Consider the following 57487-nt stretch of genomic DNA (forward strand, 5'->3'; position numbering starts at 1 on the left):
GCGGAGTCCGCGCTGTTCGCCGGGGATCTGCTGCGCATGTACCTCCGCTACGCCGAGCGCCGCGGCTGGTCGACCGAGGTCCTGGACGCCGTCGACGCCGAGCTCGGCGGGTACAAGGACGTCGCGGTCGCCATCAAGTCCCGCACCGACGAGGGCATCTGGTCCCGGCTGAAGTTCGAGGGCGGGGTGCACCGCGTGCAGCGGGTGCCGGTCACCGAGTCGCAGGGCCGGATCCACACCTCCGCGGCCGGCGTCCTGGTGCTGCCCGAGGCCGAGGAGGTCGACGTCACCGTCGACCAGAACGACCTGCGCATCGACGTCTTCCGCTCGTCGGGGCCGGGCGGGCAGAGCGTGAACACCACCGACTCCGCCGTCCGCATCACCCACCTGCCCAGCGGCATCGTGGTGAGCTCGCAGAACGAGAAGAGCCAGCTGCAGAACAAGGAGTCGGCGCTGCGCGTGCTGCGCTCGCGGCTGCTGGCCGCCGCCCGCGAGGAGGCGGACGCCGCGGCCAGCGACCAGCGACGCAGCCAGGTCCGGACGATGGACCGCAGCGAGCGGGTGCGCACCTACAACTTCCCGGAGAACCGGATCGCCGACCACCGCGTCGGCTACAAGGCGCACAACCTCGACCAGGTGATCGACGGCGACCTCGACGCGGTGATCGACGCGCTCGCCACCGCGCACACCGCCGAGCTGCTGGCGGCCGGGTCCTGAACACCCGCACGCTCCTGACCGAGGCCACCCGTCGGCTCGCCGACGCGGGGGTGGAGTCGCCGCGCGTGGACGCCGAGCTGCTGCTGGGCCACGTCGTCGGCCGCTCACGGGCGGGGCTGTTCACCCTCGACGAGGTCGACGACGACGCCGCGGCCCGCTTCGGTGCCCTGCTCGACCAGCGCGCCGACCGCGTGCCGCTCCAGCACCTGACCGGCCGCGCGGCCTTCCGGCACCTCGAGCTCGCCGTCGGCCCCGGGGTGTTCGTCCCGCGGCCGGAGACCGAACTGCTGGTCGAGTGGGCGCTGGAGCGGCTCACCGGGCTGGACGGCCCGATCGTGGTGGACCTCGGCAGCGGATCGGGCGCCATCGCGCTGTCGATCGCGCACGAGCACCCCGGCGCACGGGTGACGGCCGTGGAGCGGGATCCCGGCGCTATCGAGTGGACCCGGCACAACGCGCTGGCGCGGGCCGGGAAGGACACCCCGGTCGGCGTCGTCGCGGGCGACATGACCGATCCGGCACTGCTCGGGGAGTTCGACGGCCGGGTGGAGGTCGTCGTCTCCAATCCGCCCTACGTCCCCGACGGCGCCGTCGTACCCCGCGAGGTCGCCGACCACGACCCGCCGCTGGCGCTGTGGGGTGGCCCGGACGGACTCGATGTCGTGCGGGGCATGCTGTCGGTGGCCGAGCGGCTGCTGCGACCCGGTGGCCACCTGGGTATCGAGCACGCCGACCAGCAGGGGACGGCGCTGCCCGCGCTGGTCCGGGCGCACGGGGGATTCACCGACGTCGAGGACCACGTGGACCTCGCCGGCCGCCCCCGGTTCACCACCGCACGGCGCAGGGAGGGCTGATGCACCCGCACCCGGAACTGCTCGCGAACCGGTACCGGCTGTCGTCGCTGATCGCCGGGGGCGGCATGGGCCAGGTGTGGCGGGGACACGACCAGCTCCTCGACCGCCCCGTCGCGGTCAAGGTGCTGCGCGACCAGTACGCCGGGGACGCCACGTTCCGGACCCGTTTCCGCGCGGAGGCCCAGCACGCCGCCCTGCTCACGCACCCGCACATCGCCGCCGTCTTCGACTACGGCGAGCTGCCCGGGAGCGCCGGCGCAGCGCCGGTGGCCTACCTGGTCATGGAACTGGTCGAGGGCGTTTCGCTCGCCGACCTGCTCGCCCGCGAGCAGCGCCTGGACCCGGCGCGGACCGTCGACATCGTGCGACAGGCGGCCGACGGTCTCGCCGCCGCGCACGCCGCCGGGGTGGTGCACCGCGACGTGAAGCCCGCCAACATCCTGGTCACGCCGCAGGGCGCCGTGAAGATCACCGACTTCGGGATCGCCCGCTCGGCCGCCAGCGTCGCGGTCACCGGCACCGGCCAGGTCATCGGGACGGCGCACTACTTCTCCCCGGAGCAGGCCTCGGGGGCGCAGGCCACGCCGGCCAGCGACGTCTACGCGCTCGGGGCGGTGGCCTACGAGTGCCTGGCCGGACGCCGTCCTTTCGAGGCGGAGAACCCGGTCCAGATCGCCGTCATGCACATCCGCGACGAGCCGGCGCCCCTGCCGCCCGACGTCCCCGCCGACGTACGCGCCCTGGTGGGGCGCGCCATGGCCAAGGACCCGGCGGTCCGCTACCCCGACGGCGCTGCGCTCCGCGACGCCGCGGACCGGCTGGCACCCGCCCTGCCCACCTCTCCGGCGCGCACCGCGGTGCTCCCGGTCCCCGGCCCCTCGACGACGCCGGTCCGGGTCGCGCCGGCACCTGACGCGGAACGGCGGCGGTGGCTCCTCCCGGCGCTGACCGCGGCGGTCGTCCTCCTGATCCTCGGAGCGGTCCTCGCCACCGTGCTCCCCGACCGGCCCAGCTCGCCGGCGAGCGGCGGCACCCCTACCGCGACGACCCCCTCCGCGACGACACCGGCCGGGATCGACGTGGCGGCAGCGGGCCTCGTCGGGCGACCGGTGCAGGAGGTCCAGGCCGAGCTCATCGGACGCGGGCTGCGCGTGGAGGTCGTCCCGGTGGAGACGGCGGACGTGCCCGCGGGCCAGGTCACCGCGGTGGACCCGGAGGGCACCCTGGCACCCGCCGACCTCGTGCGGCTGTCCTACGCCGTCCCGCCGGTCGTGCTGCCCGCCCCGGTCGAGCAGGGCGGTGGCGGCGGCCGCGGGGGCGGGAACTCCGAGCGGGCGGAGAAGAAGGCGGAGGAGGAGCAGAAGAAGGCGGAGCGGGAGCGGGAGAAGCAGGAGGAGAAGCAGGAGGACGAGGAGGGCGATGACTGACGCCGGGGTGCGTGCCGCCGCCGCACCGGTGACAGACTCGCTACCCGTGGCCGACATCTACGACTGCACCGACCCCGGGGCCCGCACCGCAGGGCTCGACGCCGCCGCCGCGGCGATCGCCCGCTCCGAGCTGGTCCTGCTGCCCACCGACACCGTGTACGGCGTCGCCGCCGACGCCTTCTCACCGGCCGCGGTGACCCGCCTCCTCGCCGCGAAGAACCGCGGCCGCGGGATGCCGGTCCCGGTGCTGATCGGCGAGGCCTCGACGCTCGCCGGCCTGGTGCTGAAGACGCCGGAGGCCGCCACCCGGCTGGCCCAGGAGTTCTGGCCCGGCGGGCTCACGCTGGTGGTGGAGCACGCGCCGTCGCTCGCGTGGGATCTCGGCGACGCGGAGGGCACCGTCGCCGTCCGGCTGCCCGACGACGAGCTGACCCGCGACCTGCTCCGGCGCACCGGACCGCTCGCGGTCTCCAGCGCCAACCGCTCCGGCCGGCCGGCGGCGACCACCGCGCAGGAGGCCGACCAGCAGCTGGGCGAGCACGCCGCGGTCGTGCTCGACGGCGGTCCGCGGGACAGCTCGGCGGCCAGCACCATCGTCGACTGCACCGGCCCGACCCCGCGCGTCCTGCGTGTCGGCGCGGTCCCGGTCGACCGTCTCCGCGAGGTGCTCCCCGACATCACGGACTGACGCCCGTTCAGTGTCATAGTTGTTCTCTGACCGCCGCGCCGCCCGAGCCGGGTGACGCGGGCGCCCGCACCGACGTTCTGGAGTGCGACCGAGATGAGCACGCCCTACTGGGGCCCGGACTTCGACGCCCTGGCCGCCTTCGACCCCGACATCGCCGGTGTGGTCACCGACGAGCTCGGTCGGCTGCGGGGCGGGCTCCAGCTGATCGCCAGCGAGAACTTCACCAGCCCCGCCGTCCTCGCGGCGCTGGGCAGCACGCTGTCGAACAAGTACGCCGAGGGCTATCCGGGACGTCGGTACTACGGCGGGTGCGAGGTCGTCGACCGCGCCGAGGAGATCGGCATCGCCCGCGCCAAGGAGCTCTTCGGCGCCGAGCACGCGAACCTCCAGCCGCACTCGGGTGCGAACGCCAACCTGGCCGCCTACGGAGCCTTCCTGCAGCCCGGCGATACGTTCCTCGGGATGGCGCTGCCGCACGGCGGCCACCTGACCCACGGCACGAAGGTCAGCTTCAGCGGCAAGTGGTTCAACGCCGTCCAGTACGGCGTCGACGAGAAGACGGAGCACATCGACTACGACCAGGTGCGCGACCTGGCCCGCGACCACCGGCCAAAGCTCATCGTCGCCGGCGGCTCGGCCATCCCGCGGCTGATCGACTTCGCCGCCTTCCGCGAGATCGCCGACGAGGTCGGCGCGATCTTCATGGTCGACGCCGCGCACTTCATCGGCCTCGTCGCCGGCAAGGCGATCCCGAGCCCGGTGCCCTACGCCGACGTCGTCACCTTCACCACGCACAAGGTGCTCCGCGGCCCGCGCGGCGGCGCCATCGTGTGCAAGGCCGAGCACGCCAAGGCGATCGACAAGTCGGCCTTCCCGATGATGCAGGGCGGGCCGCTCATGCACGCCGTCGCCGCCAAGGCGGTGAACTTCAAGGAGTGCCTCCAGCCGGAGTACCAGGCCTACGCGCGCCAGGTCATCGCCAACGCGCAGGCGCTCACCGAGGGGTTGGCGGCCGAGGGGCTGCGCCCTGTGGCCGGCGGCACCGACACCCACCTCGCGCTGCTCGACCTCCAGCAGACGGGGGTGACGGGCGTGGACGCCGAGGCCCGGTGCGGTGCCGCGGGCATCGTCCTCAACAAGAACGCCATCCCGTACGACCCGCAGCCGGCGTCGGTCGCCTCGGGCATCCGGGTCGGCAGCCCCGCGGTGACGACCCAGGGGATGACCGAGCCGGCCATGAAGTCGATCGCCTCGCTCATCGGCACCGCGATCCGGGACGCCGACGGGAGCCGGACGGCGGAGGTCGCGGCCGGTGTCCGCGAGCTGGTCGGCGCCCACCCGGCCTACCCCGAGCCCGCCCGGACCGTCTGAACCGTGCGCGAATACGTCGTCGTCCTCCTCACCGCGGCGCTGGTCACCTTCCTGGCCACGCCCGTGGTGCGGATGGCGGCGATCCGGCTGCGGATGATGGCCGCGCCGCGGGAGCGCGACGTGCACGTCATCCCGACGCCGCGAGGCGGCGGCATGGCCATGTACCTCGGGGTGGTCGCCGCGATCCTGGTGGCCTCGCGGCTGCCCAACCTGCAGCGGACGTTCGACGACTCCCAGGTCTACGCCGTCCTCGTCGCCGGCGGGCTGATCTGCCTGCTGGGGGTGCTGGACGACAAGTGGGGCCTGGACGCCCTGACGAAACTCACCGGCCAGATCGCCGCGGCCGGGGTGATGGTGCTGCTCGGCGTGCAGCTGGCCTACGTCTTCCTGCCCGTCGCCGACATCGGGACCATCTCCCTGGGCCCGGACGTCGGCGTCCCCGCGACCATCCTGCTCACCGTCCTGGCGGTGAACGCGCTGAACTTCATCGACGGACTGGACGGTCTGGCCGCGGGGGTCTCCGCGATCGCGGCGCTGGCGTTCTTCGCCTACAGCTACAGCCTGGCCCTCGACGGCTACGTCGAGTCGGCCAGCGCGCCGGCGCTGATCACCGCGGTGCTGGCCGGAGCGTGCCTGGGCTTCCTGCCGCACAACTTCAGCCCGGCCCGGATCTTCATGGGCGACTCCGGCTCCATGCTGGTGGGTCTGATGCTGTCCGCCGCCGCGGTGAGCGCCACCGGGGGAGTGGACGCCCAGTCCTTCGGCTCCGCGGCCAGCCTGCTGCCGTTGACCCTGCCGCTGCTGGTGCCGGTCGCGGTGCTCTTCATCCCCTTCACCGACCTGGTGCTGGCGGTCTTCCGCCGCACGCTGCGCGGCCGGTCACCGTTCGCCCCGGACAAGATGCACCTGCACCACCGGCTGCTCTCCATCGGCCACTCGCACCGGCGGGCGGTGCTGGTCATGTACTTCTGGGCCGCGCTGCTCTCGTTCGGTGCGGTGGGGCTGTCCATCACCGGGGGACAGGTCGAGCTCCTGGTCGCGATCGCGGTCCTGCTCGTCGTGGGGGTCGTCGTGGTGCTCAGCCCCCGGGCTCGCCGGGCGGCCCGGGAGGCGCGGGCGGCCGAGCTCGAGGCGCAGCGGCAGAAGAGCCGCGCCGACCACCCGACGTCACGCGTGAGGCGGCCCGACGTCGAGCCGCCGACGGTCCGCGAACCGGTCCGCTGACCCCGTCCGGGACGGCCTGTTGGCCCGCTGCCTGCCGCTGTGCGGGGAGAGCCGGATACCGTGAGGCGTGACTCCTGAGCCTTCGGCCGCCCACCGACCCGATCCCTACGGCGCGATGTTGCGCGGCGGCGCGGTGCCCTCGATCGTCGTCGGCGTGGTCGCGATCGCCGTGTTCACGCTGGTCGACGGCTCGCTCGGCTTCGCCGGCAGCGCCCTGGCCGCCGCCCTGGTGGTGCTGAGCACCGCCTCCACGATGCTCATCCTGCGGAAGATGGCGGGTCTGGACCCGCGCGTGGTCTTCATGGGCGCGATGGTCAGCTACTTCTTCAAGGTCATGCTGCTGGGCGTCTTCCTCGTCCTGTTCCGCAACGCCGAATGGCTGTCTCCGATCGCCTTCGCGATCACGGCGGTCGTGGTCTCCCTGGCCGGCACGATCGGCGAGATCGTCGCCTTCACGCGGGTGAAGACCTACATCTACGACGAGCCGGGCACTCCCAGCGGCGCCCGCCCGTGACCGGTCCCCGCGACGACGAGGACCGCGAGCTCTCCGTCCACGGGCAGATGGTCGCCGGTGCGCACCTGCGCCAGGGCTGGGACGCGATGGGCACGCTGCTGTCGGCGATGCTCGTGTTCGGGCTGCCGGCCTGGTGGGTCAGCGAGGCGACCGGCCAGGAGTGGGTCATGCCGGTGGCCCTGATCCTGGGGATGGCCACTGCGATCTTCACGATCTGGGTCCGTTACAGTGACCGGGGCCTGTGAGGATCACCCGCCGCGCACTGCGCGTGCACCCGTTCCCCGGGCCGCTGGCTTGCACCCAACCGCAGTTCCTGACGGAGGCTGAGTAGTGACGACCGTGGTCTCGGCCGCCGAGGAGTTCGTTCCGCCGAGTGCGCCTGATTTCTGGCAGCCGCTGGTCGGAGACGGCGCCTTCGCCCTCACCCGGTCCATGGTCGTCATGGTCCTGGTCACCATCGGCCTCGCGGTCGTGATGATGATGGCGACCCGCCGCCTGTCGGTGGTCCCGGGTCGCGGGCAGTTCCGCCTCGAGGGCATGTACGGCCTGGTCCGCAACTCGATCGGCCGCGACATCATCGGGTCGGCGCACTTCAAGCCCTACATCCCGCTGCTGTTCACGCTCTTCACGCTCATCCTGGTGAACAACCTGATGGGCATCATCCCGCCCATCCAGTTCCCGACGATGAGCCGCATCGGCTTCCCGCTGGCGCTCGCTCTCGGGGTCTACGTCGTCTACCTGGTCGCCGGCGTCCGCCGCCGCGGGCTCGTGGGCTTCCTGAAGAACCTCGTGCCCAGCGGGCTGCCCTTCTGGGTCGTGCCGGTCGTCTTCCTGCTCGAGCTCGTGACGTTCCTGATCACCCGCCCGGTGACCCTGACGCTGCGGCTCTTCGGCAACATGTTCGCCGGTCACATCCTGCTGCTGCTGTTCGCGCTGGGTGGCGAGTACTTCCTGCTGCACGGCGGCGGCCTGCTGACGGTCATCTCGATCCCGGCCTTCCTGATGTTCTTCCTGTTCACCGCGTTCGAGATCCTGATCGCGTTCCTGCAGGCGTACGTCTTCATCCTGCTGGCCTCGATCTACATCGCCGAGGTCTACGCGGACGATCACTGATCGTCTGCGGCCACAGTCCCAGACTGCACCGCCCCAGAACTGCACCACCGAGTGCGCCACCCGGTCGCACGGACTTAGTGAGAGGAACGGACACACGACATGGAAATCACTGGCGACCTCGCGATCCTCGGCTATGGCCTGTCGGCCATCGGCCCGGGCGTCGGCATCGGTCTGATCTTCGCCGCCTACGTGAGCGGCGTGGCTCGTCAGCCCGAGACCCGCGGCGTGCTGCAGACCATCGCCATCCTGGGCTTCGTGCTCTGTGAGCAGCTGGCCATCTTCGGCATCGCCCTGGCCTTCGTCTTCTCAGGGAACTGATCGACGGACCAAGGAGGACACGTGATGGGCGCGATCGACAACGCGGCCGGCGTCCTGGCCGCTGAGGGCGGCGAGGGTGGGTTCTGGGAGTCGACCTACCCGGTCATCCCGCACCCGGGTGAGCTGATCGTCGGCATCATCGCCTTCGCCGTCCTGTACTTCCTCTACAAGCGCTTCGTCGTGCCGCGCCTCGAGGCGATGCTCGACGAGCGTCAGCGCACCATCGAGGGCGGCATCGAGCGGGCCGAGGCCATGCAGGCCGAGGCCAAGGCCGCTCTCGAGCAGTACAAGTCGCAGCTCGCGGAGGCCCGCAACGAGGCCGCGCAGATCCGCGACGCCGCCCGCGCCGAGGGTCAGCAGATCATCGAGGAGCTGCGCACCCAGGCGCAGGAGGAGTCGGCTCGCATCGTCGCCCGCGGCGAGGAGCAGATCAACTCCGCTCGTCAGCAGGTCGTCAACGAGCTGCGCGGCCAGATCGGCGCGCTCGCGGTCGACCTCGCCGGCCGGGTGGTCGGCGAGTCCCTCGCCGACGACGCCCGCCGTCAGGGCACCGTCGACCGGTTCCTCGACCAGCTCGACGGCATGAACGCCGACGGTGGCCGCGACGCCGCTCTCACCGCGCCGGAGGGCAACCGCTGATGGAGGCATCCAGCCGGGTCGCGCTCGAGCAGGCGCGTGCGCGCCTGTCCGAGCGCACCCAGGGAGCCGACGGTCAGGCGCTGCTGGGGTTGGCCGACGAGCTCTTCGCCGTCGCCCGGCTCCTGCAGGCGCAGCCCTCGCTGCGCCGCGCGCTGTCCGACCCCTCGGGGAAGCCGGAGGAGCGGACGGCGCTGGCTCAGCGGCTCTTCTCCACGCGGCTGCAGCCCGCGGCCCTCGACGTCGTCGAGGTGACCGTGCACCAGCGCTGGTCGCGGCCGCTCGACCTGGTGGAAGCGGCGATGACGCTCGCCACCGAGGCTGCGCTCGACGCCGCCGACGCCCGTGGCGAACTGGACGACGTGGAGGACGAGCTCTTCCGCTTCGGCCGGATCGTCGCCGGCGACCAGGGGCTGTCGCGGATCCTCAGCGACCGTTCCGGGTCCGCCGAGGGCAAGTCGGCGCTCCTGGACCGGCTGCTCTCGGGCCGGGTCAGCCCGGTGACGGAGCAGCTGCTCCGGAACGTCCTGACCGGCTCGCACGTCGGTACAGCAGGCGTCGCGATCGAGCGGCTCTCCGATGTCGCCAGCCGGCGGCGCGGTCAGTCGATCGCCCGCGTGACCACGGCGGCACCGCTCACCCCCGCTCAGGAGCAACGGCTCACCGAGTCGCTCGGCCGCCTCTACGGGCGGACGATCGGACTGCACGTGACCGTGGACCCCACGGTGCTCGGCGGGCTTCTCGTCCAGGTGGGCGACGAGGTCATCGACGGCACGATCGCCCACCGCCTGGAAGCTGCCCGCCGGCAGCTGGCCGGCTGACCGCCCCCACTCCACAGACACGACCCCGCAGGGAAGAGGACTCAGAGCCATGGCCGAGTTGACGATCTCCGCAGACGAGATCCGCAGTGCCATCCAGAACTACGTCACCGAGTACTCGCCTGACGTCTCCCGTGAAGAGGTCGGGACCGTCACCGAGGCCGGCGACGGCATCGCGCGTGTCGAGGGCCTGCCCTCGGTCATGACCAACGAGCTGCTCGAGTTCGAGAGCGGCGTGCGAGGCCTGGCGCTGAACCTCGACGTGCGCGAGGTCGGCGTCGTCGTCCTGGGTGACTTCTCCGGCATCGAGGAGGGGCAGCAGGTCCGCCGCACCGGCGAGGTGCTCTCGGTGCCCGTCGGCGACGGCTACCTCGGCCGCGTCGTCGACCCGCTGGGCAACCCGATCGACGGCGGCGGCGACCTCGCGACCACCGGCCGTCGCGCCCTGGAGCTCCAGGCCCCCACCGTGGTCCAGCGCCAGTCGGTGCACGAGCCGATGCAGACCGGCATCAAGGCCATCGACGCCATGACGCCGATCGGGCGTGGTCAGCGTCAGCTGATCATCGGTGACCGCCAGACCGGCAAGACCGCGATCGCCATCGACGCGATCATCAACCAGAAGGACGCCTGGGCGACCGGCGACCCGGCGCAGCAGGTCCGCTGCATCTACGTCGCCGTCGGCCAGAAGGGCTCGACGATCGCCGCGATCCGCTCGGCCCTCGAGGACGCCGGCGCGATGGAGTACACGACCATCGTTGCCGCCCCGGCCTCGGAGGCCGCGGGCTTCAAGTACATCGCCCCCTACACCGGCTCGGCCATCGGCCAGCACTGGATGTACGAGGGCAAGCACGTCCTCATCGTGTTCGACGACCTCACCAAGCAGGCCGAGGCCTACCGCGCGGTGTCGCTGCTGCTGCGTCGCCCGCCGGGCCGCGAGGCCTACCCCGGCGACGTCTTCTACTTGCACTCGCGCCTCCTGGAGCGCTGCGCGAAGCTCTCCGACGAGCTGGGCGCCGGTTCGATGACGGGTCTCCCGCTCATCGAGACCAAGGGCAACGACGTGTCGGCCTACATCCCGACCAACGTCATCTCGATCACCGACGGGCAGATCTTCCTCGAGACGGGTCTGTTCAACTCCGGTGTGCGCCCGGCCATCAACGTCGGCATCTCGGTGTCCCGCGTCGGTGGCTCCGCGCAGATCAAGGCGATGAAGTCGGTCGCCGGCCGCCTGCGCCTGGACCTGGCCCAGTTCCGCGAGCTCGAGGCGTTCTCCTCGTTCTCCTCGGACCTCGACGCGTCCAGCCGGGCGACCCTGGACCGGGGCCAGCGCCTGGTCGAGCTGCTCAAGCAGGGGCAGTACTCGCCGTACTCGGTGGAGCGCCAGGTCGTCTCGCTGTGGCTGGGCACCACCGGCCGGCTCGACCGGGTCGCCGTCAGCGACGTGCGCCGGTTCGCTGACGAGTTCCTGGACTTCATCGCCCGCGGTGACAACGGCATCCTGCCGTCGATCAGCAGCAGCAAGAAGCTCGAGGACGACACCGTGAGCAGCCTGGAGCGGGCCGTCGAGGCCTTCTACGGCCAGTTCACCACCTCTGACGGCGAGTCGCTCGTGAACGAGCCCGAGGCCGAGGCCATGGACGCCTCGGAGCGGGGCCAGGAGCGCGTCCAGGTCAAGAAGAAGGCCTGACCCATGGCCGGTAACCTCCGCGCGCTGCGGCGCCGCATCCGCTCCACGCGGTCGACGAAGAAGATCTTCTCGGCCCAGGAGCTGATCGCCGGCGCCCGCATCGTGCGTGCCCAGGCCCGGGTGGAGGCCTCGAAGCCCTACGCCCGGGAGATCACGCGCGTGCTCTCGGCGCTGGCCTCGTCGGCGTCGCTGGACCACCCACTGCTCACCGAGCGGGAGAGCCCCAAGCGGGCGGCGGTCCTCGTGATCACCTCCGACCGCGGGTTCGCCGGCTCGTACAACGTGAACGTGCTGCGGCGCACCGAAGAGCTGCTCGGCCTGCTCCGGCAGGAGGGCAAGGAGCCGGTGCTCTACGTCGTCGGCCGCAAGGGCGAGACCTACTACCGGTTCCGCGAGCGCGACGTCGAGCAGACGTTCACGGGCTTCTCCGAGCAGCCCGGCTATGCCGACGCGCAGGAGGTCGGGCAGGTCCTCATCGAGGCCTTCACCTCTGGCGAGGACGACACCGACGGCGGCGCCGGTGCCGACGGCATCGCCGGTGTGGACGAGTTGCACATCGTCTTCACGGAGTTCCGTTCCCTGCTCGCCCAGGTCCCGGTCGCCAAGCGGATGGCTCCGCTGGAGGTCGAGGAGGTCGAGGAGTTCGACTACGAGCGCGAGGACCGCGAGCAGGGCGTCGCCAAGGACGACGGCCTGCAGGCGGCCTACGAGTTCGAGCCGTCGGCCGAGGGTCTGCTCGACGCCCTGCTGCCGAAGTACGTCACGACCCGCATCTACGCGGCGATGCTGGAGGCCGCGGCCTCCGAGTCGGCGTCCCGTCGGCGGGCCATGAAGTCGGCGTCGGACAACGCCGAGGAGCTGGCGAAGAACCTCTCGCGCCAGGCCAACCAGATCCGCCAGGCAGACATCACGCAGGAGATCAGCGAGATCGTCGGCGGCGCCGACGCTCTGGTGTCCTCCGGCGCCAACGACTGACCCCCGAACGAACCCCCGAGCCCCAGGGCAGGAGAGCACTACAGATGACCGTCACCGAGGACCGTCCGTCCACCCAGCAGACGCAGGCCACCGGCCGCGTCACGCGGGTCACCGGGCCGGTCGTCGACGTCGAGTTCCCCCGCGACGCGATGCCCGACCTGTTCAACGCCCTGAAGGTCGACGTCACGCTCGCCGACCTCAGCAAGACCCTGACCCTCGAGGTCGCGCAGCACCTCGGCGAGAACGTCGTCCGCACCATCTCGATGGCGCCGACCGACGGCCTCGTCCGTGGCGCCGAGGTCACCGACACCGGCAAGCCGATCTCGGTCCCCGTCGGTGACGTCACCAAGGGCCACGTCTTCAACGCCCTCGGCGAGTGCCTGGACGAGCCCGGTCACGCCGCCGACGCGCTGCACTGGGGCATCCACCGCCAGCCGCCGCGCTTCGACCAGCTCGAGGGTCGCACCGAGATGCTGGAGACCGGCATCAAGGTCATCGACCTGCTGACGCCCTACGTGGCCGGCGGGAAGATCGGTCTGTTCGGCGGTGCCGGCGTCGGCAAGACGGTCCTCATCCAGGAGATGATCCGTCGTGTCGCGCAGGAGTTCGGTGGTGTGTCGGTGTTCGCCGGTGTCGGCGAGCGCACCCGTGAGGGCAACGACCTCATCACGGAGATGACCGAGTCCGGCGTCATCGAGTCCACCGCGCTGGTCTTCGGCCAGATGGACGAGCCGCCGGGCACGCGTCTGCGCGTCGCGCTCTCCGCGCTGACGATGGCGGAGTACTTCCGCGACGAGCAGAACCAGGACGTGCTGCTCTTCATCGACAACATCTTCCGGTTCACCCAGGCCGGCTCGGAGGTGTCGACCCTGCTGGGCCGCATGCCTTCCGCCGTGGGTTACCAGCCGACGCTGGCCGACGAGATGGGTCAGCTGCAGGAGCGGATCACCTCGACCCGGGGTCGCTCGATCACCTCGATGCAGGCGATCTACGTGCCCGCCGACGACATCACGGACCCGGCGCCGCACACGACCTTCGCCCACCTGGACGCCACGACGAACCTGTCGCGGCCCATCTCGGAGAAGGGCATCTACCCGGCCGTGGACCCGCTGGACTCCACCAGCCGGATCCTCGACCCGCAGTACGTGGGCGAGGAGCACTACTCCATCGCCCAGCGCGTGAAGCAGATCCTGCAGCGCTACCAGGAGCTGCAGGACATCATCGCGATCCTCGGCATCGACGAGCTCGGCGAAGAGGACAAGGTCACAGTCAACCGGGCTCGGCGCATCGAGCGCTTCCTCTCGCAGAACATGTTCGTGGCCGAGGCGTTCACGGGTCAGCCCGGCTCCTTCGTGCCGCTGTCGGAGACCCTCGAGGCGTTCAAGGCGCTCACCGAGGGCAGCTACGACCACCTGCCCGAGCAGGCGTTCTTCATGTGCGGTGGCCTCGAGGACCTCGAGCGCAACGCGGACAAGCTCAAGAAGAGCTGAGCCAGCAGTAGTTCGTCCCGACGGCCGGGTCCCCTCGGGGGGCCCGGCCGTCGCGCTTTCCGGTGGCTGCTCGGCGCGGGCCGTCGCCCGATCGGGTGATTCACGTCGCACGGCGCTACGGAACGCGCCCGTTCCTGCCGAACATCTCCGCAGGCGCGCCCGAGGATCGGGCGCCGGATCGAGGGGCCACGTGGAGCGGGAGAGCACGGTGCTGCGATTCCCCGAACGGGACAGCAGCGACTGGACCTGGCCCCCGTATGCCCCGCTCGCGGTCGAGGCGTCGGCGTTCGACACCGACCGCTGGGCCCCTGCCACGTGCGTGCGGCACCCGTGGGTCCGCGTCGGTCGCTGGACCCTGCTCTACCGCCGCGCCGTCTAGACGACGGGTCACCGTTCCCGCCGTGAAGGGTGGCCGTTCCAGCCGCCACGGTGCGCGGATACAGTGGGAACCCCGTTCGTTCAACCGAGGAGTGTCGTGGCGACCCTGCAGGTCGAGTTGGTGGCCGTCGAGCGCAAGATCTGGTCCGGCGAGGCCACGACCGTGATCGCCCGCACCACCGAGGGCGAGCTCGGCATCCTGGCCGGCCACGCACCCGTGCTGGCCCAGCTGGCCGACGGTGGCGTCGTCACGATCCGCACCACCGAGGGCGAGGACCTGGTCGTCGCCGCGCACGGTGGCTTCCTCTCCATCACCGGTGAGGGCGTCTCCATCCTCGCCGAGACCGCGGAGATCTCCTCCGAGATCGACGTGGAGCGGGCGCGCGAGGCCCTGCGTCGCGCCGAGGGCGAGAAGGACGACCCCGACGCGCAGGCCGCTGTGCGCCGCGCGCAGTCCCGGCTGAGGGCTGTCGGCGAGACCGTCTGACCTCGTCGGGTCGCGGGAGTAGCACGGCATGACCACGGCCCTGCTGATCCTGCTCGGTGTCCTGCTGCTGCTGGTCGTCGTGGTCTTCCTGCTGCGCCGGCGCTTCCTGCTCTCCGGGCTCGGCGCGGTCACCATGTGGCTGCGGCCGGAGGGTTCACCCCGCTGGTCGGTGGGCGTCGCCTGGTACGGAGGCGACGCGCTGCTCTGGTACCGGGCGCTCTCGCTGTCGGTGCGCCCCCAGCAGCGGCTGTGCCGGGCCGACTTCCGCGTGCTCTCGCAGCGCTCCGCGGGCCGGGACGACCTCGCCCTGCCCGGCGACGTCGTCGTGCTGGAGTGCAGCACCGCCCTGGGCCCGCGCGGGCTGGCGATGGAGTCCTCGACCCTGACCGGCTTCCTCTCCTGGGTCGAGTCCGCGCCACCCGGCAGCTGAAGAAGGACCACCCTTCCCCCACGCCTCGCACGCTCGACGCGGGTCCTGTGCCAAGGGTGGCCGTTCCAGTCAGGTCACCTGGCCGCGCGCTGGGCGTGGACACCGCTGTGGGCGCCCGGCTCCCAGAGGATGTCGCCGTCGGGGTTGGCCACCCGCGACAGGATGAAGACCAGGTCCGACAGCCGGTTCAGGTAGCGCGCCGTCTCGGCGTTGGTGACCTCCGGCTCCACCTCGAGCAGCGCCCACACGCTGCGCTCGGCCCGGCGCACGACAGTGCGGGCCTGGTGCAGGAGTGCGGCGGCCGGGGTGCCGCCGGGCAGGATGAAGCTGTCCAGCTTGGGCAGCGTCTCGTTGTAGGTGTCGCAGGCCGCCTCGAGCCGCTCGGTGTACGCCGCGGTGATCCGCAGTGGCGGGTAAGCGGGGTTCTCCGTGATCGGCGTGCACAGGTCGGCGCCGACGTCGAAGAGGTCGTTCTGGATGCTGCGCAGCAGCTCGGCGACCTCCGGATCGACCTGTCCGAGCGCCAGCGCGACGCCGAGAAGGCTGTTCGCCTCGTCGACATCGGCAAAGGCGACCAGCCGAGGATCGGTCTTCGCGACCCTGCTCATGTCGCCCAGGTGCGTCTGACCGGCGTCTCCGGTCTTGGTGTAGATGCGGGTCAGCCGGATCGTCATGGCAACAGCGTAGGAGAAGGCGGCGACGCCTCCCATCCCGTGCATGCCGGCGGAGGGTCTCGGCGGCAGCGCCACCGTAGGGTGGTCCGGTGGATTGCTTCGAGGTGACCGGCGGCGTGCGGCTGACCGGACGTGTCCGGGTCACCGGTGCCAAGAACAGCGCGCTCAAGCTCATGGCGGCGGCGCTCCTCGCCACCGGCCGGACGACGATCCACGAGGTTCCCGACATCCTCGACGTCACGATCATGAGCGAGGTCCTGCGGCGCCTGGGCTGCGACGTCTCCTACGAGCGGATGCCCGGCAGCGGCGGCGGCGGCCGGCTCACCATCGACGTGCCGGAGAAGCCGTCGACGGAGACCGACTACGACCTGGTCCGGCGGATGCGCGCCTCGATCAACGTCCTCGGCCCGCTGGTCGCGCGATGCGGGTCGGCGCGCGTGGCGCTGCCCGGGGGCGACGCGATCGGCTCGCGCGGCCTCGACATGCACATCTCCGGGCTGGAGCGGCTCGGCGCCACGATCATCAGCGAGCACGGCTTCCTCGTCGCGACCGCGCCGCGGCTGACCGGCGCCTCCATCTGGCTGGACTTCCCGTCCGTCGGCGCGACCGAGAACCTGGTGATGGCCGCCGTCCTGGCGCAGGGCACCACCGTCGTCGACAACGCCGCGCGGGAGCCGGAGATCGTCGACCTGTGCCGGATGCTCGCCGCGATGGGTGCGCGCATCGACGGCGCGGGCACGTCCACGATCACCGTCGAGGGCGTCGAGTCGCTGAACCCCGTCGAGTACACGACGGTGTCGGACCGGATCGTGGCCGGCACCTGGGCGATCGGCGCGGTCATGACCCGTGGGGACGTCGTCATCGAGCGGGCGGTCGCCGAGCACCTGAGCGTGGCCCTGGACAAGCTGACCGACGCGGGGGCGAGCATCGAGAAGGTGCCCGAGGGGCTCCGCGTGATGATGGACGACCGCCCCCGGTGCGTCGACGTCGTCACCCTGCCGTTCCCCGGTTTCCCGACCGATCTGCAGCCGATGGCCGTGGCCCTGGCCGCCGTCTCGACCGGCACCGCGCTGATCACCGAGAACGTGTTCGAGGGCCGGTTCATGTTCGTGAACGAGCTGGTGCGCCTCGGCGCCGACATCCGGATCGACGGGCACCACGCCGTCGTCCGCGGGCGGGAGCGGTTCTCCAGCGCCCCGGTGCTCGCCAGCGACATCCGCGCCGGCGCCGGGCTGGTGCTCGCGGGGCTGTGTTCCGACGGCGTCACCGAGGTGCAGGACGCCTACCACGTCGACCGTGGCTACCCCGACTTCGTCGAGCAGCTGCGCGGCCTGGGTGCGCAGGTGGAACGGACGCAGCGGCCGGACTAGCCGCCGCCGGGGAAGGCGGCCGCGAGCGCCCGTGCGCGGTCGGCGTCCTCGGGGAAGACCAGCACCTCGGCCCGGTGCGCGCCGGGGAAGCGGACGGTGGACCGGATCCCCGCGTCGGAGAGCAGCGCGCGCAGCTGGAGCGCGGACTCCCGCCGGCTGAGCGTCGCCACACGGGTGAGCAGCCCGTCGTCGACCGGTGACGGGGCGGCGGAAGCGCGGCCGGTGAAGGCCCAGCGGGTGAAGAGGAGCAGCAGCCCGAGCACGGCGACCACCACCAACGGACCCATCACGTCGTACGGCACGACTTCCCCTCTCCCCACCCCGATCGAGTGTGCCACCGCACACCTGGCGCCGGCGGGGCTGCTACCGGCCGGTAACCGCCCTAGACTCCCGCGACATGCCGTTCCCTTCAGAGCCGAAGGAGCGCGACCGCCCCTGGGTCATGCGCACCTACGCCGGCCACTCCTCGCCGGCCGAGTCCAACGCCCTGTACCGCCGCAACCTGGCGAAGGGTCAGACCGGCCTCTCGGTCGCCTTCGACCTGCCCACGCAGACCGGGTACGACCCCGACGACGAACTCGCCCGCGGCGAGGTCGGCAAGGTCGGCGTACCCGTCACGCACATCGGTGACATGCGCGCGCTCTTCGACGGCATCCCGCTCGACGAGATGAACACGTCGATGACCATCAACGCGACCGCCATGTGGCTGCTCGCGCTGTACCAGGCGGTCGCCGAGGAGCACGGGCACGACGTCTCCAAGCTCGCCGGGACGACGCAGAACGACATCATCAAGGAGTACCTGTCGCGGGGGACCTACGTCTTCCCGCCGGCGCCCTCGATGCGGCTGATCACCGACATGGTCGCCTACACGGTGACGACCATGCCGAAGTGGAACCCCACCAACATCTGCAGCTACCACCTGCAGGAGGCCGGGGCGACGCCGGAGCAGGAGATCGCCTACGCGATCAGCACCGCGATCGCCGTCCTCGACTCGGTGCGCGACTCCGGGCAGGTGCCGCAGGAGAAGTTCGGCGAGGTCGTCGCTCGCATCTCCTTCTTCGTCAACGCGGGCGTCCGCTTCGTCGAGGAGATGTGCAAGATGCGCGCCTTCACCCAGCTCTGGGACGAGCTGACGAAGGAGCGCTACGGCGTCGAGGACCCCAAGCACCGCCGCTTCCGCTACGGGGTCCAGGTGAACTCACTGGGCCTCACCGAGGCGCAGCCGGAGAACAACGTCCAGCGCATCGTCCTGGAGATGCTCGCCGTCACCCTCTCCAAGGACGCCCGCGCCCGCGCCGTGCAGCTGCCGGCGTGGAACGAGGCGCTCGGCCTGCCCCGGCCGTGGGACCAGCAGTGGTCGCTGCGCCTGCAGCAGGTGCTCGCCTACGAGACCGACCTGCTCGAGTACGAGGACCTGTTCACCGGGTCGGTCGTCGTGGAGAAGAAGGTCGCCGACATCGTCGAGGGCGCCCGGGCCGAGATCGCCCGCGTGCAGGAGATGGGCGGCGCGGTGGCCGCGGTCGAGTCCGGCTACATGAAGGGCCAGCTCGTCGCCTCGCTGGCCGAGCGGCGCCGCCGGATGGAGAGCGGTGAGGACGTCGTCGTCGGCGTCAACAAGTTCGACACCACCGAGCCCAACCCGCTGACCGCCGACCTGGACACCGCGATCATGACGGTCGACCCGGCCGTCGAGGCCGCCGCCCAGGAGGCGGTGCAGAAGTGGCGCGCCGAGCGCGACCCGGAGCCGGTGAAGAAGGCTCTGGACGCCCTGCGCGAGGCCGCGAGCAGCGACGTCAACCTGATGGCCGCCACCCTCGACTGCGCCCGCGCGGGCGTGACGACGGGGGAGTGGTCCGGCGTGCTGCGCGAGGTGTTCGGGGAGTACCGGGCGCCGACCGGCGTCTCGGCCGCCTCCGGCGGCGGCGAGGCCGACGAGAGCCTGATCGACGTCCGCGAGCGGGTGCGGGCCACCGGCGAGGAGATCGGCGGACGGCTGCGCTTCCTGGTCGGGAAGCCGGGCCTGGACGGGCACTCCAACGGTGCCGAGCAGATCGCCGTCCGCGCCCGCGACGCCGGGTTCGAGGTCATCTACCAGGGCATCCGCCTCACCCCGGCGCAGATCGTCTCCGCCGCGGTCGAGGAGGACGTGCACGTCGTCGGGCTCTCCGTGCTCTCCGGCTCGCACCTGCAGGTGGTGCCGGCGGTGCTCCAGGGCCTGAAGGACGCAGGTCTGGACGACGTCCCGGTGGTCGTCGGCGGGATCATCCCCGACAGCGACGCCCGGCGGCTGCGCGAGCAGGGCGTCGCCCGCGTCTTCACGCCCAAGGACTTCGGGCTGAACGACATCATGGGTTCCGTCGTCGACGTCATCCGAGAAGCCAACGGTCTCGGCGACAAGGTGCCTGCCGGCGTGTGACGACGCCGGCCTCCACGCAGCAGGGGGGCGCGGACCGTGCGTCCGCGCCCCCGGTGCTGGGGGCCGTGCTGTGGACCTTCGCCGTCGTCGGCATCGCCGACCTGGCGTACCGGTCCTACGTCGCGACCCGCGACGACGTGGACTTCCGGGCGTTGTACGACGGCGCGAGCCGCTTCGTCGAGGGCGGGTCGGTCTACGCGGACCCGTACTTCCTGCTGACGCCCAGCGGGCTGTTGGCGATGGTCCCGTTCGGCCTGCTGGACCGGGACGCGGCGTTCGCCGTCTGGAACACCCTCTCCCTGGCCGCGGCAGCCGCGGGCGTGGCCCTGAGCCTGCGGTTCGCCCGGGTGCCGCTGCGCAGCCCGATGGCGGCAGGGCTGCTGCTCGGGCTCTCGCTGACCCCGCCACTGACCCAGACGCTGATGTTCGGGAACCTCAACAACAGCCTCCTCCTGGCTCTCGGGGCCGGCTGCCTGCTCGCCCTGCGGGACGACCGGCGCGCGCTGGCCGGGGTGCTGCTCGGGCTGTCCCTGGCGCTGAAGCCACTGCTCGTGCTCGTCCTGGTGATCCCTCTCCTGCGCAGGCAGTGGGCGACGGTGGCCTGGGCGCTCGCGCTGCCGGCGGTCCTCAACGTCATCGGCTTCCTCGTGACGCCGTTCCGGGAGGACTTCCTGGAGGTCACGGTGCCGGCGCTGCTCAGCGCCCGTCCCGACTTCAACTCCTCGCTGTGGGCCATCGGCGCCTTCTTCGACGTCCCGGAGCCCGTCGTCGTCGTGGTCCGGGTCCTCGTCGTCCTGGGAGCGCTGCTGGCGGCCTGGCGGCTGCGGGCCGCCGACGACCCGGTGCTGCGCCTCGCCTCGGCGTACGGCGTCCTGCTGCTCGCCACGTTCCTGAGCGCGGCGCTCGCCCAGGGCTACTACGCGCTGCTGCTCGTCCCGTTGCTCGTCACCGCCGGGCGGCCGGGATCGCCGCTCGCGTCCCCGCTCGCCTGGATCGGGGTGGTGCTGTTCGCCGGCGGAGACGAATGGAAGATCGCCGGCTCCCCGGACCTCGTGGCGGCGATGACGCAGGTGCGACCGGCGCTGGGCTGGGCACTGCTCCTCGCCGTGCTCGCAGTCGCCGCCTTCCGCCGGCCCGGGGGACGGCACGCGCCCGGCGTCCCGGCACCCGAGCGGGTGAACCCCGGCACACCCGGAATGCCGGGAGGTCCGGGCGCACTGACCTAGCCGTGCAGAACATCTGGGGACTGACGCGGCGTCGCATCGTCGACAACTGCCGCGTGACGGTCGATCGCTGTCGGGGCTGACCAGCCTCCGCCCGCATCCCTCCCTCCCCAGAACGGACAACCCTCGTGCTCGCTCGTCTCCGTCGCGTCCCCTTCGCGGCGCAGGTGCTCCTGGCCCTCGTGGTCGGCGTCGTCCTCGGACTCGTCGCCCGTGAGATCGGCCCCGTCTCCGACGGATCGCCGAACTGGCTGACCAGCACCCTGCAGACCATCGGCAGCAGCTTCGTCGCGCTGCTCAAGGCGCTGGTCCCGCCGCTGATCGTCACCGCGGTCATCGTCTCCATCGCGAACCTCAAGCAGGTCTCCAACGCCGCCCGCCTGGCCGGCCAGACCCTGCTGTGGTTCGGCATCACCGCGCTCATCGCCGTCGGCATCGGCATCGGCCTCGGCCTGCTGACCGAGCCCGGCCGCAACAGCTCCGTGGCCGCGTCGAGCGCCCGGGAGGTCGGCACGACCGGCGGCTGGTGGGACTTCCTCACCGGTCTGGTGCCGGGCAACATCCTCGGCCTGCAGGCCTCCGCGAGCGACGACGGCTCGATCGGCCTGTCGTTCAACGTGCTGCAGCTGATCGTCATCTCGATCGCGATCGGCGTCGCCGTCCTCAAGGTCGGCGAGCCGGCAGAGCCGTTCCTCGGCTTCGTGCGCTCCGCCCTGGCGATCGTGCAGAAGGTCCTGTGGTGGGTCATCCTGCTGGCCCCGATCGGCACCGTCGGCCTGATCGGCAACGCCGTGGCCAGCTACGGCTGGAACTCCCTGGGCAGCCTCGGCGTCTTCGCCGGTGCCGTCTACGCGGGCCTCGCCCTGGTGCTCTTCGTCGTCTACCCGGTGCTGCTGAAGGCCCACGGCCTCTCGCCGCTGCGCTGGTTCGCCGGTGCCTGGCCGGCCATCCAGCTGGCGTTCGTCTCCCGCTCCTCGATCGGCACCCTGCCGGTGACCGAGCGGGTCACCGAGCAGAACCTCGGCGTTCCGCGGTCCTACGCCTCGTTCGCCGTGCCGCTGGGTGCCACGACGAAGATGGACGGTTGCGCCGCGATCTACCCGGCGCTCGCCGCGATCTTCGTGGCGCAGTTCTTCGGCGTGGACCTCGGGGTCACCGACTACCTGCTCATCGCGCTGGTGTCGGTCATCGGCTCGGCGGCCACGGCCGGCGTGACCGGCGCGGTCGTCATGCTGACCCTCACGCTGTCCACCCTCGGCCTGCCGCTGGCCGGCGTCGGGCTGCTGCTGGCCATCGACCCGATCCTCGACATGGGCCGCACCGCGGTGAACGTCGCCGGTCAGGCGCTGGTCCCGACGATCGTGGCCAAGCGGGAGGGCATCCTCGACCTGGAGCGCTACAACTCCACGTCGACGGGCCTGCCGCTGGTGAAGGCGGAGGAGACCGGCGGGGTCGACACCGACCTGCGCCAGCCCGTCTCCGCCTGACAGCTCCACCCCTGCCCACGGGCCCGGACCTCCGCGCGAGGTCCGGGCCCGTGCGGCGTCCCCGGGGTCAGGCGACGAGGTCGAAGGCCGGCCGTGGCCGGCCGAAGAGGTAGCCCTGCCCGTAGCGGACCCCGCGGGCCAGGAGCGCCTCGCGCTCGGCCTCCTCCTCGACCCCCTCGGCGACGAGCCGGGCGCCGGTCTCGTCGGCGAAGGCCACCATCGCCGAGGTCATCGCCTGGCGGGCGGGGTCGTTGTGCAGCCCCATGACCAGGCCGATGTCGAGCTTGATGACGTCGGGGCGCAGCCGGAGGATGTGCCGCAGGCTCGCGTAGCCGGCGCCGGCGTCGTCCACGCTGACCCCGATGCCGCAGCCGCGCAGCCTCCCCGTCGCGACGAGGACGGCGGCGTAGTCGTCGATCCGGCTGTGCTCGGTGATCTCCACAGCCAGTGCGCAGTCGCGATGGTCGAGGAACAGGTCCAGGACCGAGTCGCAGGTCAGTGCCTCGGGGGAGAGGTTCACCGCCAGGGTCAGGTCCGCCGGCATCGTGCGGGCCACCTCCAGCGCGGCGCGCGCGGCGATCTCCTCCAGCTCGACCCCGAGCCCGACCGCCGCGGCCTCGGTGAAGAGACCGGCCGTTCCCGGGCCCTTCCAGCCGGGGAAGCGACTGAGCGCCTCGTGGCCGACGACCGCCCCGGTGGTCAGCTCCACGACCGGCTGGAGATGGGTCACGACGGCGCCACGGGCGAGGAAGGCGCGCACCCGCTCGCGCCGGGCCGCCAGATCGCGCACGGCCGCGGCGGAGCCACCACGCAGGTGGTCGCTGATGAGATCGGCGAGCAGCTCCACGGTCCGTGCCGACTCGGCGTCCAGGTGCGTGCCGGCGTCGCGGCTCAGGCAGCACAGCATGCCGACCGGGCGGTGGTCGGCGTCCCGCACCGGTGCGCCGACGTAGGAGCCGATGCCCAGGTCGGCGGTGACCTCGAGGTCGCGGGTCCGGGGATCGCGGGTCGCGCCGGTCACCACCGGTGGCAGCTGGCCGCTGAGCACCCGCACGCAGTAGGAGCCCTCGAGCGGTGCGCTCATCCCCTCGACCACGTTCATCGAGGCGAGGTCACCCACCGCGGAGGTGATCAGCTGGCGGCCCTCGGTGAACATGGAGACCCACGCGATCTCCATGCCCAGTCGGCTCCGGGCGGCATCGAGGAGCCAGTGCACCCAGTCGCCGCCCAGGCCGGTGGTGTCTTCCACGGGTGTCATTCTCGACCCGGGGCGGCGTCTCCCACCACGTTCCGGCCCTTTTACTTTCCGGAAGCGCGCCCGGCGCGTCGATCCGGGCGACCGGTACCGTCGGCGCCCGTGCGTCTGGTCATCGCTCGTTGCTCGGTCGACTACATCGGTCGGCTCACCGCTCACCTGCCCATGGCGACCCGGCTCCTCCTGGTCAAGGCGGACGGGTCGGTGTCGGTCCACGCCGACGACAGGGCCTACAAGCCGCTGAACTGGATGAGCCCGCCGTGCTCACTCAAGGAGGAGCTGGCCGACGGCTCCGGCACGTGGACGGTCACGAACAAGGCCGGCGAGCAGCTGATCATCAGCATCGACGAGGTGCTGCACGACCACGCCCACGAGCTGGGCGTGGATCCGGGCCTGCAGAAGGACGGCGTCGAGGCCGAGCTGCAGCGGCTGCTCGCGCTGCACGTGGAGACCTTCGGCGCCGGGTGGACGTTGGTCCGGCGGGAGTACCCGACCGCGATCGGACCGGTGGACCTGCTCTGTCGTGACGCCGACGGCAAGGTCGTCGCCGTGGAGATCAAGCGGCGCGGTGAGATCGACGGCGTCGAGCAGCTGACCCGCTACCTCGAGCTGCTCAACCGCGATCCGCTGCTCGCCCCGGTGAAGGGCGTGTTCGCCGCGCAGGAGATCAAGCCGCAGGCGCGGGTGCTGGCCGCCGACCGTGGCATCGACTGCGTGACGGTCGACTACGCCGTCCTCAAGGGGACCGACGACCCCACCCAGCGCCTCTTCTGACGCGCGACGCCGGCCTCTCGATCAGGTTCTCCAGCCAACACTCTGACCGACCAGCTTGGTCAAGGCGTCCTGTGAAGTCCTGACCTTGCGGCGGACCCTCCAACGTCGGGCCCGAAGCAAGGTGCGCGACAGGCGGCCCTTGTAGATCGCGTCTCTGACCATGACTGCCGAGTCGCGGGTGCGATCGTCTAGTTCGCTGGACGAACTGCCGTTGTGTGTCCACTTCGCGTTCTCGTTCGCGAGGTCGAAGTAGTCGGAATGCGCCCAGCGGGGGACCATCGCGATGAAGAGCGCTCTCTCCAGGTCAAGGCTGGCCGAGGTGTATTGAGCGGCGCTGCCAGTTATCGCGTTCCTGTGGTGTTCCAGAGCGTTGAGTGCATCCGCCCGGCTGGCGCGTCTCGCTTCGGTTCGCGTCAGGTGGTCGCCGAGCAGCGTGCCTAGCCCCAGGGCGCCAATGCCAGCCAAGAATGCGCCAATGATCTCCAAGTCCATGGTGGTCTGATCGGTTCGTGTCGGTGCAAGCCTTAGACAAGCCCACAGGAGACCGCACCGCAGGCGCGGGTGCTGGCCGCCGACCGCGGCATCGACTGCGTGACGGTCGACTACGCCGTCCTCAAGGGGACCGACGACCCCACCCAGCGCCTCTTCTGAGTTACTCACCGGTAGCCCCCGCGCGACCGGAAAGAGCAGGTGAGAGACTGCCCGCGATCACCGTCGATGGGAGATGGCAACGTGGCCAGGGAACTGAACGAGGTCGGCGTCGTGGGGCTGGGCACCATGGGTGCCGGCATCGCGGAGGTGCTCGCGCGAGCGGGGCTCTCCGTGACCGCGATCGAGATCTCCGAGGATGCAGTCGCACGTGGCCGTAGCCACGTGGAGCAGTCCACCGACCGGGCGGTCGCCCGCGGCAAGCTGGACGCCGCCGAGCGCGACGCCATCTTCGAGCGCATCCGGTTCAGCTCGTCGCTGGAGGACCTCGGCAACGCCGAGCTCGTCATCGAGGCAGTGCCGGAGCGGATGGAGCTCAAGGCCGAGCTCTTCGCGAAGCTCGACAAGATCTGCCCGCCCGACACGATCCTGGCGACCAACACCTCGAGCCTCTCGGTCACCGAGCTCTCGGTCGTCACCGGCCGGCCGAGCAAGGTCATCGGCATGCACTTCTTCAACCCGGCCCCGGTCATGAAGCTGGTCGAGGTCGTGCAGACCGTCGTGACCGAGCCGTCGGTCGTGGAGGACGTCGAGGCGCTCGCCGAGCGACTGGGCAAGGTCGACGTGACGATCGGCGACCGCGCGGGCTTCATCGCGAACGCGCTGCTGTTCGGCTACCTCAACCACGCGGTCTCGATGTTCGAGAACCGCTACGCCTCGCGCGAGGACATCGACGCCGCCATGCGGCTGGGCTGCGGCCTGCCGATGGGCCCACTCGCGCTGATGGACCTCATCGGCATCGACACCGCCTACGAGATCCTCGACACGATGTACAAGCAGTCGCGCAACCGGCTGCACGCGCCCAGCCCGGTCATCAAGCAGATGATGACCGCCGGGCTGCTCGGCCGGAAGTCCGGCCGCGGCTTCTACTCCTACGCCGAGGCGGGTTCCGCCGAGGTCGTCTCCGACGCGCAGACGCCCACCCCGGGTGGGGCCGCCGAGGGCGCCCGCGAGGTCCGCACCGTCGGCGTCGTCGGCTCGGGCACCATGGCCACCGGCATCATCGAGGTCGTCGCCAAGGGCGGCTACGAGGTCGTCTTCGTCGCCCGGGCCGCCGAGAAGGTCGAGGCCGTGCACAAGGCCCTGGCCAAGTCGCTGGAGAAGCAGGTGCAGCGCGGTCGGCTCGAGGAGTCCGCCCGCGACGAGATCCTGGGCCGCGTCACCGGAACCACCTCCCTGGACGACCTTGCCGACCGCGACCTGATCATCGAGGCCGTCGTCGAGTCCCTGCCGGTCAAGGAGGCCCTGTTCGCCAACCTCGGCGAGATCGCCAAGCCCGGCGCGGTGCTGGCCACCACGACCTCGAGCCTCCCGGTCATCGAGTGCGCCAAGGCCAGCGGCCGCCCGACCGACGTCGTGGGCATGCACTTCTTCAACCCGGCGCAGGTCATGAAGCTGGTGGAGGTCGTCTCCACGATCTCCACCGCTCCTGACGTCGCCGCCACGATCCACGCGGTCTCGGCGCAGCTGAAGAAGCACGCGGTCTCCTGCACCGACCGCGCGGGCTTCATCGTCAACGCGCTGCTCTTCCCGTACCTGAACGACGCGGTGAAGATGCTCGAGGCGCACTACGCCACCGCCGACGACATCGACGCCGCCATGAAGGTCGGCTGTGGCTACCCGATGGGGCCCTTCGAGCTGCTCGACGTCGTGGGCCTGGACGTGTCGCTGGCCATCGAGCGCGAGCTCTACATCGAGTTCCGGGAGCCCGGCTTCGCGCCGGCGCCGCTGCTCGAGCACCTGGTCACCGCCGGCTACCTCGGCCGCAAGACCGGTCGCGGGTTCCGGGACTACGCCAGCCGCTGACGGGTGCCCCGTCGCCGTTTACGAGCCGGCTCGAGACCTTCGGGTCGCGAGCCGGCTCGTCGCGTCGAGGCCGTCGAGGAGGCCACCGACGGCGACTGGGTGGTGCGGGCGCTCACCGGCTCCTCCACGGGCAAGACCTACCGCTGCCCGGGGTGTGACCAGGAGATCCGGCCGGGAACCCCGCACGTGGTCACCTGGCCGGCCTATCCCCGCGACTCCGACCTGGAGCCCTGGGACGTCGACTCGGCGGCCGACTGGCGGCGGCACTGGCACACCACCTGCTGGCGGTCCCGCGACCGCCGCCGTTAACCGACCAGCCGGGCGGAGACGACCACGTTGTCGCGGTAGTTCTCCCCGTCGAACGGCCCACCGCAGGTGATCAGCCGCAGTTCCGGGCCGGTCGTGGGGCCGTAGACCCGGTCGGTCGGGAAGGCGTCCTTGGCGTAGCTGTCGACGGCGGTGACCCGGAACCGGGCCACGGTCCCGTCGGCCCGGTCCACGACCACCTCGTTCCCCACGGCCGCCGTCACCAGCCCGCTCAGCGCCCCCGGGGAGCCGCCCCAGTCGACGTGGCCGGCGATCACCGCCGGGCCAGGGGCACCGGGGCGCGGACCGCCGGAGAACCACCCGGCGAGCGCCGGGTCGGCCGGCGGCAGCAGGGCGCCGGCGCCGTCGAGCCCCGCGGTGGTCAGGACGGCGTCGATGCCGGCCGAGGGGAGCCGCAGCCGCACGGGAGCCGCGACCGGGTCCGTGTCGGCGGCGGCGTCGCGGACGGCGGTGGAGCCCGCGCGGCTGAGCGAGGCGATCACCCCGCTCAGCGCCGAGCCCGGCAGGCGGGGCCGTCCACCGGCCGCGACACCTCCGACGGGTCGCACCGCCGGCCCGGTCGCGTCGACCGCTGTGCGGAGCGTCGTCCCGCCGGGAGCGTCGAGGACCAGAACGGTCACCACCGAGCCGGCGGGGAACTCGAGCGGCACCTTGCCGCTCCCTCCGGTCACCACTGCTCCGTAGCGGCCTCCGGGCACCACCACGGCGTCGCTCGCGCTGTCGGGCCGAAGACCTGCTGCCAGCACCGGCCCGCCGGCGAGCGAGACGTCCACGGTGGGCTCCGACGCGGCGGCGAGCACCCGCACGCGTGCGGAGCCGGCCGGGGGAGGGGCGAGGTCGTCGTCGACGGTGAACAGGGTCAGGTCGGCGAAGGCACCGCCGAGGACGACGGTGCGGACCTGGCCCGGGGCGACGTCCACACGCATCGACAGCACCGGCGCGGTGAAAGCCCCGGCGCCCCGGACGCTCACCGCGGAGATGCCCGGCGGGACCTCCCGGTAGCCGCCCACATCGCCGTAGGCCAGCGCCGGGGCGACGACGGGGCCGGGGTCGAGGAGCACCTCGGCCGGATCGGCGGCCGCCGGCGTCACCGACACGTCGACCGCGGGGGTGTCGGGGGAGAGGTGGGCGACCCGCAGCAGGCCGGGGCGGGGTTCCTCGGCCCGGGCGGGAGCGGGCACCAGGAGCACGCCCAGGACCGTCGCGACGAGCACGGCCAGAACGGCCGACAGCCCGCGTGCCGGACGGACCGGGAGGTCCGAGGCGACGCGGGCTGTCGGGAGGTGCTGCGTGGGGATCAGGAGCGACCCTGGCCCACGGGCTGGTCGATCGTCTGCGTGGTGTCCGCCTGCGATGCGGCCGTCGATCCGGTGGTCGTCGGGGCGCCGGTGGTCGCGCCCTGACGCGGCGGCATGGGGAGCTGGCGCGTGGCCGGCTCGCCGGAGCGCTGCGAAGCCGCCGGGAAGGTGGCGGTCACCGGGTCCTGCCGGGTGGGCTGGCGGGCCGCGGCGGCCTCGCTCTCCCCGCGGGTGACCTGGACGGCGGGCTGCTGACCGGTCTGCGGTCCCCGGACCTGAGCCGGCGCCTGAGCGGTCTGGGCGGCCGGAGCAGCCTGGGCGGCGGGCTCAGCGGCGGGAGCGGCCTGAGCAGCGGGCTCGGCGGCAGCCGGAGCCGCCTCGGCCGGGGCCGACTGCGGAGGAGTGGCCTGTGCCGTCGGCGACGCGGCCTGCGTGCGCCGGGCCGCGTCGGCCTCGTCGCGGGCCTGCTGGGCGCGGTCGCTCAGGTCGGGGAGGCCGTCCAGCAGGCGGCGGGCCGCGACCAGTCGCGAGGTCAGCTCGTCCCGGACGTCCCGGATGGCCTCGGCGCGCGCCTCGGCCTCGGCGACGAGCTGCGCGGCGTGCTGCTCGGCGGCGGAGATGCGCTGGCGGGCGGCCTGCGTGGAGACGCGCTCGCGCTCCTCCTCGACCCGGGCGGCCTCGGCGCGGCGGGCGCGCTGCGCGATGTCGAAGTCCTCCTCGACCTTGGCGCGGCGGGCCTGCGACTCGGCGTCGAGCCGGGCGACGCGCTCCTGGGCCTTGCCGACCAGCTCGTCGGCCCGGAGCTGGGCCTTCTGGGCGATCTGCTCGGCGGTCTGGCGGGCCTCGCCGAGCATCCGCTCGACCTCGGCCTGACCTGCGGCGTGCCGCTCGAGCAGTGCGCGCTCCTCGGCGGCGGTCTGCTCGCGGACGGCCATGGCGTCGACCTCGGCGGCGCGGCGGATCTCGCCCGCCTCCTCCTCGGCCAGCTGCAGCATGTGCTGGATGCGCTCGCTGATGTTCTCGAACGTCGGGGCGGCCTGGTTCGCGGCCTTGCGGCGCAGCGCCTCGATCTCGCCGTGCATGCCCTGGAGCTGGCCGGCCATGTCGGCAGTGCGCGCGACGGCGGCGTCCCGGTCGGCGAGGGCGATGCGGAAGTCGGCCTCGAGCCGCTCGATGGTCTCGGCCACCTGGCTGCGGTCGTACCCCCGCAGGACGACGTCGAACGAGTGCTGTGCCTCGTGCATCGGGAGATCGCGGCGGGGGTCGGTCATGCGGTCCATCCTCGCAGAAGGGGGAGGCGTCGTCACCGTCCCCCGGGTTCCGGAAATCTCAGCCGCCCCGGGCGTCCCTGCGGACACGCGGTGCAGCGGTTTCCGCGGTGGGGCCGGCGACGCGCCGGCCCCACCGCGGGTCGGGTCAGAGCCCGCGGAACCGGTTGATCGCGTCCAGGTGCTTCTCGCGCTTGGCGGTGTCCTTGACGCCCAGGCCCTCCTCGGGGGCGAGGGTCAGGACGCCGACCTTGCCCTGGTGGGCGTTCTTGTGGACGTCGAGGGCGGCCTGGCCGACCTCCTCCATCGGGTACACCTTCGACAGGGTCGGGTGGATGAGGCCCTTGTCGATGAGCCGGTTGGCCTCCCACGCCTCCTTGTAGTTGGCGAAGTGGGAGCTGAGGATGTTCTTCAGGTTCATCCAGAGGTACCGGTTGTCGTACTGGTGCATGTAGCCCGTGGTCGAGGCGCAGGTGACGATCGTCCCGCCCTTCTTGGCCACGTAGACGCTGGCGCCGAAGGTCTCGCGGCCCGGGTGCTCGAAGACGATGTCGACGTCCTCGCCGCCGGTCAGCTCACGGATCTTCTTGCCCAGGCGCTGCCACTCCTTGGGGTCCTGGGTGTTCTCGTCCTTCCAGAACTTGTAGCCCTCCGCGGAGCGGTCGATGATCAGCTCGGCGCCCATCTTGCGGACGATCTCGGCCTTCTCCGGGTTGCTGACGACGCACACCGGGATCGCGCCACCGTTGAGCGCCATCTGCGTGGCGTAGGAGCCCAGACCGCCCGAGGCGCCCCAGATGAGCACGGTGTCGCCCTGCTTCATCTTCGCGCCGTTGCGGCTGACCAGCTGGCGGTAGGCGGTGGAGTTGACCAGGCCGGGAGCGGCGGCCTCCTCCCAGGAGAGGTGCTTCGGCTTCGGCATGAGCTGGTTGCTCTTGACCAGCGCCATCTCGGCGAGGCCGCCGAAGTTGGTCTCGAAGCCCCAGATGCGCTGCTGCGGGTCCATCATCGTGTCGTCGTGGCCGGCCGGGTCCTCGAGCTCAACCGAGAGGCAGTGCGCGACGACCTCGTCGCCGGCCTTCCACTTGTTCACGCCCGGGCCCACGCGCAGCACGACGCCGGCCAGGTCGGAGCCCACGATGTGGTACGGCAGGTCGTGGCGCTTGGTCAGCTCGGAGACCTTGCCGTAGCGCTCGAGGAACCCGAAGGTCGACACCGGCTCGAAGATCGAGGTCCAGACGGTGTTGTAGTTGACCGAGGAGGCCATGACGGCCACCAGAGCCTCGCCGGGGGCGAGCTCCGGGGTGGCGACGTCCTGCACGTGCAGCGACTTGCGGGGGTCCTTGTCCTTGGTGGCGACCCCCTCGAACATGTTCTGCTCGTCCTTGCGCACCACCACGGCGCGGTAGGACTCCGGCACAGCCAGGCCGCCCAGCGCGTCCAGCTGGTCGGCGAGGATGGCGTCCCTGATCTCGTTCACGCGTACTCCCGGGTCGTCTGCGGCCGACTGTCGGCCGGGCTCGGAGGGCCGTGCGGTGGTGCGGGTGGGCAGATGTTACCGATGGGTAACAGCCCCGTTCACTGCGGTCAGTGCGAGGGGGTGGCGGCCGGCTCGACGAGCTCGACCAGGACGCCACCGGCGTCCTTGGGGTGGATGAAGTTCACCCGGCTGTCCGACGTCCCGCGCTTCGGGACGTCGTAGAGCAGGCGGAGGCCGCGCTCGCGGAGGGTGGCGCTGACGGCGTCGACGTCCTCCACCCGGAAGGCCAGCTGCTGGAGGCCCGGGCCGGAGCGGCCGATGAACTTGGCGATCGTCGACTCGGGGGTCAGCGGCGCCAGCAGCTGGATGCGGGTGTCGCCGTTGCCGACGGCGAGCATCGCCTCGCGGACGCCCTGCTCCTCGTTGGTCTCCTCGTGCACGGAGTGCACGCCGAAGGCCCGGGCGTAGAAGGCGATGGCCTCGTCCAGGTCGGGGACGGCGATGCCCACGTGGTCGATGGTCGTGAACAGTCCTTCGGGCAGGCCCGTGGAGGCGTCGGTGCGCTCGGCGTCGTTGGTGGTCACGCGGGCATAGTGCCGTCAAGACGTCTGAGACGACAGCCGGAAGTGGCGCGCCTCACCTCGTACGCGTGAACTCGGCCTCCCGCGAGCTCCCGCGCCGTCCTATCCTTCCCCGCAAGGCCCGGCGCCGTGCCCGGCTGCGACCTGCCCGGTCGTGGCCGTTCGCGGTGCGTCCCACCAACGTGGTCGCCAACGGCGGCGGCCCGGCACTGGAGGCACCATGTCCCGCTCCGTCATCGTCAGCGGCGCCCGTACGCCGATGGGCCGGCTCCTCGGCTCGCTCAAGGACTTCTCCGCGGCCGACCTGGGTGGCGTCGCCATCAAGGCCGCCCTGGAGCGCGCCGGGATCTCCGGCGACCAGGTCGAGTACGTGATCATGGGCCAGGTCATCCAGGCCGGTGCCGGCCAGAACCCGGCCCGCCCCGCCGCGGTCGCCGCCGGCATCCCCATGTCGGTTCCCGCGCTGACCATCAACAAGGTCTGCCTCTCGGGCCTCTCCGCCATCGCGATGGCCGACCAGCTCATCCGCGCCGGCGAGTTCGACATCGTCGTCGCCGGCGGCCAGGAGTCGATGACCCAGGCGCCGCACATCCTCGCCAACTCGCGCACCGGCACGAAGTTCGGCGACACCAAGCTCGTCGACTCGATGTCCCACGACGGTCTCTCCGACACCTTCGACCAGGTGGCGATGGGCGCGCTGACCGAGCAGGCCAACTCCCGGTACAACCTGACCCGCGAGGAGCAGGACGAGTTCGCCGCCGCCAGCCACCAGAAGGCCGCGCGCTCGCACAAGGACGGCGTCTTCGCCGAGTCGATCACCCCGGTGCTCATCCCGCAGCGCAAGGGCGACCCGATCGAGTTCACCGACGACGAGGGCATCCGCGCCGACACCACGGCCGCCAGCCTGGGCAAGCTCAAGCCCGCCTTCGCCAAGGACGGCACCATCACCGCCGGCACCGCCTCGCAGATCTCCGACGGCGCCTGCGCCGTGGTGGTCATGAGCGCGGCGAAGGCGAAGGAGCTCGGCATCACCCCGATCGCCGAGATCGGTGCGCACGGTGTCGTCGCCGGTCCTGACGCCACGCTGCAGAGCCAGCCGTCCGGAGCCATCAAGAAGGCCTGCGCGCGGGAGGGCATCGACCCGAAGGACCTCGACGTCGTCGAGCTCAACGAGGCCTTCGCCGCCGTCGGCATCGTCTCCACCCGCGAGCTGGGCATCGACCCGGAGAAGGTCAACCCCAACGGTGGCGCCATCGCCCTGGGACACCCGATCGGCATGAGTGGCGCCCGCGTCGTCCTCGACGTCGCGCTGGAGATCCGCCGCCGGGGCCTCAAGGTCGGCGCCGCCGCCCTGTGCGGCGGTGGCGGTCAGGGCGACGCCCTGATCCTGCACGCGCCCAGCCAGAACTGAGCGAGCACGCGTGACGGACGGCACCGCCGTCCAGACCGACGCCCCCGCTGCCCCCACCGGGCGGCGGGGGCGCCGGTCTGTCGACGTCCCCACGCTGGTCGAGAAGGCCCGCGAGGGCGACGCCCGCTCGGTCGCGCGGCTGATCTCGCTGGTCGAGGACGCCAGTCCGGCGCTGCGCGAGGTGGCCGCCTCGCTGGCGCCGCACACCGGGAACGCGCAGGTCATCGGGCTGACCGGCTCGCCGGGCGTGGGCAAGTCGACGTCGACGACGGCGCTGGTCCGCGCGCTGCGTCAGGCCGGCAAGCGCGTCGGGGTGCTCGCCGTCGACCCGTCGTCCCCGTTCTCCGGCGGGGCGCTGCTCGGCGACCGCGTGCGGATGCAGGACCACGCCGGGGACAGCGGCGTCTTCATCCGGTCGATGGCCTCCCGCGGCCACCTCGGGGGGCTCTCCTGGGCGACCCCGCAGGCACTGCGGGTGCTCGACGCGGCCGGCTGCGACGTCGTTCTGATCGAGACCGTCGGGGTCGGTCAGTCGGAGCTGGAGATCGCGTCGCTCGCCGACACCACGCTGGTGCTGGTAGCCCCGGGGATGGGGGACGGGATCCAGGCCGCCAAGGCCGGGATCCTGGAGGTCGCCGACGTCTTCGTCGTGAACAAGGCCGACCGGGACGGCGCCGACCAGACCGTGCGCGACCTGCGGTACATGCAGTCGCTGGGCGGGCGGCACTCCGAGGCCGGCAACTGGCGCCCGCCGATCTGCCGCACGGTGGCCTCGCGCGACACCGACAGCGGGATCGACGACGTCCTGGCGAAGATCGAGGAGCACCGCCAGTGGCTGGAGTCCACCGGCGAGGGGCGCCGGCGGCGCGCGGAGCGGGCGTCGCGGGAGATCGAGGCGATCGCGCTGGCCACGCTGCGCGAACGCATCGGCGACATCCGGGGCTCGGCGGCGCTCGAGTCGCTCGCCGGGCAGGTTGTGGACGGGTCGACCGACCCCTACCGCGCCGCCGACGAACTGCTCGACCAGCTCTGATCCACCGCTGACGGCGCGGGTCGCTGCCAGCGGGCGGTCAGCCGCTCCCAGGGCAGGATCGACAGGATCGCGACGCAGTGCGGCAGGAAGATGATCGTCACGCCGGCGTAGACCATCACGTGGAAGCCGAGCAGGAAGAGCACCAGCGCGATCCGCGCGCGGTCGCTGCGGACCAGCAGGATCAGCGGTGACAGGAACTCCAGCGTGAGCATCGCCCACTGCGCCGTCGTGAGCAGCCACGGCAGCTCGAGGGTCCAGTCCGACAGCGGAGTGCCGCGGCGCATCACCGCGCGGGTGAGCGTCGAGCCGGTGGGCCAGTCCCAGCCGCCGAAGCGGATCTTCGCCCAGGCGGCGAGGAAGTACGTGAGCATGACCGTGATGAAGACAGCGGCCATGGCCCAGCCGGCCGCCTCCGACGGCCGCCGGTCGCGGAAGCGCGCACGGCCGATCGTGGGCAGCACGGCGAGCGCCACCAGGAAGGCGATCCGGTCGTGGTCGACCTTGCCGTAGCTCATCGCGATGACCATCCACTCCCCGTAGAGGAGGAAGACGGCGGCGCCCAGGATCCGCGGCGCCCGGCCGGTGGCGGCGGCCAGCGCGGCGAGCACCAGGGCCCACTGGACGACCATCACCACGGTGTGGGTGGGGGTCGGCAGGTGGAGCAGGCGGCCGATCAGCAGCGGTGAGTACCACTCGACCGGGACGTCGGCGTGCGCCCGGACCCAGGCGGTGGTCAGGAAGACGTCGACGGGGATGAACAGGTAGGCGATCACCCGGAAGACGGCGATGCGCGCCAGGGGGACCGGCCGGAAGAACCAGCGGCTCAGTGCGCCGGTGGGAGCGGGGGCGCTCATGATCCGTCGTCCTCCAGTACGTACTCGACCAGCACGCGGTCGGTGAACTCGCCGGTCTGCCTGCCGTCGACCAGCTCGAACCGCCGCTGCACGACCTGGACGGACACCATCTCCGGCGCCGACGGGTGCCGCTCGGCGTAGGCCTCGGCCAGCAGGCCGAGCAGCTCCGGCTCGTCCTCGAGCCGGTCGAGCTGACCCTCGAACTCCGCACGCCGCAGACCCACCTCGCCGCCGGAGAGCCGGATCTCCTCGCCCTCGGGCGTCAGGCCGACGGTCCGGGTGGAGACGACCGCCGCGTTGGGGTCGGCCCGGGTCGAGTACATGCGGAACGGACCGAAGGGGAACTCGTCGTCGTCCCCCCAGACGGTGCCGGCGAGCAGCAGCGCGAGCACGATGCCCGCGGCGGCGAGCCGCCAGGCGCGGCCGGCGAAGCCGAGCCGCACCGGTTCGGGGTCCGTCTGCGGATCCGCGACGGTCGGAAGGGCTGACACGGTCCTCAGGGTAGGACCGGCAGGTGCCGGATCGGAGAATCCACTCCGGCGGCCGCATCGCGCGGCCCATGATCCCCAGCCGACACAGCGCGGCTGTCCGTGTCAGGATCGACCGATGAGCGGGACGCCTGGACGACCGGATGTTGTCGTGGTCGGCGCGGGCCCCAACGGGCTGGCCGCCGCCCTGCGGATGTCCGCGGCGGGGCTCCGGGTCCAGGTGGTGGACGCCGGCGACAAGCCGGGCGGCGGCATGCGGACCGAGGAGCTGATCCGGTCCGGCTTCCACCACGACGTCTGCTCCACCGTGCAGCCCATGGCCGCGGCGGCGCCGTTCTTCCGCGAGTTCGACCCGGAGAGCCGCGGGGTCCGCTTCGTGCAGCCCGAGATCAACTTCGCGCACCCGCTGGACGGCGGCCGGGCGGCGCTGTCGTTCCGGTCGCTCGAGGAGACGGCGGCCGGGCTGGGAGCGGACGCCGCCGCCTACCGCCGGCTGTTCGAGCCGCTCGTCGAGCACGGCACCGACGTCATCGACTTCTTCCTCTCCAGCCGGCTGCGGTCGCTGCCGACGAAGAGCGTTCCCCAGGTCACGAAGTTCGCCCTGACCGGGCTGCCGAACGTGCGCTGGCTGTCGCACCGGTACTTCGACACCGAGGAGGCGCGGGCGCTGCTGGGTGGCGCCGCGGCCCACGGGATGCTCGACCTCAGCCAGCCGCTGACCTCGGCGCTCGGGATGCTGCTGGCGATGTTGTCCCACCACGCGGGGTGGCCGCTGATCGAGGGCGGGTCGCAGAAGCTCGCGGACGCGATGGTGACAGCGCTGGAGCAGCAGGGCGGCGAGGTCGTGACCGGGCACCGGGTCACCGATCTGCGGGAGTTCGACGGCGTGCCCGCCGTGCTGCTGGACACCACGCCCGAGGACTTCGTGACGATGGCGGGGGACCGGCTGAACGAGGGCTACCGCCGCTGGGTGAGCCGGTACAAGCACGGGGCGGGCGTGTTCAAGATCGACTGGATCCTCTCCGAGCCGGTGCCCTGGACGAACGCCGAGGCGCGCCGGGCGGGCACCCTGCACGTCGCCGGGGACCTCGAGGAGACGATCGCCGGAGAGCGGGCTCCGAACGAGGGCCGGATCACCGACAAGCCGTACGTGCTCGCGGTCCAGCCGACGGTGCCCGATCCGACCCGGGCGCCCGAGGGTGGGCACATCTTCTGGGCCTACGTGCACGTGCCGCACGGGGCCGACGTCGACATGACCGGGCCGATCGAGGACCAGATCGAGCGGTTCGCGCCCGGCTTCAAGGACACGATCGTCGAACGGCACACGAAGACCGCCGTCCAGATGGAGCAGTGGAACCCCAGCTATCTGGGCGGCGACATCTCCAACGGCCAGGCGACGCTGCGGCAGATGCTGGCCCGCCCGGTGCCGCGGTGGAACACCTACCGGACGCCGGTGAAGGGCGTGTACATGGCGTCGTCGGCGACCCCGCCCGGACCGGCCGTGCACGGGATGTGCGGTGACCTCGCGGCGCGGACGGCGCTGCGCGACGTCTTCGGCCTGCGGCACGTGCCGCCGCTGCGGCCGGCGCCCGCGGGATAGCTCGGGCGCCGGCCGCGCGGGTCACGCGATGCGGCGGGCGGTGTTGTAGCCGCTCATGTCGACGCTCTCGTACGTGACGCCGGTGGCCTCGGTGCCGGCGTGCACGACCTGGTTGTCGCCCACGTAGATGGCGACGTGGCTGATCGGCTCGTAGTAGAAGACCAGGTCGCCGGGCTGCAGATCGGCGCGGGCGACCGGGGTGCCGACGGTGGCCTGGTCGGCGCTGCGGCGCGGCAGCTCGATGCCGGCGGCGCGGTAGGCGTGGGCGGTCAGGCCAGAGCAGTCGTAGGCGTCGGGGCCGTTGCCGCCGTAGGCGTAGGCCTTGCCGACCTGGGCGCGGGCGTCGTCGACGGCTGCCTGGGCGGCCGGAGTCGGCGCGGGCGCCGAGGTGGCGGCGGGCGTGGGCTCCGCGGCCGAGGCCGTCACGGGGGACAGCGTGAGGGTCAGGGTGGCGGCGGCACCGGTGAACAGGCCGGCGCCGAGGCGTCGCAGGGTCGGGCGAGTGGTCACCACGAGGTGGCTCTCCTTCCGTTCGTCCGCCGCGGCACGACACGGGCACGGCACGGCACATCACGGCTCGGGGGCTGGATGCGTGCGTCGCACTCGCTTCCGGGGCGGGCCCGCTGTCTGGGGCACACCGCGCCGGGGCTGCGGCGGTACCGGGCCCGGGGCCACCCTCGTCGGGCGACGACCACCCGGCCGGCTCCTCAACGGTAGGAAGACCTCCTGCAGCGCACAACCCGGCGGTCGCCTTGTCGAGGCGTCGAGATGTCGACAAGTCGCTCAGGCACTGGGAATACGGGCCCGCGGATGGCGTCGGTCACATCGAGATCGTGAGTGCTCGCCCGCATGCGCCTGGGAGCGGTAACCCGGGTGGGCGAAGCGACTCTCATGCGTATCGGGGAGCGGCAAGGGCTGCGGCGACGCGGGCGACGAGGGTTGCCGGATCGCGCAGATCGGCCGCAGTCACGAAGACCACGGTCCATCCGGCGGCGGTGAGCGCATTGAGCCGACGACGGTCGCGGGCGACCTGCTGCGCCTCGCCGTGCCAGATCCCCTCGTACTCCACGGCGACCCGGCGGTCCGGCCAGGCGAAGTCGACGCGGGCCACGAACGCGCCGTCGGGTCGGCGGACCACGTGCTGAGCGACTGCCGGAGGCAACCGGGAGGCCCGCAGGACCAGTCGCAGGCGCGTTTCCTGCGGGGACTCGGCGAGCCCGTCGGCCAGCGACGCAGCTCGGCGTACCCGCCGGCACCCGGGACCGGTCAGGCGCGCGGCGTCCTCGCGGACGTCAGCGAGCTCCACGAGCCCGGCACGCACGAGCCGGTCGAGGCAGGCGACGGCTTCCTCGAGCGGTTCCTCGCGGGCGAGATCGAGGGCCGTGCGCCGCGGGGTCGTCACCGGGACGCCGCCGTGGTGGGTGATGTCGTCGTCGGCCAGGCGGCGCCGGGTCACGCGGACCCCGCGCATCGAGCCGGACCGGCAGTCGGGCCGCAGCGTGCACTCGACGTCGTCGTCCGGTCCTGCCAGGTCGATTCCCCAGAGCACCGCCGCGCTGCGGCCGCTGAGCACCGAACCGGGGACGGCGAGGGTGGCGAGAGCGCGAGCGCGGCGTGCGTGGCTCGGAGGGAGCGAGGAGCAGGCGTAGACGTCGGGGAAGAGACGGCGCCAGGCGGTGCTGCGTAGTTGGGCCTTGGTGAGCCGGCCGGCACGGACCTGATCCGACCCGCGGAAGATCTTGCCGCGGAGGGCCACCGGCGTCGTGGGAGTGCGGGACACGGGGGCACTGTGCCGCGCGCTCGCCCGACAGGTCTGGTGTATCCACAGGTCCCGGGACCGCGGTGGTCGGCGTGCTGTGGCACTCGCGTGTGGATGGGGGCGGTTTTCGGCAGCCGCATTGCCGCTCGCACGCGTATGAGGGCGGTGATGCGAGAGCGCCGGCCGACGGCGGGCCGCCCGGTAGCGTCCGCGGCATGGTCCGACCGCTGGGGCTCCCGTTCGACCCGATCGAGCGCGCCGGGGAGACGTGGGAGAAGCACTTCGGGCCGTCGTCGGCGATGCGGGCGGCGACGTCGGTCTTCCGGGTCCAGCAGATCCTGCTCGCCCGCTTCGACGAGGTGCTCCGCCCGCTGGAGCTCACCTTCGCCCGGTACGAGGTGCTGGTGCTCCTCACCTTCAGCCGCCTCGGCGAGCTGCCGCTCAAGGTGATCGGCAGCCGGCTGATGGTGCACCCGACCAGCGTCACGAACGCGATCGACCGGCTGGTAGCCGCCGGATACGTGGACCGGCGCCCGAACCCGGCCGACGGGCGCGGCGTGCTGGCGGCGATCACCGAGCGCGGGCGGGCGGTGGTCGAGGAGGGCACCGCGGCGCTGACGGCGATCGGCTTCGGGCTGGCCGACCTCGACGAACCCGACCACGAGGCCCTGTTCGACACGCTGCGCCGGGTCCGGCTGGGCGCCGGCGACGTCGCTCCGGGGGATGACGACACCGGTTCGTGACGGTCGACACACGATAGTTGGACGTCCTACTATCCGGTCATGACCCAGGACGCCCGGCAGCGGTGGCAGCAGCGGTACGACGCGGCGCTGACCGCGGGGCGGGTGCGGGACGCGGACTTCACGACCCTGTCGGGCGTCGAGGTGGCACCGGTCTACGGGCCGGCCGACGAGGCGTCCGTCGAGGGCTTCGAGCGGATCGGCTATCCGGGGGAGTTCCCCTTCACCCGCGGGCTGCACGCCACCGGCTACCGGGGCCGGGCGTGGACCATCCGGCAGTTCGCCGGCTTCGGCAACGCGACGCAGACCAACGAGCGCTACAAGATGATCCTGGCCGAGGGAGGCGGCGGGCTGTCGGTCGCCTTCGACATGCCCACGCTCATGGGCCATGACTCCGACGACCCGCTCGCGCTCGGCGAGGTCGGGCACTGCGGCGTCGCGATCGACACCGCCGCCGACATGGACGTGCTCTTCGACGGCATCGACCTCGAGGCGACGACGACGTCGATGACGATCAGCGGCCCCGCCGTCCCGGTCTTCTGCATGTACCTCGTGGCGGCCGAACGCCAGGGCGCGGACATCGGGAAGCTCAACGGCACGCTGCAGACCGACATCTTCAAGGAGTACATCGCGCAGAAGGAGTGGCTCTTCTCCCCGGAGCCGCACCTGCGCCTGATCGGCGACCTCATGGAGTACTGCGCCGAGAACATCCCGGCCTACAAGCCGATCAGCGTCTCCGGGTACCACATCCGCGAGGCCGGCTCCACGGCCGCGCAGGAGCTGGCATACACGCTGGCCGACGGGTTCGCCTACGTCGAGCTCGGCCTCTCCCGCGGGCTGGACATCGAGCAGTTCGCGCCCGGGCTCAGCTTCTTCTTCGACGCGCACATCGACTTCTTCGAGGAGATCGCGAAGTTCCGCGCAGCCCGCCGGATCTGGGCCCGCTGGCTGCGCGACGTCTACGGCGCGACGACCGAGAAGGCCCAGCAGCTGCGCTTCCACACGCAGACCGCCGGGGTGTCGCTGACCGCGCAGCAGCCGGACAACAACATCGTGCGGACGGCGGTGGAGGCGCTGTCGGCCGTGCTCGGGGGCACCCAGTCGCTGCACACGAACGCCCTCGACGAGGTGCTGGCCCTGCCCAGTGCCAAGGCGGCGCAGATCGCGCTGCGCACCCAGCAGGTGATCGCCGAGGAGACCGGCGTGATGAACGTCGCCGACCCGCTCGGGGGCAGCTGGTACGTCGAGGCGCTCACCGACGACATCGAGCGGCAGGCGGAGGCGATCTTCGCCCGCATCCGCGACATGAGCTCCGACGGGAGCATCACCGCCGGGATCCTGCGCGGCATCGAGGACGGCTACTTCACCGGCGAGATCGCCGAGGCCGCCTTCGTCTACCAGCGGGCGCTGGAGAAGGGCGAGAAGAAGGTCGTCGGCGTCAACACGCTCACCGGCTCGGTCGACGCCCACGACAAGCTGGAGATCCTCCGCGTCAGCCACCAGGTGGAAATCGACCAGAAGGCCGAGCTCGCCGGTCGCCGGCAGCAGCGGGACGACGACGCGGCGCGGGCCGCGGTCGCCCGCATGGTCGAGGTCGCCCGCAGCGAGCAGAACATGGTGCCGGCGATGCTCGACGCGGTCCGGGCCGAGGCCACGCTGGGCGAGATCTGCGACGCCCTGCGCGGCGAGTGGGGCACGTACATCGAACCGGCCCGTTTCTGACGTACCCCTCGGCCAGGATGCCGTCATGGCCGACCAAGCGCACCACGCCATCGACTACGTCGAACTCACAGTCCCCGACCTCGAGCCCGCGAAGCGCTTCTACGCCGGCGCCTTCGGCTGGGAGTTCACCGACTACGGGCCGGAGTACGCCGGCTTCCGCACCCCGGGTGGGAGCCGGGAGGCGGGCGGCCTGCGGCTCGACGCCGCGGGACCGACGCCTGGCGGCCCCCTGGTCCTGCTCTTCTCCACCGACCTCGACCGCAGCGTGGCAGCGGTGGAGGCGGCCGGAGGGCGGGTCACCGACGGCCCCTACCCCTTCCCCGGCGGGCGGCGGTTCCACTTCTGCGACCCCGCCGGCAACGAGCTGGGTGTCTGGTCCGAGGGCTGAGCGGGAGGCCGACGACCGCGGTCCGACCCGCTCGGAGCCGCGGTGGGATGATCGAGGTCATGCAGCCCACCCGCCCCGGACGTCCCGACCCGCGCGCTCAGGCCCAGCAGGCGCAGATGGCCGCCGCGATGGCCGGCGCCGTCGACCTCGCCGCGGTCAAGGCGCGCTCCGACGCCGCCGCCCGCGCCCAGGCCGCGCCGCCGCCGAGCGCCGCGGCCCCGGCCGGAGCGCCGGGTGGCGCGGTCGTCGACGTCACCGAGGCGACCTTCCAGGCCGAGGTGCTCGACCGGTCCTTCCAGGTGCCGGTGGTCCTCGACCTGTGGGCCGAGTGGTGCGGCCCGTGCAAGCAGCTCTCCCCGGTGCTCGAGAAGCTCGCCGTCGAGGGCGGCGGCTCGTGGGTGCTGGCGAAGGTGGACGTCGAGGCCAACCCCGCGCTGGCCCAGGGCCTGCGGGTGCAGGGCATCCCGGCGGTGAAGGCGGTGTGGCAGGGCCAGCTCGTCGCCGAGTTCACCGGCGCCATCCCCGAGGAGCAGGCGCGCCAGTTCATCGGCGAGCTGGTGCAGGCCACCACCGGCGGTGCGGTCCCCGGCGGGGAGGCGCCCGAGGAGGGTGCCGAGGACCCGCGGCTCGACGCTGCCGAGGCGGCCCTCGAGCAGGGTGACCTCGCTGCGGCCGAGGCCGCCTACGCAGCGATCCTCGCCGACGAGCCCGATCATCCCGACGCCGGCATCGCCCTGCGTCAGGTCCAGCTCTTCCGCCGTGCCGAGGAGGCCGGCCCGGATGCGCTCGCCGCGGCCGAGGCGGCGCCCGACGACGTCGCCGCGCAGACCCGGGCCGCGGACTTCCTGCTCGGCACCGGCGACATCGACGGCGCGTTCGGCCTTCTGCTCGACGTGGTGCGCCGCACCGCCGGCGAGGACCGCGACGCCGCGCGCCAGCACCTGGTGGAGCTGTTCGGCATCGTCGGCGACGAGGACCCCCGGGTGGGCCCGGCCCGGCGCGCGCTGATGACCGCGCTCTTCTGAGTCGGTCGCTCTGACTCAGACGCCGACGTCGCAGGCGGCGGCACCCTCGACGAAGCCACCGCGGAAGACGTCGACCAGCTGGAAGCCGGACAGCCCGGCGGCGCCCAGCACGTCCTCCGAGACGCCGTAGCGCAGCAGGAACAGCACGCTCTCGTCCAGGTCTCCCGGTGAGATGAGCACGTCGGGGACCTCGCGGTCGAACACCTGCGCGCTGAACCAGCCGGTGAGGCAGACCGCCGAGCGGATCGCGTCGGGATCGGCCGGGTCGAGCCCGAGCTGGTCCCGGGCCGCCAGCGCGTAGGGGATGGCGATCGCCGTCGCCACCGCGTAGTCGCCCAGCTCGTAGGCCTCGGTGGTGAGCTCCTCGTCGTAGCCGACGAGGTTGCCGTCGGCGCAGTAGACGACGTCGCGGTCCGAGGGTGCGCAGTCCGGTGCCGAGCCGGTGAACGGGTCGATCGGCGGCGCCTCGAACTCCTCGTCGAACACCTCGATGAAGGCCCGGTCCCAGAAGGCGGGCAGCGCGCCGCCGATGAGGTCGACCAGCTCGTCGTAGCGGGCGTTGCCCTGGGTGAAGAGCTCCTCGTCGCGGAAGGTGCCCTGGGTGAAGACCCGGTCGCGCCCGAACCGGTCACGGCAGGCGGTCGGGCCGTCGTCGAAGCCTTCCTGGAACGCGGACACGCGGTCGAAGTAGGACCCGTGCGCCGACTGCTCGGCCGGGCTGGTGCCCACCGGGTCGCGGAGCAGGAAGTAGCCGCGCAGCAGGTCGTCGAGCTCGCTCTCGCGCAGCCGGGAGTGCTCCGCCTCGCCGTCGGCGACCCACGCGGTCCAGGCCCCGGCGAAGCAGTCGGCCTGGGTCTCGGTGGCGATGGAGGGCCCGGGGGAGCCCACCCGGCCCTGGACGGCGTGCCCGAACTCGTGGGCCATCACCAGCGCCGGCAGGAAGCGGCCGTACCCCTCGCCGAGCTCGGTCAGGAACGCGCGGTCGTAGGTGATGGAGTCGGAGTTCGGCTCGTCGGGTGCCTGGCAGTAGAACGCGTTGTTCTCCGTCTCCCGCGGGTCGCTGCCGCACCCGACGCCCTCCGGGTACTGGCGTGGGTCGAGATTCCCGGGGTCGACGCTGAAGTAGCCGCCCTGGAGAGGTGCGAACCGGTCGCCGTAGACCTCGGGGAACTGCTCGGACCAGTAGCCCTCGAGGTCGGCCAGCGCGTTCCCCGCCAGGACGTCCACCGGCTCGTCGGTGGCGCCGGTGACGGTGATCTCGCCGGGCGGGGCATCGGCCGGGGCCGGGCGTCCCGGACTGGGGAGGCCGACGACCACGACGCCGCAGCCGCTCGTGACGCCGCAGAGGAGCAGGGCCGCGACGACGGCGAGCAGGGGACGGCGGTTCATGCCTGCTGGATCGCCCTCGGGGCGCCGGGGCAAACCCGGCGCAGGTCAGCCCGCGAGGTCGCAGGCGCCGCTCCCCTGGAGGAAGCCGTTGCGGAAGGCGCCGACCAGCTCGAAGCCGGAGGCGTCGGAATCCGGGAAGACCCGGTCGTCGATCCCGTACTGCAGCAGGAACTGGACGGCCTCGTCGATGTCACCGGGGCTGATGCGGGCGGCCACGAGGTCGGCGAAGGAGTCGGCGTACCACTGCGCCTGGTACCAGCCGGTGAGGCAGACCGCCGATCTGGTGGCGGCCTCGTCATCGACGGAGAGCCCGGCCTGGTCGCGTGCGGCGAGGGCGTAGGGCAGGGCCATGGCCGTGGCGAGCGCGAAGTCGCCGATCTCGTCGTAGGCCGGGATCGCCAGGTCGCTCTGGTCGAGGTAGACGGTGGCGTCCTCCGCGCAGTAGCCGAGGTCCCGGTCCTCGAGCCCTGAGCAGTCCGGGGCGTCGCCGTCGAAGGCTTCCAGGCCGGGCGCCTCGAACTCGGCCCCGAACTCGTCGGGGAAGACCGCGCCGTAGAAGGCCGGCAGTGTGCTCCCCACCCAGTCGACGATGCTCTCGAAGTCGGCGTTGCCCTGGTCGACCGAGTCGCCGGGCTCGAACTCGGCGGCGGTGAACAGGCGGTCCGGGCCGTAGGCGTCCCGGCAGGCGGCCACGCCCGACTCGAACCCCTCGTAGAAGGCCGACACCCGGTCGAAGAACGAACCGTGCGCCTCGTCGTCGTCGGGGTTGCTGCCGACGTCGTCGCGCAGCAGCAGGAAGCCCCGGACCACCACGTCGAGCTCGGGCTCCCGGAGCGAGACGTGTTCCGCTCCGCCGTCGGCGACCCAGCGCGTCCACGCGCCGGCCAGGCAGTCCGCCTGGGTCTCGTCCTGGATGCTGCGCTCGGCGAAGCCGAATCGGCCCTGCATCGCGTGCCCGAACTCGTGCGCCATGACCACGGGGACGAGGAAGCGGCCGTGGTCGTCGGCGAGCTCCTGCAGCAGCGTCCGGTCGTACGCGACCACGTCGCAGACCGGGTCGTAGAAGGCGTTGCCGGCCACCTCCTGGGGCTCGGTGGGCTGCTCCGCGCAGCCGATGCCGGTCTCCGGGTAGAGGCTCTCGTCGAGGTCGTCCGAGTCGACGGAGAAGTAGCCGCCCCGCAGCGGCGCGTACTCCTCGCCGAAGTACTCGGGATAGGCCTGCTGCCAGAACGTCTCCAGGTCGGCCAGCGCATTGCGGGCCACCTGGTCGATCGGTTCGTCGCCGGCTCCGGTGACCGGGAGCTGGTCCCCGGGGACGTCGACCGACGGGTCGCTCGCCGGGGACGCCTGCCCACGGACGGCATCGACGGCGCACCCGCTGACCATCACCAGCGCCATCATCGGGGCCAGAGCGAGCGGTGCGACCCGGCGCAGCGTCATGGCCTGAGCATGCCCGGTGTGCGGAGCCGCGACCAGCCGCCGGCCCGGTGCGGGCCGGCGGCCGGTCGGTCAGCCCTCGTGCAGGAACCAGACGGTGCCCAGCGGAGGAGCCGAGATCGTGGCCGAGTACGGCTGGCCGTGCCACGGCTCGGCCACGGCCTCGACGCCCCCGAAGTTGCCGACCCCCGAGCCGCCGTAGCCCTCGGCGTCGGAGTTCAGCACCTCGCGCCACTGGCCGGGGCGGGGGAGCCCGATCCGGTACTCGTGGTGCGGCGACCCGGAGAAGTTCACGACGCAGGCCAGCGCCGACCCACCGGCGGCCGCCGGCAGGACGACGTCGCCGTCCGCGGGGTGGCCGTCCTCGGTCTCGGTGCCGTCCTCCCCGCCGGCCGGGAGAGCCGCCGTCGCCGGCGCCTTCCCGTACCGCAGGAACGACAGCACGTTGCCCGTCGCGTCGTTGGCGTCGATCCACTGGAACCCGGCCGGGTCGACGTCCAGCGACCAGAGCGCGTCGTACTCCTTGTAACGCGCGTTCAGGTCGCTGACCAGCTGCAGGATGCCGCGGTGCGCGGGGTCGTCGAGGTGCCACCAGTCCAGGGAGCGGCTCTCGGCCCACTCCGAGTCCTGGGCGAACTCCGACCCCATGAACAGCAGCTGCTTGCCGGGGTGCGCCCACATGTAGGCGAAGTAGGCGCGCAGGTTGGCCAGCTGCTGCCACCGGTCACCCGGCATCTTCCGCAGCATCGAGCCCTTGCCGTAGACGACCTCGTCGTGGCTGATCGGCAGCACGAAGTTCTCGGTGTACGCGTAGTGCATCGAGAACGTCAGCTGGCCGTGGTGGTAGCTGCGGTAGACCGGCTCGCGCTCCGCGTAGGCGAGCGAGTCGTGCATCCAGCCCATGTTCCACTTGAAGCCGAAGCCCAGGCCGCCGAGGTGCGTCGGCCGGGTGACGCCCGGCCAGGCGGTGGACTCCTCGGCGATCGTCATGATCCCGGGGACCTCGCGGTAGACGGTGGCGTTGAACTCCTGCAGGAAGGCCACCGCCTCGAGGTTCTCCCGGCCGCCGTACTTGTTGGGCAGCCACTCGGTGCGCGAGTAGTCCAGGTAGAGCATCGAGGCCACCGCGTCGACGCGGATGCCGTCGACGTGGAACTCCTTGGCCCAGAAGAGGGCGTTGGCCACCAGGAAGTTGCGGACCTCGGAGCGGCCGAAGTCGAAGACGTAGGTGCCCCAGTCCAGCTGCTCGCCCCGGCGCGGGTCACCGTGCTCGTAGAGCGGAGTGCCGTCGAAGCGGGCCAGCGCCCACTCGTCCTTGGGGAAGTGCGCGGGGACCCAGTCGACGATGACGCCGATACCGGCCGCGTGGGCGCGGTCGATCAGGTAGCGCAGGTCGTCGGGGCTGCCGAAGCGCGACGTCGGTGCGTAGTACGAGGTGACCTGGTAGCCCCAGGAGCCGCCGAAGGGGTGCTCGGCCAGCGGCATGAACTCGATGTGGGTGAAGCCGGCGTCGACGACGTAGTCGATCAGCTCGTCGGCGAGCTCGCGGTAGGAGAGCCCCTGCCGCCACGAGCCGGCGTGCACCTCGTAGACGCTCATCGGGCGCTCGTGCCAGCCGGCCTCGGCCCGCTGGGCCAGCCATGCGTCGTCCTGCCACTCGTAGGTGGACTCGGTGACGATCGAGGCGTTCAGCGGGGGGACCTCGGTGGCGAACGCCATGGGGTCGGCCTTGTCGCGCCAGGTGCCGTCGGCGCCCAGCACGTGGTAGCGGTAGCGGGTGCCCACCTGGGCGCCGGGGATGAAGATCTCCCAGACGCCGGAGGACCCGAGGTGCCGCATCGGGTAGGCGCGGGCCTCCCAGTAGTCGAAGTCGCCGGTCACCTTGACGCCGCGGGCGCTCGGGGCCCAGACGGCGAAGGAGACGCCCTCGACCGTGCCGCGGGACGTCTCGTAGCGCCGGACGTGTGCTCCGAGCACCTCCCAGAGGCGCTCGTGCCGCCCTTCGCGGATCAGGTGCTCGTCCAGCGGGCCCAGCGTGGGGAGCCAGCGGAACGGGTCGTCGACCGTGTGCGTGGTCGTGCCGTCCTCGCCGTCGCCGTAGGTGACCTCGATGCGGTAGTCGCCCGGCTGGCGGGGGAGCGCCGCCTCGTAGATGCCGCCCTCGTGCAGCCGGTGCATCTCGTAGCGGCTGTCGTCCTCGTCCAGCACGGCGACCGAGACGGCGTCGGGGCGCAGGGTGCGCACCGCCCATCCCTCGGCCGTGCGGTGGGCGCCCAGCACCCGGTGGGGGTCGCGGGACCAGCCGTCGACGATCGCCGTCAGGTCCTCGTCGGTGAACTCCTCGAGCTCGGCGTCCTCGGCGGCGCCGGCCGTGGTGCCGCCAGAGGCCGACGGCCCGGCGGACCGGGCCGGCTCGCGGACGGGGGCCGCCGGTTCGGCGGCCCCCTGGGCGGAGTCGAGCACGGGAGCGCCGGTGGCGTCCTCGGGTGCCCGTGGGTTGTCCGGCTCGGCCGGATCGGGGTCCGGAGCCACCGGCTGACCGGCCGGCGCGCCCGACGGGGAACCGGGCTCGGCGATCGGGGCGGGCGCCACCACCGGGTTGGCGGTGACCGGAGCCTCTTCGCTGCCGGGCTCCGGCGTGGCCTCGGTCGCCGTCGGCGCGGCCGCCACCTTCTTCGCGGTGGTGCGCTTGGCCGCGGCGACGGAGGTGGGAGCCGCCTTCTTCGCCGGCGCGGCCTTCTTCACGGCCGGGGCCTTCTTGGCCGCCGCCTTCTTCGCAGGGGCGCCGTCGCCGGCGGCCGCCTTCTTCGTCGCCCGCTTGCGCGTGGCGGGTGCGGCGTTCACCGGGGGCTCGCTGCCCGCGGCGAACTCGGCCTGGGCGACCTTCTCATCCACGGCGCGCTGCAGATCGTCCTTGCTCTGCACTCGGCTCTCGCCTCGGTCGTCGGTCGTCATCGTCTCGCCGTCCTCGTCGCTTCTCGGTGCAGTGGTCCAGGTCGTCGGTGCCTCAGTCGCGGTGGGCGATCCGGGACAGCGACTGGAGCGGGATCATCAGCCAGTGCGGACGGTTCCTCGCCTCGTAGACGCATTCGTAAACCGCCTTGTCGGCCTCGAACGCCCGAAGGAGTGGTGATTCACCGCAGGGGTCGAGCCCGCTGGCCTCGGAGTACCCGGTGCAGAACGCCGACCGGTTCCGGGCCGCCCACTCCTGCGCGCGGTAGGCGCGCTGCGTGTCCTCGGGCTGCTCGACCAGCATGTGCCGGGCGGCGTAGTCGAAGCTCCGCAGCATGCCGGCGACGTCGCGCAGCGGGCTGTCGAGCTCCCGGCGCTCGACCAGCGGACGGGCTGGCTCGCCCTCGAAGTCGAGGATGATCCAGCCGGTCGTGGTGCGCAGGACCTGGCCCAGGTGGAGGTCGCCGTGCACCCGCTGGCGGACCACCGGCTCGGTGCTGTCGGCGACCGCGGCGTAGACCCGCCGCAGCCCGTCGGCGAACTCCTCGAGCTGCGGCACGACCTGGATGGCGGCCTCGAGGCGCTCGGTCATCTGCCGCGCGACATCGGCGTACCACTCGGCGGCGGCCGGCTCCGTGGGCAGCACCTTCGCCATGTCCGCGTGCACCGACGCCGTCGCCGCCCCCAGCCGCTCGCTGTCGGCGGCGAAGTCGCCGCCCACCTCGTCGGCGTGCAGGTCGCCCTCGGCGTAGAGGTCGCGGACGCTGGCCGTGGCCAGTCGCCAGCCGTCGCTGGCGTTGGGCACGAAGGTCTGCAGCATCGCCACGGTGGCCGGTTCGCCGCCTGAGGCGTCGTCGATCTCGATGTGCCCCAGCAGCGACGCGATGTGCTCGTTGTCTGTCCGCCGCAGCGCGGCGTGGATCTCCACGTCCGGGTTGAGGCCGGGCTCCAGCCGACGGAACAGCTTGAGGATCGCCTCCTGCCCGTAGATCAGCGAGGTGTTGCTCTGCTCGCCGGAGACGATGTCGCCGGGCAGGCCCTCGGGGATGTGGACCTGCTCGGCGGGGGAGAAGTGCATCGGGCCGATGGCCGAGCCCTGGGCGAGGTGGATCAGCCAGGGCAGGGTCGACTCGCGGTCGCGCATGGCGTCGTAGGCGAAGGACTCGTTGCCCTCGTTGGAGACGGCGCCGACGAAGGCCGACTCCAGCTCCTCCGACGGGTGGTCACGCCACGACAGCGGGACCAGGTAGGTCTCCTGTGCGCCGTCCCGGTAGGAGATCCGGACCCGGTGCACCGACAGCACCGGGTTGCCCCGGTCCAGGAAGAAGCCGTCCTCGGTGACGTCGGCCCACTCGCGGCCCTTGCCGCCGAACCACCGCTGCTGCGGGATCCACTCGCGGAACAGATCGGTGAGCACGCTCATCGGGTGCCTCCGGACTCGTCGGTCGGGGTCTCCTCGGCGGCGCTGACCACTCCGCCGGCCAGCAGGCTGTCGGCCACGGCGCTGGAGGTCGCGCTGGTCCAGTCCTCGGTCTCGTCGGCCACCGGCTCGGCCGGCTTGGAGAGCTCGAACCAGTAGAAGCCGTGCCCGGCGAGGGTGAGCATGTAGGGCAGGACGCCGATCTGCGGGAATTCCACCCGGCCGGTGAGCTCGATCGGCGTGTAGCCCTCGAACCGGCGCAGGTCCAGCTCCACCGCCTGCGGGAACCGGGAGAGGTTGTTGACGCAGAGCACGACGTCGTCACCGAACTCGCGGACGAACGACAGCACCGTGGGGTTGCGCGAGCCGACCTCGGCGTAGCTGCCCAGGCCGAAGGTCGGGTGCTGGCCGCGGACCTGGATCATCCGGCGGACCCACTGCAGCAGCGAGTTGGTGTTGCGCAGCTGGGACTCGACGTTGGTGACCTGGTAGCCGTAGACCGGGTCCTGGTTCAGCGGCAGGTACATCCGCTGCGGATCGGCGCTGGAGAAGCCGCCGTTGCGGTCCGGCGTCCACTGCATCGGGGTGCGGACGCCGTCCCGGTCACCGAGCCAGATGTTGTCGCCCATGCCGATCTCGTCGCCGTAGTAGAGGACCGGGGAGCCCGGCAGCGACAGCAGCAGCGCGTTGAACAGCTCGAGGGTGTTGACGTCGTTGTCCAGCAGCGGGGCCAGCCGGCGGCGGATGCCGATGTTGGCCTTCATGCGGGGGTCCTTGGCGTACTCGTTCCACATGTAGTCGCGCTCTTCGTCGGTGACCATCTCGAGGGTCAGCTCGTCGTGGTTGCGCAGGAAGATGCCCCACTGGCAGTTGTCCGGAATGTCCGGCGTCTGGGCCATGATCTCCGAGATCGGGAACCGCTGCTCCCGCCGGACGGCCATGAACAGGCGCGGCATCACCGGGAAGTGGAAGGCCATCTGGCACTCGTCGCCATTCTCGCCGAAGTACTCGACGACGTCGGCCGGCCACTGGTTCGCCTCGCACAGCAGCACCTTGTCGGTGTAGTTGTCGTCGACGATCTTGCGGACGTGGCGCAGGAACTCGTGGGTGCGCGGCAGGTTCTCGCCGTTGGTGCCCTCCTCCTCGAAGAGGTAGGGCACGGCGTCGAGCCGGAAGCCGTCCACGCCGAGGTCCAGCCAGAAGCGCAGGGCGTCGATGATCGCCTCCTGCACCGCCGGGTTCTCGAAGTTGAGGTCCGGCTGGTGGGAGAAGAAGCGGTGCCAGAAGTACTGCTTGCGCACCGGGTCGAACGTCCAGTTCGAGCTCTCGGTGTCGACGAAGATGATCCGCGCGTCGGCGTAACCGGTGTCGTCGTCGGCCCACACGTAGAAGTCGCCGTAGGGGCCCTCGGGGTCGCTGCGGCTGGCCTGGAACCAGGGGTGCTGGTCCGAGGTGTGGTTCATGACGAAGTCGATGATCACGCGCATGCCACGGGAGTGGGCCTCGTCCATGAACTCCTTGAAGTCCTGGATGTCACCGAACTCCGGCAGGACCGCCGTGTAGTCGCTGACGTCGTAGCCGCCGTCGCGCAGCGGGGAGGCGAAGAACGGCGGCAGCCAGAGGCAGTCGACGCCCAGCCACTGGAGGTAGTCCAGCTTGTCGATCATGCCGCGGATGTCGCCGACACCGTCGGCGTTGCTGTCGGAGAAGCCGCGGACCAGCACCTCGTAGAAGACGGCGCGCTTGTACCACTCGGGGTCGGACCCGGGCGGTGGGAGCGCGGAGTGGGCGGCAGGGGAGTCGGGGACGGGAGCGGTCATCGACGCGTATGCCTCGTTCGGGGTCGCAGGTGCGGTCGGGGAGTGCCGGTCGTCAGGAGACCGGCGGGGGGAACTGCACGGGCCGCGGGAAGCTGATCCCGAAGACGTGCGCCGGCTCCCGGTAGGGATCGAGCTCGACGTAGTTGAACTGGCCCCAGTCGTACCGGGCGCCGCTGAGCTCGTCGGTGACCGCGAAACGCTCGTGCCAGTCCAGGCCGAGGGTCGGCAGGTCCAGCGACGTCGTCCCGATCTGGGTGTTGTGGCTCGAGAGGTTGACGACGACGAGGACGGCGTCGTTCGAGCCGGGGTCGGTCTTGGTGAAGCAGAGCAGGTTCGGGTTGTCCACCGCGTGGAACCGCAGCGTGCGGAGCTGCTGCAGCGCGGGGTGGGCGCGCCGGACCTCGTTGAGCCGCTTCAGGTAGGGGGCGAGGCTGCGGCCGCTGGCCTCGGCACCGGCCCAGTCGCGGGGGCGCAGGGAGTACTTCTCGCTGTCGAGGTACTCCTCGCTGCCCGGCTTGACCGCCACGTGCTCGAACAGCTCGAAGCCGGAGTAGACGCCCCAGGTCGGGCTGAGCATCGAGGCCAGCACGGCGCGGATCTTGAACATCGGCGGGCCACCGAACTGCAGCGACTCGTGGAGGATGTCCGGGGTGTTCACGAAGAAGTTGGGCCGCATGTAGTGCGAGTTCGTGGCCAGCTCGCGGCCGTACTCCTCGATCTCCTCGCGCTCGGTCCGCCACGTGAAGTACGTGTAGGACTGCGTGAACCCGATCCGCGCGAGCTGGTGCATCATCGCCGGCCGGGTGAACGCCTCGGCCAGGAACAGCACGTCGGGGTCGGTCTTCTTGACCTCCCAGATCAGCCAGTGCCAGAAGTTCAGCGGCTTGGTGTGCGGGTTGTCGACGCGGAAGATCCGGACGCCGGCGTCCATCCAGTGCCGGACCACCCGGAGCACCTCGGCGTACAGACCCTCGGGGTCGTTGTCGAAGTTGATCGGGTAGATGTCCTGGTACTTCTTCGGCGGGTTCTCCGCGTAGGCGATCGTGCCGTCGGGCAGCGTGGTGAACCACTCCGGGTGCGCCTCGACCCACGGGTGGTCGGGAGCGGCCTGCAGCGCCAGGTCCAGCGCGACCTCCATGCCGAGGTCCTTGGCGCGGTCGACGAAGGCGCGGAAGTCCTCGAGCGTGCCGAGCTCCGGGTGGACGGCGTCGTGCCCGCCCTCGGCGCTGCCGATGGCCCACGGCGAGCCGACGTCGTCGGGACCGATCTCGTGCGGGTTGCCGCCGGGGAACTGGGCGGTGTTCGGGCCCTTGCGGTTCACCGCGCCGATCGGGTGGATCGGCGGCAGGTAGACGACGTCGAAGCCCATGTCGGCGACCGCCGGCAGCCGGTCGCCCGCCGTGGTGAACGTGCCGTGGGTGGGCACGCCGCCGACGACGGGGCCCTCCGAGCGGGGGAAGAACTCGTACCAGGAGCCGTAGAGCGCCTGGCGGCGGTCCACCCACACCTCGTAGGTGGGGGAGGCCGTGACCAGCTCGCGCACGGGGTGCTCGTGCAGGTAGCGCTGCAGCCCGGCGGCGAGCGCGGGGGCGATGCGGACGGTCAGCTCGAGCGAGGTGTCCCGCAGCGCGGCGGCCGCGGCGGAGACCCGCTCGCGGAAGTCGTCGTCGGCCTCAGCGGCGACCCGCTCGAGCAGCCCGGCGCCCACCTCGAGGTCGTTGGCGAGCTCCTCGGCGCCCTGTCCGGCCTCGACCTTCACCTCGACGGCGTGCCGCCAGGTGGCCAGCGGGTCGCTCCACGCCTCGATCCGGAAGGTCCAGGGACCCTCGCGGTCGGGCACGACGGTGGTCAGCCAGCGGTCGGGCTCCGGCGGCAGCTTCGCCATCCGGAGGAACGGGCCCTCGGTGCCGTCGGGTCCGGTCCACACCACGTTCGCGGCGACGGCGTCGTGGCCCTCGCGGAACACGGTGGCGGTGATCGGCAGGTGTTCGCCGACGACCGCACGGGCGGAGAAGGTCCCGCAGGACACGACAGGGGCGACATCGGTGATGCCGAGGCGGAGTTCGGCGCGTCCAGTCATCGGGCCCCACGCTACTGAGCTGCCGCCTCACCAGCATCTCGGCAGATGATCTGTCGCTCCCGCCTCACCCGTTGGGGCGGCGGCACGACGCCGTGCCGGATCCGGAGCGGTACCGCGCGACACCCTGACGAACGGCTCTCGGCTGGTTAGGCTCGGTCGATGCGAGCCCTCCGACGCTTCACCGTCCGCGCGGCTCTGCCGGAGCCGCTCCTCCCACTGGCCCAGCTGGTGATGAACCTGCGCTGGTCGTGGCACCCAGGGACCCGGGACCTCTTCGAGACCCTCGATCCCCAGCTGTGGCAGCAGTGCGGCGGTGATCCGGCGCGCGTCCTGGGGGAGGTGTCGGCCGAACGGCTCGCCCAGCTGGCTGCCGACGAGGGCTTCGTCCAGCGGCTGACCGACGCGGTCAGGGACCTCGACGAGTACCTCTCCACCCCGCGCTGGTACCAGTCGCTGGGTGCCGAGGCGCCGCAGACCATCGCCTACTTCTCCGCCGAGTTCGGCATCACCGAGGTGCTGCCGCAGTACTCGGGTGGGCTGGGCATCCTGGCCGGCGACCACCTCAAGGCCGCCTCGGACCTCGCGGTCCCGCTGATCGGCGTCGGGTTGCTCTACCGCGCCGGCTACTTCACCCAGGGTCTTTCCGGCGACGGCTGGCAGCTCGAGCACTATCCGTCGCTGGACCCGCACGGCCTGCCGGTGAAGCTGCTGCGCCAGGCCGACGGCTCCGCCGTCGTCATCACCGTGCCGCTGCCCGAGGGGCGCACGCTGCACGCCCACGTCTGGCGGGCCCAGGTCGGCCGGGTGTCGCTGCTGCTGCTCGACAGCGACATCGAGGAGAACGCGCCCGGCGAGCGGCTGGTCACCGACCGCCTCTACGGCGGCGACGAGGACCACCGCCTGCGCCAGGAGATGCTGCTCGGCATCGGCGGGGTGCGGGCGCTGCGGGCCTACTGCTCGCTGACCGGCACCCCGATGCCGGAGGTGTTCCACGCCAACGAGGGCCACGCCGGCTTCCAGGGCGTCGAGCGCATCCGCGAGCTGATCGAGGCGCACGGGCTCTCGGTCCCCGAGGCGCTTCAGGCCGTCCGCGCGGGCACCGTGTTCACCACTCACACCCCGGTGCCGGCCGGCATCGACCGGTTCCCCAAGGCGCTCATCGAGCGCTACTTCGCCGGCTTCGGCGTGCCGCTGGACCAGCTGCTCCCGCTGGGGGCCGAGGAGGACCCGGCGAAGTTCAACATGGCCCACATGGGTCTGCGGCTGGGTCAGCGGGCCAACGGCGTGAGCGAGCTGCACGGGCACGTGAGCCGCGGGATGTTCAACGGGCTGTGGCCGGGCTTCGACGAGGGCGACGTCCCGATCGGGTCGATCACCAACGGCGTGCACGCCCCCACCTGGACGGCGCGCGAGCTGGTCGAGATGGGCACCCAGAGCTCCAGCCAGGGCGACCCGGTGGACGTCGACGGGGAGGTCCACTTCGACGGCGTGGACCGCATCCCGGCGGGCGATCTGTGGGCCACCCGCGGAATGCTGCGCGGTCGGCTGGTCGAGGAGGTGCGTCGGCGGATCCGGGAGACCGCGCTCTCCCGCGGCGCCAGCGAGGCGGAGGTCGGGTGGACCCAGACCGCCTTCGACCCCGACGTCCTGACCATCGGCTTCGCCCGGCGGGTGCCGTCCTACAAGCGGCTGACCCTCATGCTGCGCGACCCGGCGCGGCTCAAGGCGCTGCTGCTGGACCCGGAGCGGCCCATGCAGCTGATCATCGCCGGCAAGAGCCACCCGGCCGACGACGGCGGCAAGCAGCTCATCCAGCAGATGGTGGCCTTCGCCGACGACCCGGAGGTGCGGCACCGGATCGCCTTCCTGCCCGGCTACGACATCGGCATGGCCCGCTACCTCTACTGGGGCTGCGACGTCTGGCTGAACAACCCGCTGCGCCCGCTGGAGGCGTGCGGCACCTCGGGGATGAAGGCCGCGCTCAACGGCGGACTCAACCTCTCCATACGCGACGGATGGTGGGACGAGTGGTTCGACGGGCAGAACGGCTGGGCGATCCCGACCGCCGACGGCGTCCAGGACGCCGATCGCCGCGACGAGGTCGAGGCGCGGGCGATCTACGACCTGCTCGAGAACCAGGTGGTGCCGCGGTTCTACGAGCGCGACGGCGAGGGCATCCCCGGTCGCTGGGTCGAGATGGTGCGGCACACGCTGCGCGAGACCGGGCCGAAGGTGCTGGCCACCCGGATGGTGCGTGACTACGTCCGCGACCTGTACGTGCCGGCGGCGGGCTCGGCGCGGACGATGGCGGCCGAGGGCTACGCACCGGCGCGCACCGAGGCGTCCTGGCGGGCACACCTGCTGCACCACTGGCACGACGTCCGGGTGGCGCACGTCGAGGCGACCGGCGCGGGGGACACCCCGGAGATCGGGTCGGGGCTGGCGCTGCGCGCCGAGGTCGAACTGCCGGGGCTGGAGCCCTCCGATGTCGAGGTGCAGGCGGCCTACGGCCGGGTGGACGACGCCGACGGGTTGCACGACGTGACCACCGTTCCCATGACCCACGAGCACACCGACGGGTCCCGGCACTGGTTCACGGCAACCGTTCCGCTGGAGCGCACCGGCGCGTTCGGCTACACGGTGCGCGTCCTCCCGTACTCTCAGTACTTGGCCGATCCGGCCGAGCTGGGCGTGGTGAGCACGGCGTGACCGACACACCACGAAACACACGAACCACGCCGGTCACTGTGACGCACAGCTACCCCGCGACACCCCGGCGTGGCGCTGCTACCGGGGCGCCGAGACTGCCCGGGGATCACTAGGCTGACCGTCATGCCCGACCGCTGTGAAGTCCTCCCCGGAGATGCCGTCGTCGCCCGCCGTGGCGGCGGCCTGCTGTGGGTCGACGCTCCCGGCTCGCCCGCCCTCGTGTCCGCCCTCCACGCCTGCCTCGGCGTGTCCGGGCCGGGCGCCGACCGCGTGCTCGCCGCCGTGGCCGGCCAGGTGAGCTCGCTCGCCTCGGGCGGCGCGTCCTTCGCCCTCGTCCTGACCGACGACACCGGCTCCGGTGTCGCGCTCTGGGCGGGCAAGGGCCAGCCGGCCGTCGACGGTGTCCCCGTGTCCGGTTCGTCGGTCGAGGGCGGCACGCTCGCCTCCGGCTTCTCGCTGGGCCAGTCGCTGTACGTCGGCCCCGGCCAGTCGGCGCCGCGCACCCCGCCGGGTGTGAGCTTCGACCTCGTCGAGGGGACCGTCCCCGGTGGCGGCGCGACGCTGCACCTGGCTGCGGCCGCTCCGTCGTCGGCGGCCAGCCCGGCCACGTCGGCCGCGCCGGCCGCCGCCTCGCCGTTCTCCGCCTCCTCCGACGCCGGCTTCGGCGCCTCCCGCGGCGCGACCGCGGCGGCCCGTCCCGAGTCGGGCGAGCAGACGGCGTTCTGGCGGGCCGACTCCGACGCCGACTCGGCCGTGCCGCTGCTGCGGTTCGACGACGGCATGGTCGTCACCATCGACGAGGACCTGGTCCTCGGTCGGCGTCCCGACAACCACGAGATGGTCTCCAGCGGCTCGGCGCGTGCCGT

The 57487-nt window shown here is 72.0% G+C and carries 52 protein-coding genes (2 of these 52 running past the window's edge); 34 read left to right on the forward strand and 18 right to left on the reverse strand.

The genetic code is table 11. The features are described 5' to 3' along the window. The 18 genes from prfA to LBW97_RS15835 form a co-directional block, all read left to right on the forward strand. Positions 1 to 717: the 3' portion of a peptide chain release factor 1 gene (gene prfA / locus LBW97_RS15750; protein WP_224500304.1), read on the forward strand. It extends 363 nt beyond the left edge of the window; 717 of the gene's 1080 nt are visible here — the last part of the coding sequence; its start codon lies off the left edge, out of view; the stop codon is at positions 715 to 717. A gap of 14 nt (positions 718 to 731) precedes the next feature. After that, entirely contained in the window at positions 732 to 1571 is an 840-nt protein-coding gene (prmC, locus tag LBW97_RS15755; RefSeq protein WP_224500508.1) for a peptide chain release factor N(5)-glutamine methyltransferase, read from the forward strand. Next, on the forward strand, positions 1571 to 2998 hold the full coding sequence (locus LBW97_RS15760; protein WP_224500305.1) for a protein kinase: 1428 nt from the start codon (positions 1571 to 1573) through the stop codon (positions 2996 to 2998). The genes prmC and LBW97_RS15760 overlap by 1 nt, the downstream gene beginning before the upstream one ends. After that, positions 2991 to 3686, forward strand: coding sequence for an L-threonylcarbamoyladenylate synthase (locus LBW97_RS15765; protein WP_224500306.1), 696 nt, complete (start codon positions 2991 to 2993; stop codon positions 3684 to 3686). Before LBW97_RS15760 ends, LBW97_RS15765 begins: the two co-directional genes overlap by 8 nt. A gap of 93 nt (positions 3687 to 3779) precedes the next feature. Beyond that, on the forward strand, positions 3780 to 5057 hold the full coding sequence (gene glyA / locus LBW97_RS15770; RefSeq protein ID WP_224500307.1) for a serine hydroxymethyltransferase: 1278 nt from the start codon (positions 3780 to 3782) through the stop codon (positions 5055 to 5057). A gap of 3 nt (positions 5058 to 5060) precedes the next feature. Then, complete coding sequence (locus LBW97_RS15775; protein WP_224500308.1) at positions 5061 to 6281, forward strand: glycosyltransferase family 4 protein; 1221 nt, start codon at positions 5061 to 5063, stop codon at positions 6279 to 6281. Between the two features lie 67 nt (positions 6282 to 6348). Further along, positions 6349 to 6795: a hypothetical protein gene (locus LBW97_RS15780; RefSeq protein WP_224500309.1), complete on the forward strand. Its 447-nt coding sequence runs from the start codon at positions 6349 to 6351 to the stop codon at positions 6793 to 6795. Further along, entirely contained in the window at positions 6792 to 7040 is a 249-nt protein-coding gene (locus tag LBW97_RS15785; protein ID WP_224500310.1) for a hypothetical protein, read from the forward strand. The genes LBW97_RS15780 and LBW97_RS15785 overlap by 4 nt, the downstream gene beginning before the upstream one ends. Positions 7041 to 7125: 85 nt before the next feature. Continuing rightward, positions 7126 to 7908 carry a F0F1 ATP synthase subunit A gene (gene atpB, locus LBW97_RS15790; protein ID WP_224500311.1) on the forward strand — a complete coding sequence of 261 codons (783 nt, stop codon included), beginning with the start codon at positions 7126 to 7128 and terminating at the stop codon, positions 7906 to 7908. A 99-nt stretch (positions 7909 to 8007) separates the two neighbouring features. Further along, the gene (locus LBW97_RS15795; protein WP_224500312.1) at positions 8008 to 8226 is read left to right on the forward strand and encodes an ATP synthase F0 subunit C; all 219 of its coding nucleotides are present in this window, start codon (positions 8008 to 8010) and stop codon (positions 8224 to 8226) included. A gap of 24 nt (positions 8227 to 8250) precedes the next feature. Beyond that, a complete protein-coding gene (locus LBW97_RS15800; protein WP_224500313.1) occupies positions 8251 to 8865 on the forward strand; it encodes a F0F1 ATP synthase subunit B in 615 nt (204 codons plus the stop codon). Further along, complete coding sequence (locus LBW97_RS15805) at positions 8865 to 9683, forward strand: F0F1 ATP synthase subunit delta (protein ID WP_224500314.1); 819 nt, start codon at positions 8865 to 8867, stop codon at positions 9681 to 9683. Before LBW97_RS15800 ends, LBW97_RS15805 begins: the two co-directional genes overlap by 1 nt. 49 nt (positions 9684 to 9732) lie before the next feature. Further along, on the forward strand, positions 9733 to 11367 hold the full coding sequence (atpA, locus tag LBW97_RS15810) for a F0F1 ATP synthase subunit alpha (protein WP_255601249.1): 1635 nt from the start codon (positions 9733 to 9735) through the stop codon (positions 11365 to 11367). 3 nt (positions 11368 to 11370) lie between these two features. Next, complete coding sequence (locus LBW97_RS15815; RefSeq protein WP_224500315.1) at positions 11371 to 12342, forward strand: F0F1 ATP synthase subunit gamma; 972 nt, start codon at positions 11371 to 11373, stop codon at positions 12340 to 12342. Between the two features lie 44 nt (positions 12343 to 12386). Further along, a complete protein-coding gene (gene atpD / locus LBW97_RS15820) occupies positions 12387 to 13832 on the forward strand; it encodes a F0F1 ATP synthase subunit beta (protein WP_224500316.1) in 1446 nt (481 codons plus the stop codon). Positions 13833 to 14022: 190 nt separating this feature from the next. Then, positions 14023 to 14211 carry a hypothetical protein gene (locus LBW97_RS15825; RefSeq protein ID WP_224500317.1) on the forward strand — a complete coding sequence of 63 codons (189 nt, stop codon included), beginning with the start codon at positions 14023 to 14025 and terminating at the stop codon, positions 14209 to 14211. Between the two features lie 96 nt (positions 14212 to 14307). Continuing rightward, entirely contained in the window at positions 14308 to 14697 is a 390-nt protein-coding gene (locus LBW97_RS15830; RefSeq protein ID WP_224500318.1) for a F0F1 ATP synthase subunit epsilon, read from the forward strand. 28 nt (positions 14698 to 14725) lie between these two features. Next, the gene (locus LBW97_RS15835; RefSeq protein ID WP_224500319.1) at positions 14726 to 15127 is read left to right on the forward strand and encodes a DUF2550 domain-containing protein; all 402 of its coding nucleotides are present in this window, start codon (positions 14726 to 14728) and stop codon (positions 15125 to 15127) included. Between the two features lie 74 nt (positions 15128 to 15201). Here LBW97_RS15835 and LBW97_RS15840 read toward each other — a convergent pair whose 3' ends face one another. After that, positions 15202 to 15801: a cob(I)yrinic acid a,c-diamide adenosyltransferase gene (locus LBW97_RS15840; protein ID WP_224500320.1), complete on the reverse strand. Its 600-nt coding sequence runs from the start codon at positions 15799 to 15801 to the stop codon at positions 15202 to 15204. Between the two features lie 89 nt (positions 15802 to 15890). On the opposite strand from LBW97_RS15840, the gene murA reads away from it, so the two are divergent. Next, the gene (gene murA, locus LBW97_RS15845; RefSeq protein WP_224500321.1) at positions 15891 to 17171 is read left to right on the forward strand and encodes a UDP-N-acetylglucosamine 1-carboxyvinyltransferase; all 1281 of its coding nucleotides are present in this window, start codon (positions 15891 to 15893) and stop codon (positions 17169 to 17171) included. On the opposite strand, the gene LBW97_RS15850 is transcribed toward murA, so the two are convergent. Beyond that, on the reverse strand, positions 17168 to 17473 hold the full coding sequence (locus LBW97_RS15850) for a hypothetical protein (RefSeq protein WP_224500322.1): 306 nt from the start codon (positions 17471 to 17473) through the stop codon (positions 17168 to 17170). The two genes, murA and LBW97_RS15850, sit on opposite strands and share 4 nt — an antisense overlap. A gap of 95 nt (positions 17474 to 17568) precedes the next feature. On the opposite strand from LBW97_RS15850, the gene LBW97_RS15855 reads away from it, so the two are divergent. The 3 genes from LBW97_RS15855 (at position 17569) to LBW97_RS15865 (ending at position 22297) form a co-directional block, all read left to right on the forward strand. Continuing rightward, on the forward strand, positions 17569 to 19587 hold the full coding sequence (locus LBW97_RS15855) for a protein meaA (protein WP_224500323.1): 2019 nt from the start codon (positions 17569 to 17571) through the stop codon (positions 19585 to 19587). Then, on the forward strand, positions 19584 to 20813 hold the full coding sequence (locus tag LBW97_RS15860) for a glycosyltransferase family 87 protein (protein ID WP_224500324.1): 1230 nt from the start codon (positions 19584 to 19586) through the stop codon (positions 20811 to 20813). Before LBW97_RS15855 ends, LBW97_RS15860 begins: the two co-directional genes overlap by 4 nt. A 125-nt stretch (positions 20814 to 20938) precedes the next feature. Beyond that, a complete protein-coding gene (locus tag LBW97_RS15865) occupies positions 20939 to 22297 on the forward strand; it encodes a dicarboxylate/amino acid:cation symporter (protein ID WP_224500325.1) in 1359 nt (452 codons plus the stop codon). Between the two features lie 67 nt (positions 22298 to 22364). On the opposite strand, the gene LBW97_RS15870 is transcribed toward LBW97_RS15865, so the two are convergent. Continuing rightward, the gene (locus LBW97_RS15870) at positions 22365 to 23546 is read right to left on the reverse strand and encodes an EAL domain-containing protein (protein WP_224500326.1); all 1182 of its coding nucleotides are present in this window, start codon (positions 23544 to 23546) and stop codon (positions 22365 to 22367) included. A gap of 108 nt (positions 23547 to 23654) precedes the next feature. On the opposite strand from LBW97_RS15870, the gene nucS reads away from it, so the two are divergent. Then, entirely contained in the window at positions 23655 to 24326 is a 672-nt protein-coding gene (gene nucS, locus LBW97_RS15875; RefSeq protein WP_224500327.1) for an endonuclease NucS, read from the forward strand. A gap of 21 nt (positions 24327 to 24347) precedes the next feature. Here the strand turns inward: nucS and LBW97_RS15880 are convergent, their stop codons facing one another. Further along, the gene (locus LBW97_RS15880; RefSeq protein WP_224500328.1) at positions 24348 to 24818 is read right to left on the reverse strand and encodes a hypothetical protein; all 471 of its coding nucleotides are present in this window, start codon (positions 24816 to 24818) and stop codon (positions 24348 to 24350) included. Between the two features lie 240 nt (positions 24819 to 25058). Between LBW97_RS15880 and LBW97_RS15885 the strand changes: the two genes are divergently transcribed. Beyond that, complete coding sequence (locus LBW97_RS15885; RefSeq protein WP_224500329.1) at positions 25059 to 26840, forward strand: 3-hydroxyacyl-CoA dehydrogenase family protein; 1782 nt, start codon at positions 25059 to 25061, stop codon at positions 26838 to 26840. A gap of 3 nt (positions 26841 to 26843) precedes the next feature. Next, positions 26844 to 27149, forward strand: a complete 306-nt coding sequence (locus LBW97_RS15890; protein WP_224500330.1) for a hypothetical protein — start codon at positions 26844 to 26846, stop codon at positions 27147 to 27149. Here LBW97_RS15890 and LBW97_RS15895 read toward each other — a convergent pair. The 4 genes from LBW97_RS15895 to mce form a co-directional block, all read right to left on the reverse strand. Beyond that, positions 27146 to 28381, reverse strand: a complete 1236-nt coding sequence (locus LBW97_RS15895; RefSeq protein ID WP_224500331.1) for a DUF4397 domain-containing protein — start codon at positions 28379 to 28381, stop codon at positions 27146 to 27148. The genes LBW97_RS15890 and LBW97_RS15895 overlap by 4 nt on opposite strands. A gap of 83 nt (positions 28382 to 28464) precedes the next feature. Further along, positions 28465 to 29736: a hypothetical protein gene (locus tag LBW97_RS15900; protein ID WP_224500332.1), complete on the reverse strand. Its 1272-nt coding sequence runs from the start codon at positions 29734 to 29736 to the stop codon at positions 28465 to 28467. Between the two features lie 145 nt (positions 29737 to 29881). Then, complete coding sequence (gene ccrA / locus LBW97_RS15905; RefSeq protein WP_224500333.1) at positions 29882 to 31213, reverse strand: crotonyl-CoA carboxylase/reductase; 1332 nt, start codon at positions 31211 to 31213, stop codon at positions 29882 to 29884. A gap of 107 nt (positions 31214 to 31320) precedes the next feature. Beyond that, positions 31321 to 31797, reverse strand: coding sequence for a methylmalonyl-CoA epimerase (gene mce, locus LBW97_RS15910; RefSeq protein ID WP_224500334.1), 477 nt, complete (start codon positions 31795 to 31797; stop codon positions 31321 to 31323). Positions 31798 to 32014: 217 nt separating this feature from the next. On the opposite strand from mce, the gene LBW97_RS15915 reads away from it, so the two are divergent. Both LBW97_RS15915 and meaB read left to right on the forward strand, forming a co-directional pair. Next, positions 32015 to 33205 carry an acetyl-CoA C-acetyltransferase gene (locus tag LBW97_RS15915; protein WP_224500335.1) on the forward strand — a complete coding sequence of 397 codons (1191 nt, stop codon included), beginning with the start codon at positions 32015 to 32017 and terminating at the stop codon, positions 33203 to 33205. A 10-nt stretch (positions 33206 to 33215) separates the two neighbouring features. Then, positions 33216 to 34238, forward strand: coding sequence for a methylmalonyl Co-A mutase-associated GTPase MeaB (meaB, locus tag LBW97_RS15920; RefSeq protein WP_224500336.1), 1023 nt, complete (start codon positions 33216 to 33218; stop codon positions 34236 to 34238). Here meaB and LBW97_RS15925 read toward each other — a convergent pair. Beyond that, a complete protein-coding gene (locus LBW97_RS15925; protein WP_224500337.1) occupies positions 34202 to 35092 on the reverse strand; it encodes an MFS transporter permease in 891 nt (296 codons plus the stop codon). The genes meaB and LBW97_RS15925 overlap by 37 nt on opposite strands. After that, a complete protein-coding gene (locus LBW97_RS15930) occupies positions 35089 to 35583 on the reverse strand; it encodes a hypothetical protein (protein WP_224500338.1) in 495 nt (164 codons plus the stop codon). The genes LBW97_RS15925 and LBW97_RS15930 overlap by 4 nt, the downstream gene beginning before the upstream one ends. Before the next feature lie 115 nt (positions 35584 to 35698). Between LBW97_RS15930 and LBW97_RS15935 the strand changes: the two genes are divergently transcribed. Then, the gene (locus tag LBW97_RS15935) at positions 35699 to 37180 is read left to right on the forward strand and encodes an NAD(P)/FAD-dependent oxidoreductase (protein WP_224500339.1); all 1482 of its coding nucleotides are present in this window, start codon (positions 35699 to 35701) and stop codon (positions 37178 to 37180) included. 21 nt (positions 37181 to 37201) lie between these two features. Here LBW97_RS15935 and LBW97_RS15940 read toward each other — a convergent pair whose 3' ends face one another. After that, a complete protein-coding gene (locus LBW97_RS15940; protein WP_224500340.1) occupies positions 37202 to 37690 on the reverse strand; it encodes a C40 family peptidase in 489 nt (162 codons plus the stop codon). A gap of 379 nt (positions 37691 to 38069) precedes the next feature. Further along, positions 38070 to 38960 (reverse strand): type IV toxin-antitoxin system AbiEi family antitoxin, encoded by an 891-nt coding sequence (locus LBW97_RS15945; RefSeq protein WP_224500341.1) that lies wholly within the window; start codon positions 38958 to 38960, stop codon positions 38070 to 38072. A 194-nt stretch (positions 38961 to 39154) separates the two neighbouring features. Between LBW97_RS15945 and LBW97_RS15950 the strand changes: the two genes are divergently transcribed. From LBW97_RS15950 to LBW97_RS15965, 4 genes are read left to right on the forward strand one after another with little or no spacing between them, the layout of a single operon-like run. Further along, positions 39155 to 39682 carry a MarR family winged helix-turn-helix transcriptional regulator gene (locus tag LBW97_RS15950; protein WP_224500342.1) on the forward strand — a complete coding sequence of 176 codons (528 nt, stop codon included), beginning with the start codon at positions 39155 to 39157 and terminating at the stop codon, positions 39680 to 39682. A 39-nt stretch (positions 39683 to 39721) separates the two neighbouring features. Then, positions 39722 to 41401, forward strand: a complete 1680-nt coding sequence (locus LBW97_RS15955) for a methylmalonyl-CoA mutase (RefSeq protein WP_224500343.1) — start codon at positions 39722 to 39724, stop codon at positions 41399 to 41401. A 25-nt stretch (positions 41402 to 41426) separates the two neighbouring features. Then, on the forward strand, positions 41427 to 41789 hold the full coding sequence (locus tag LBW97_RS15960; protein WP_224500344.1) for a VOC family protein: 363 nt from the start codon (positions 41427 to 41429) through the stop codon (positions 41787 to 41789). A 59-nt stretch (positions 41790 to 41848) separates the two neighbouring features. After that, positions 41849 to 42814 carry a tetratricopeptide repeat protein gene (locus LBW97_RS15965; protein WP_224500345.1) on the forward strand — a complete coding sequence of 322 codons (966 nt, stop codon included), beginning with the start codon at positions 41849 to 41851 and terminating at the stop codon, positions 42812 to 42814. 15 nt (positions 42815 to 42829) lie between these two features. Here LBW97_RS15965 and LBW97_RS15970 read toward each other — a convergent pair whose 3' ends face one another. The 6 genes from LBW97_RS15970 to LBW97_RS15995 all read right to left on the reverse strand — a co-directional run bounded on the left by LBW97_RS15970 (position 42830) and on the right by LBW97_RS15995 (position 53912). After that, a complete protein-coding gene (locus LBW97_RS15970; protein WP_224500346.1) occupies positions 42830 to 44203 on the reverse strand; it encodes a neutral zinc metallopeptidase in 1374 nt (457 codons plus the stop codon). A gap of 45 nt (positions 44204 to 44248) precedes the next feature. Further along, positions 44249 to 45643, reverse strand: coding sequence for a hypothetical protein (locus LBW97_RS15975; protein WP_224500347.1), 1395 nt, complete (start codon positions 45641 to 45643; stop codon positions 44249 to 44251). A 69-nt stretch (positions 45644 to 45712) separates the two neighbouring features. Then, the gene (gene glgB, locus LBW97_RS15980) at positions 45713 to 48595 is read right to left on the reverse strand and encodes a 1,4-alpha-glucan branching protein GlgB (protein ID WP_224500348.1); all 2883 of its coding nucleotides are present in this window, start codon (positions 48593 to 48595) and stop codon (positions 45713 to 45715) included. Between the two features lie 52 nt (positions 48596 to 48647). Next, entirely contained in the window at positions 48648 to 50015 is a 1368-nt protein-coding gene (locus tag LBW97_RS15985; RefSeq protein ID WP_224500349.1) for a hypothetical protein, read from the reverse strand. Then, positions 50012 to 51832, reverse strand: a complete 1821-nt coding sequence (gene treS, locus LBW97_RS15990; protein ID WP_224500350.1) for a maltose alpha-D-glucosyltransferase — start codon at positions 51830 to 51832, stop codon at positions 50012 to 50014. Before treS ends, LBW97_RS15985 begins: the two co-directional genes overlap by 4 nt. A 52-nt stretch (positions 51833 to 51884) precedes the next feature. Next, a complete protein-coding gene (locus LBW97_RS15995) occupies positions 51885 to 53912 on the reverse strand; it encodes an alpha-1,4-glucan--maltose-1-phosphate maltosyltransferase (RefSeq protein ID WP_224500351.1) in 2028 nt (675 codons plus the stop codon). Between the two features lie 159 nt (positions 53913 to 54071). Here LBW97_RS15995 and glgP point away from each other — a divergent pair, with 159 nt between their 5' ends. Both glgP and LBW97_RS16005 read left to right on the forward strand, forming a co-directional pair. Further along, the gene (gene glgP / locus LBW97_RS16000; RefSeq protein ID WP_224500352.1) at positions 54072 to 56621 is read left to right on the forward strand and encodes an alpha-glucan family phosphorylase; all 2550 of its coding nucleotides are present in this window, start codon (positions 54072 to 54074) and stop codon (positions 56619 to 56621) included. Positions 56622 to 56744: 123 nt separating this feature from the next. Next, positions 56745 to 57487: the 5' portion of an FHA domain-containing protein gene (locus tag LBW97_RS16005; RefSeq protein ID WP_224500353.1), read on the forward strand. 229 nt of this gene lie beyond the right edge of the window; 743 of the gene's 972 nt are visible here — the first part of the coding sequence; it begins with the start codon at positions 56745 to 56747; its stop codon lies beyond the right edge, outside the window.

The organism is Blastococcus sp. LR1, from assembly GCF_020166105.1.
Taxonomy (GTDB): Bacteria; Actinomycetota; Actinomycetes; order Mycobacteriales; family Geodermatophilaceae; genus Blastococcus.

What these genes read in the sequence shown, in the direction of transcription:
- LBW97_RS15995 (WP_224500351.1), bottom strand. Translation starts at nt 53,912, where the DNA reads ATGACTGGACGCGCCGAACTCCGCCTCGGCATCACCGATGTCGCCCCT.
- LBW97_RS15815 (WP_224500315.1), top strand. Translation starts at nt 11,371, where the DNA reads ATGGCCGGTAACCTCCGCGCGCTGCGGCGCCGCATCCGCTCCACGCGG.
- glgB (WP_224500348.1), bottom strand. Translation starts at nt 48,595, where the DNA reads ATGACGACCGACGACCGAGGCGAGAGCCGAGTGCAGAGCAAGGACGAT.
- glgP (WP_224500352.1), top strand. Translation starts at nt 54,072, where the DNA reads ATGCGAGCCCTCCGACGCTTCACCGTCCGCGCGGCTCTGCCGGAGCCG.
- LBW97_RS15840 (WP_224500320.1), bottom strand. Translation starts at nt 15,801, where the DNA reads ATGACGATCCGGCTGACCCGCATCTACACCAAGACCGGAGACGCCGGT.
- LBW97_RS15955 (WP_224500343.1), top strand. Translation starts at nt 39,722, where the DNA reads ATGACCCAGGACGCCCGGCAGCGGTGGCAGCAGCGGTACGACGCGGCG.
- LBW97_RS15970 (WP_224500346.1), bottom strand. Translation starts at nt 44,203, where the DNA reads ATGAACCGCCGTCCCCTGCTCGCCGTCGTCGCGGCCCTGCTCCTCTGC.
- LBW97_RS15960 (WP_224500344.1), top strand. Translation starts at nt 41,427, where the DNA reads ATGGCCGACCAAGCGCACCACGCCATCGACTACGTCGAACTCACAGTC.
- LBW97_RS15925 (WP_224500337.1), bottom strand. Translation starts at nt 35,092, where the DNA reads ATGAGCGCCCCCGCTCCCACCGGCGCACTGAGCCGCTGGTTCTTCCGG.
- atpA (WP_255601249.1), top strand. Translation starts at nt 9,733, where the DNA reads ATGGCCGAGTTGACGATCTCCGCAGACGAGATCCGCAGTGCCATCCAG.
- LBW97_RS15760 (WP_224500305.1), top strand. Translation starts at nt 1,571, where the DNA reads ATGCACCCGCACCCGGAACTGCTCGCGAACCGGTACCGGCTGTCGTCG.
- glyA (WP_224500307.1), top strand. Translation starts at nt 3,780, where the DNA reads ATGAGCACGCCCTACTGGGGCCCGGACTTCGACGCCCTGGCCGCCTTC.
- LBW97_RS15935 (WP_224500339.1), top strand. Translation starts at nt 35,699, where the DNA reads ATGAGCGGGACGCCTGGACGACCGGATGTTGTCGTGGTCGGCGCGGGC.
- LBW97_RS15835 (WP_224500319.1), top strand. Translation starts at nt 14,726, where the DNA reads ATGACCACGGCCCTGCTGATCCTGCTCGGTGTCCTGCTGCTGCTGGTC.
- LBW97_RS15985 (WP_224500349.1), bottom strand. Translation starts at nt 50,015, where the DNA reads ATGAGCGTGCTCACCGATCTGTTCCGCGAGTGGATCCCGCAGCAGCGG.
- atpD (WP_224500316.1), top strand. Translation starts at nt 12,387, where the DNA reads ATGACCGTCACCGAGGACCGTCCGTCCACCCAGCAGACGCAGGCCACC.
- LBW97_RS15915 (WP_224500335.1), top strand. Translation starts at nt 32,015, where the DNA reads ATGTCCCGCTCCGTCATCGTCAGCGGCGCCCGTACGCCGATGGGCCGG.
- LBW97_RS15900 (WP_224500332.1), bottom strand. Translation starts at nt 29,736, where the DNA reads ATGACCGACCCCCGCCGCGATCTCCCGATGCACGAGGCACAGCACTCG.
- LBW97_RS15855 (WP_224500323.1), top strand. Translation starts at nt 17,569, where the DNA reads ATGCCGTTCCCTTCAGAGCCGAAGGAGCGCGACCGCCCCTGGGTCATG.
- LBW97_RS15880 (WP_224500328.1), bottom strand. Translation starts at nt 24,818, where the DNA reads ATGGACTTGGAGATCATTGGCGCATTCTTGGCTGGCATTGGCGCCCTG.
- LBW97_RS15765 (WP_224500306.1), top strand. Translation starts at nt 2,991, where the DNA reads ATGACTGACGCCGGGGTGCGTGCCGCCGCCGCACCGGTGACAGACTCG.
- LBW97_RS15795 (WP_224500312.1), top strand. Translation starts at nt 8,008, where the DNA reads ATGGAAATCACTGGCGACCTCGCGATCCTCGGCTATGGCCTGTCGGCC.
- treS (WP_224500350.1), bottom strand. Translation starts at nt 51,832, where the DNA reads ATGACCGCTCCCGTCCCCGACTCCCCTGCCGCCCACTCCGCGCTCCCA.
- LBW97_RS15800 (WP_224500313.1), top strand. Translation starts at nt 8,251, where the DNA reads ATGGGCGCGATCGACAACGCGGCCGGCGTCCTGGCCGCTGAGGGCGGC.
- LBW97_RS15975 (WP_224500347.1), bottom strand. Translation starts at nt 45,643, where the DNA reads ATGACGCTGCGCCGGGTCGCACCGCTCGCTCTGGCCCCGATGATGGCG.
- LBW97_RS15965 (WP_224500345.1), top strand. Translation starts at nt 41,849, where the DNA reads ATGCAGCCCACCCGCCCCGGACGTCCCGACCCGCGCGCTCAGGCCCAG.
- LBW97_RS15950 (WP_224500342.1), top strand. Translation starts at nt 39,155, where the DNA reads ATGGTCCGACCGCTGGGGCTCCCGTTCGACCCGATCGAGCGCGCCGGG.
- LBW97_RS15805 (WP_224500314.1), top strand. Translation starts at nt 8,865, where the DNA reads ATGGAGGCATCCAGCCGGGTCGCGCTCGAGCAGGCGCGTGCGCGCCTG.